This is a genomic window from Halomonas profundus (genome assembly GCF_020865425.1).
In the GTDB taxonomy this organism is placed as follows: Bacteria; Pseudomonadota; Gammaproteobacteria; order Pseudomonadales; family Halomonadaceae; genus Vreelandella; species Vreelandella titanicae.
Genome location: NZ_CP086344.1, coordinates 3784484 through 3840854, shown reverse-complemented (window position 1 = coordinate 3840854; position 56371 = coordinate 3784484). Strand labels below are relative to the sequence as shown.

The window sequence follows — 56371 nt, the reverse complement described above, 5'->3', positions numbered from 1 at the left end:
CGATGCGCTTTTGCTGGGTAATATCCTGGTAGGTATACACAAAACCGCCGCCAGGCATTGGGTTGCCCTGCACTTCCAGCACGCTGCCGTCCTGGCGGTAGCGCACATAGCGGTGGGGTTGGCCTTCGCGAATATTGTCAAGCAGTAGCTGCACGTGCTCTTCCGGGTCACCCGGACCATACTCGCCGTTGTGGGCGTTATAGCGAAAGATACGGTCTATGGGGGCGCCAACGCGAATCAGGTGGTCAGGGAAGCGGAAAAGCTCAAGGTAGCGCTGGTTCCACACCACCAGGCGAAGGTTCTGATCGACCACGCTGATGCCCTGGTTAATGTTTTCAATGGTGGCCTGGAGCAGCGCCCGGTTGAACTCCAGCACTTGGGAGGCTTCATCGACAATCGAAATCACATCCGAGATGCCGATACCGCGCCCCTGAAGTGCCGAGTTGACCACGATGCGTGCCGATGAAGCGCCAAGCACTGAAGCCAGAAAGCGTTCAGTGAACTGAATAATATCGATTGAGGCGCGAGTGCCGTCGTCCAGCGGTTTACCCACCCGGCGGGCGTAGTCTTCAAAGGCGCGATCGACCTGGCCCGCGCCTAGAAAACGTTCACAAAGGACTTTTAAATCGCCCACGGTGGTCGCCCCGGTCCAGGGGCGGTTGACCGAGGTCTGGCGTGTTTCCACGCTATCCACGAACAGTGAGGCCTGAATACGCTCGACCACTCGCTGTGAGGTAACTTGGGAAACGAAAATGTAGCAGAACAGGTTTACCCCGAGTGACAGCATCACTCCGTGGGTAAAGCTGTCACCTAAGTTGAGGCCGAATAGCGTCGTGGGCGATAGCCAATTGAGCCCCAACGGGCCGCCGTCAAGCCAGCCAGTCGGCAGCACACCAGCATTGATCATCGCGGGCATAAGCAGGCTATAGGCCCAGATGGCGAAGCCCGCATTCATACCGACAATCACCCCAAGCCGGTTGCCGCGCTTCCAGTAGAGGCCGCCAATCAGCGCTGGGGCAAATTGCGAGGCAGCGGCAAACGAGAGCATGCCAATCGAGGCCAGCGAGGTAAATTCGGCAATCAGCTGGTAGAAGCCGTAGGCCATGGCCAGTACGGCAACAATGGTTAAACGCCGCGCACGTAGCACCAAGCGCCCATAATCCCGTGCCTTGGTATCAAACCAGCGCAGCCGGAACAGCGCCGGGATAACGATTTCGTTGGAGATCATGATCGACACGGCCACGGCGGCGACAATTACCATGCCCGTGGCCGCCGAGAAACCGCCGATAAAGGTGAGTAGCGTTAACCATTGGTGGCCCGAGGCCATGGATAGAGCCAGTACGTAGGTATCGGGCTCTACGCCGCTTTCGGAAAACAGCAGCAGACCAGCGGCGGCTAAGGGCACCACAAAAAAGGCAATGGCCAACAGGTAAAGTGGAAACAGCCAGCGCGCTTTCGTGGCGTCGTCAGGGTGAATGTTTTCCACCACTGCCACATGGAACTGGCGGGGAAGACACAGAATCGCCAGCATCGCGAGCAGCGTTTGGGCCCAGAAACTTTGGCCAAAATCCTGGTTGGCCAGCTGGCGCTGGAGTTCGAGCTGGCTTTCGGCATGCCCCATCAGCTCACCCAGGCCATCAAACATACCCCAGGTAACAAAGGCGCCAAGCACCACGAAGGCGAGCAGCTTGACCAGCGATTCGAATGCCACGGCGTGGATTAAGCCTTCGTGGTGTTCGGTGGCATCGGTGTGGCGGGTGCCGAATAGAATCGCGAAAATTGCCATCACAATGGCCACATAGAAGGCCGTGTCGCCAAACAACGGCGTATGGGTCACATCGGTGGCATCGGTAAGAACGCTAAAAGTAGTGGAAACTGCTTTTAGCTGCAGGGCAATGTAGGGCAGGGTACCGACCAGGGCAACCAGACTGGCAAAGGCGGCCAGCGACTGGGTTTTGCCGTAACGGGAGGCAATAAAATCGGCAATCGAGGTGACGTTTTGATGTTTGGCAACGCGGATCATTTTGGCCAGCACCGGCCAGAAGAGTAAAAACGTTAAAATCGGTCCGACGAAGATGCTCGCAAACGACCATCCCGCGGTGGCTGCCTGGCCAACCGCGCCGTAAAACGTCCACGAGGTGCAGTAAATGGCCAGTGCCAAGCTATAGATGATCGGACGCCGACGGGTGGCGCCGTGGGTACGCGCGCGGCGATCACCGTACCAAGCGATGCCAAATAGAACGGCAATGTAGAGTAACGAAACCGCTACCAGTAGCCCGCCGTGAAACATGCCTTTCTCCCCGCCAGAGTGTTTAACGTGCGCCAGTCAAAAGGCTTCATTCTAGGCGAAACAACGGGTCGTGTACGACCGTTTGTACCACTGGCTGTTTATTTGTCTAGGCGCATACGTTGTTGAGTAGCGGTGATGTTTCGCGCAGCGTGCGTATCTCTTCGAGGATAGGGTCGCGGGAGTCTTTATCCAGGGGCACTAGCTCACGACTCTCGCAGTTGAGTAGATAGGGCTGGGTGATCAAAATATCGGTGTGATGGCGCTCAAACTGATAAAGGATAAATTCCGCTAAACGGGTGTCATCCTGCTCGGTAATACGGATGTTCTCGCTATCCACCATGCTGAATTTGGTGATCATCGGAATGGCAAAAGTCCATGGGCGCCATACCGCCGTGCTGCTTTCGGTTGAAATGACCGTGGCGGTCTCGGGCAGTTGTGCCTGCTTGTGGTCAAACCAGCTGTACTCCACCTGAACTTGATAACCCAGCATACCCAGTCCGCCACACACCGGGACTATCCATTTGGGTAAACGTTTGCCGCTCAAATTGCGCAGTATCAGGCCAATCCCGGCTGCCGCAAGGCCTGCAAAAACGGCGGCGATCAAGTGCCAAATCATAATTTATCCTTTCAAAAAGCCGTCTATAAAAGCCATCGGGCCTCCCTAAGGAAGCCCGATGATGAGGTCGATTCCAAAGCGTTATCGCCGTATGGCGATAACGCATCAGGAAGGAGTATGACTTAGTGGTCTATCGCCATGCCAGCACCTTTCGGATAGCGAACGCTTTCCACCAGATCCTGAATTTCCTGCGGCGGTGCAGCTGTCACTTTGGAAACCGCAAAGGCAACGGCGAAGTTGATCATCGCGCCTACGGCACCGAAGGAGAGCGGCGAGATGCCAAAGATCCAGTTATCCGGCGTGTTTGCCAGCATATTGGTATCCGGCACGAAGAACCAGCCCAGGTAGGTAAAGATGTAAAGCAGGGTGCAAATCAAGCCCGCCAGCATACCGGCGACCGCGCCTGAGCTGTTCATCCGCGTGGAGAAGATACCCATCATCAGCGCGGGGAACAGTGATGCACCGGCGATACCAAAGGCTAATGCCACCGTTTGTGCTGCAAACCCCGGCGGATTAAGCCCCAGGTAAGTGGCCAACAGGATGGCACCACCCATGGAGATTCGCGCTGCCAACATCTCGCCTTTCTCGGTGATCTTGGGATTGATCATGGTCTTGATCAAGTCGTGGCTGATCGCCGACGAGATCGCCAGCAGCAAGCCTGCAGCTGTCGAGAGTGCTGCGGCGATACCACCCGCTGCAATCAAACCAATAACCCAGCCGGGAAGATTGGCAATTTCCGGGTTGGCGAGTACCAGTATGTCATTATTGACGGTTAGCTCGTTGCCTTCCCAGCCACGATCAGAGTAGTCGGCAGCATCATTATACATTTGGATACGGCCGTCATTGTTGAGATCGTTGAAGGTGATAAGGCCTGTTTCTTCCCATGTACGAACCCAATCAGGGCGTTCTTCGTACAGAATCGGGTTTTGCGCAGCCTCTTCGTAGTTTTCAACCTGCCCCGCCATCTCTGGGTACACGGTGGTCGCCAGATTCAGACGTGCCATTGAACCGACCGCAGGAGCCGTGAGGTAAAGCAGGGCAATGAACACCAGCGCCCAGCCAGCAGACCAGCGAGCATCGGCTACTTTCGGGACGGTGAAGAAGCGAATGATAACGTGGGGTAGACCGGCAGTACCGACCATCAGCGACAGGGTAAACAGCACCATGTTGAGTTTGTTGTCCACATCGGCGGTGTAGTCGCGGAAGCCAAGTGCGCTAACCACGTCATCCAATTTAGCCAGCAGCGGAATGCCGGATTCAGTATGCGTGCTGAACATACCGAACATCGGAATCGGGTTGCCGGTTAGTTGGAAGGCAATAAACACCGCAGGAATGGTGTAAGCGATGATTAGCACGATGTACTGGGCTACCTGGGTATAGGTAATGCCTTTCATACCACCAAATACGGCGTAGAGGAAAACGATCAGCGCGGCTAACCAAATACCCCAGGTGTTGCTGACTTCAAGGAAGCGAGAGAACGCTACGCCCGCACCGGTCATTTGACCGATAACGTAGGTAACCGACGCCACAATCAAGCAGACGATAGCCACTAAGCGAGCGGTGTTGCTGTAGAAGCGGTCGCCGATAAAGTCAGGCACGGTGAACTTACCAAACTTACGCAGGTAAGGTGCTAGCAGCATCGCGAGGATAACGTAGCCGCCAGTCCAGCCCATCAGGAAAGTAGAGTTGGCGTAGCCGCCTGAGGCTAGCAGGCCCGCCATGGAAATGAACGATGCAGCTGACATCCAGTCCGCTGCGGTGGCCATGCCATTGGTGATCGGGTGAACCCCGCCCCCAGCGACATAGAAGTCTTTCGTTGAGCCGGCGCGCGCCCAAATCGCAATGCCTATATACAAGGCAAAAGAGGCGCCGACGAACAGTAAGTTAATTGCAAACTGGCTCATACCGGCTTACTCCCCAAGGCCAAATTTTTGATCGAGCTTGTTCATCTTCCAGGCATAGAAGAAGATCAGCACGATAAACGTTAGGATTGAGCCCTGTTGTGCAAACCAGAAGCCAAGATCGGTACCGCCAACCGGAATACCGGCGAGCAGCGGGCGAAAAAGGATAGCGCATCCGTAAGAAACAAATGCCCAAACAGCCAGGCATCCGAAAATTAAGCGGACGTTTGCTTTCCAGTATTCAGCAGCGTTGGTTTTGTCATCTGCCATTGTGTTGCTCTCCACTTGTGATTTTTAAGGTTGGGAAAGTTCACGAGGAATAGCGTGTGACCCATCAGGGCAATCGCACGTCTAAAGCCACCCTATCGATAGGAGTGGTGAGTCAGCTTCTGTTAGCACATCACCTTATTATTCGATATGAAATGTCGAGTTAGTTAGTGACGTGCGATTACCCTGCATGACTCATTGTTAATACTGGGCAATAAACGTCAAAAAATAAATCCCAGACTTTGGTATCAATAAACGACGAATTGGCTTTTGGTAAGATGCATGTTATTGAAAATACGAGTTTTTAGAGGCTGTTTAAGCGAATTTTGTAGGCGTTTGAAGAGCTATAGGACGATAGTCTAGTGAGCAAATAAAAGCAGTTATTGGCTACTTTAAATACATGTCCTGGGTTTTGCCGGAAGCACGGTTAGTAAGTGTCGATACTTTGGTCGTGTATCAAAAGTCGCTTCGACTTTAGCGTGATAGCTAAAGGTATAACAAGGTTATACTTGCTACTTGGGAAGTGAATCCTTTATACCCGTACAGCCACCTTCATATAATAATCGATAACATTTTTTTTGAAGCGCTGGTGTGGGCCAATTTATGTGGGCCAGTATCGAGTCACGACGTTTATTTATTTTTGCTTATGTCTGCTAGCGCGCCTTAAGACACAACCCGGTTAGTCGCAGCCCGTTTAATGAGGTTATACCCCATGGTCGATGTGGATCTATCCCAACTGCCGTTTACGCTCCTTGACGATGAGGGGCGTGACCACATTCGTCGTGGCATTGACCTGGCCTATTTTGATCGTGACGAAATCATTTTAGAGACTGGCCAAGCGGGTGAGTTCGTTTATCTGATCCATAAAGGCGAAGTGGCGGAAATCGATCCTACATTGCCCTCATCTACCGCGCGTATTGGTCACTACACGGCAGGGGACCTGTTTGGCGCGATCAGTATTCTCAACGGTAAAAGCCGCTACCGCTTTAAGGCTGAACAGGAGTGCCTGTGTTACCTAATGCCTAAAGCACTGTTTCAGCAGCTGTGTCGCCACTATCCTGATTTCAGCAGTTTTTTTCGCCAATCGCTGACCCATAAGGCGCGCCTGATGACCGAAAAGCGCGCCGAAGGTGGCGTCACCATGGCAGGCTTTATGCTGGCCAAGGTAAGCGAGTGCATGCGTGCGCCACTGCTGATGGCAGCGACGACCGATATCGCTAGCGCTGTAAAACAGCTCAACGAAAGTCACGCCGACAGCCTGCTGGTGTCGACCCAGGACGACACCCTCGGCATGGTGACCAAAACCGATCTGCTCAACGCCTTAGTGCTAAAGGGCAGCGCGGTAACATCATCGGTGGATAAGATCGCCCATTTTAACTTGGTGACCGTCGCACCGGATCAGTACTTATTTGAAGTATTGGTGCTGATGACCCGCCATAAAGTGGCGCGGGTGGTAGTGATGGAGCAAAACGTCTTGAAAGGCGTTGTAGAGCTCACCGACGTGCTTAGCTACTTCTCAAGCCGCAGCTATGTGGTGAGCCTGCAGGTCGAGCAGGCGACCAACTTAGAGGCGCTTTCGGCTGCCAGTCAGCGCACCCCGGAGCTGGTCAAAGCGCTGATGGCCCAGGGCGTTAAGCTGCGCTTTGCGATGGATCTGCTTGCGGCACTAAACGGCCGTATTATTAGCAAGGCCTGGGAGTTCACTGTCGATAAGCGCTATCACGAGCAGAGCTGCATGATGGTGATGGGCAGCGAAGGGCGCGGTGAGCAGATTCTAAAAACGGATCAGGATAACGGCTTGATTCTTGCCGATGAAACCCAGTGGCCTGATCTTGCCAGCCATATGCAAACGCTCACCGATACCCTGATTCAGCTTGGTTACCCGCCGTGCCCCGGCAACATTATGGTGTCTAACCCCGAGTGGGTGGCCACGGTATCCCAATGGAAAGGTAATATTGCCAAGTGGGCCAGGGAGCGTGATGGCGATAGCCTGATGAAGCTGGCCATTATGCTCGATGCTCATGGCGTGGCGGGCAACCCGAGCTTGCTTGAGAGCGTGCGCGATGAGCTGTTTGAACGCTGCTCGGGCGATGAGCTGCTGCTTTCCTATTTTGCCCGCACGGCGCTGCGCTTTTCGACGCCGCTGACGCTGTTTGGTTCGCTGAAAAAGCCTCAGCACGGTATCGATATCAAGAAAGGCGGTATTTTCCCTATCGTGCACGGTGTCCGCACCATGGCGCTTGAGCGGCGCATCAAAGCCACCTCGACGTTTGATCGCTTGGATGCCCTGGTTACTGACGGCCGGTTGGATCGCCGTTTTGCCGATGACCTGGGCGAAGCGTTGGCGCTCTTTTCTGAGCTGCGCCTCAAGCAGCAGCTAAGTACGCTGAAAACTTCTGCCGATGCGAAAGAAACTAACGCCCAAAGCAGCAGACGCGCTAACCGTGTCGTGGTGCAGAACCTCTCTTCCCTGGAGCGCGACCTACTGCGCGAAGCGATGCATATTGTCAAAGACTTTAAGCAGCGGCTTTCCCACCGTTACCATTTGGAGTATTCGTGAGCGGAATGCGGCTGTTAGATCGACATGTGACGCTATTTAGCGGCTCGCTGCGCACCTTGTTAAGGCGTGAAAGTGACCGGCGTCGTTGTGCAGACTCCCCCTATGCCTGGCTGTTTCAGCCCTATATGGGCGAAGAGCTGGTGGCGCTCGCCTGCACCGCAACGCCCACGCAATCATCACCTGTGATCAGCGTGGCGGCAGTGGTGCTGAGCCATCAGCAGGTGCATACCAGCCGCGCTTTTGTGATCACCCTTGGCAGCGCGAAGCAGCCCGCGAGCGCAACGCTGCGCCGTCATCACTTGCTGTGCGAGGCGGGGGAGATACTGCCACCAAACAGTGATAACTTGAGCGCGCTAGTAGAATTTATCGGCAATCGGCCCATCGTTGGCTGGCAGTTAGAGAAGCGCATTGGAGCATTGAATGCACTGCTCAGTAAGCGGCTGAATTTTGCCCTGCCCAACGCCCAGGTCGATGTGGCAAAACTGCATCAGCGCCAACTGCGCCGTTTGCACCCGGAGGTCGAAGCGCCCAGCAGCTTCGCCCAGGCGTTGGCATGCTGGCAAGTACCCGTCATGGGCATGCAGAGTGTGCTTGGAGAGGCCACCGCCAGCGCACTGCTGTATATGCGCCTGCAGCGTATTATGGCGCAGGCTGCTTAGGGAGGAGCGACGAGTAGTTGGGTCAAGGCGAAGAGTGTTGTTAGAATAGCGCCCAATTATTTATTTGTAGCGCCTCTACTCTTCACCATACCCTCGGCAGTGCTTATACCATGCAATCTCTTGATCACTTTGATCCTGCTCACCATGATACGGTTGGAGCCACCCCAGCTGACGCTGAGCACGACCAGCCTGAGCTGGCTGATGCGAAGCAGAAGCGTGAATTTAACAAGCTGCAAAAGCGTCTGCGCCGAGAAGTGGGCAATGCGATTATTGATTACCAAATGATCAATGAAGGTGATCGCGTAATGGTCTGCCTCTCCGGCGGAAAAGACAGCTACACGATGCTGGAGATTTTGCGCAATTTGCAGCGCAATGCGCCGGTCAATTTTTCTCTGGTAGCGGTCAATCTGGATCAAAAACAGCCGGGTTTTCCCGAGCACGTATTGCCTGCGTATCTGGATAAGCAGGGCGTGGAGTACCACATTGTCGAGCGCGATACTTACTCGGTGGTAAAAGAGAAAACCCCGGAAGGTAAAACCACCTGCGCGCTTTGTTCACGGCTGCGGCGCGGCTCGTTGTATGGCTTTGCCGAAGAGATTGGCGCCAATAAGATAGCCCTGGGCCATCACCGGGAAGATATTCTCGAAACGCTGTTTCTCAATATGTTCTTTGGCGGCAACCTGAAAGCGATGCCGCCAAAGCTGCTATCCGATGATGGGAAGAATATCGTTATTCGGCCGTTGGCCTACTGCAAAGAAGCGGATATTGCTGAGTTTTCGCGGCTGATGGAGTTCCCAATCATTCCCTGCAACCTGTGCGGCTCCCAGCCTAATATGCAGCGTCAGGTGGTCAAAGAGATGCTCGCCGAGTGGGACAAAAAGTTTCCCGGCCGCCTGGAGAGCATGTTCAAGGCTGTCACCAACATTTCCCCTTCCCAGTTGGCTGACCGCAGCCTGTTCGATTTTGAAGGCCTTGAGGCCAAGCAAGCAGAGCTACTGGCGGGGCGTATCCAAGCCTTTAACGTCAGCTAGCTGTTTGTTCTTCCTCTTCGGCGAGGGTAATCAAGCGCGGCATATCGAGAATGTTGACCTCTCGCCCGGAAACCGCCACCACGCTTTGTTGCTGAAAGCGGCTTAAAATGCGGCTGACGGTTTCCACCGCTAAGCCCAGGTAGTTGCCAATATCGGCCCTCGGCATTGAGAGGCGAAAGCTGTAGGGCGAGTAGCCCCGGCGACGAAAACGGTCCGAAAGGGTAATCAAAAAGGTGGCCAGCCGTTGATCGGCGGTTTTGCGCGAGAGTAGGCGCATCATGCGTCGGTCATCGCGTAACTCTTTGCTCATGCTCCGATACAGCTGGCCACGTAGCTCAGGGATCTCTTCTGAGAGCAAATCCAGGCGGTCAAAAGGAATCTCGCAGACCGTGGTCGTTTCCAGGGCGATAACGCTACCGGGGTAATGCTCTTCGTCAATGCCATCCAACCCCACCAATTCACTAGGCAGGTAGAAATTGGTTAGCTGCTCGCTGCCGTTACCTTCGGCGGTGACCTGTTTCAAACTGCCCGAACGGACTGCGTAAACGCTGGTAAAGGTGTCGCCCTGACGAAACAGCGGCTCGCCTTTTTTGAGTGGTGCACGGCGACGAATAATAGCGTCGAACTGCCCCATATCGTCCAGCTCAAGGGCAAGCGGCAAGCACAGAGAACTCAAGCTGCAGGTTTGGCAGCGAGTTTCGTGGAGTAGTGAGCGACGACGGCTCATGGGTTCCAACATGCGTTGCTCCTTGAGTGGGTCACACTTATCAATTAGAAAATCCTTACTTATTATAGTCGCTTTAGCATGCCTGCAATAAGGTGATTAAACAATCTTAGAATACCGTTGTCCCGTTTGCCCGGAAAGGTGGGTATCAAACGCCATCGCTATATGGCGAATCAGCAGCCGCCCCATCGGCGTGGCGTTAAGCTGATCACCGCTGCGGGTCAGCAGGCCATCCTGTTCGGCGCTCTGCAGGCGCTCGAGCGCTGGCGCAAAGTAGCGGGGGGCATCGATGTTCCAGCGTTGACTAACGGCGGCCAGGTCAATGCCCATATCGCACATCAGCCGCTCAATCACATCCCGGCGGATCAGGTCGTCATCACTTAAGCGTATGCCACGCACGGTGGCAAGCTGCCCCTGATCCAGCGCCGCTTCGTAGCGGGCCAGATCGCTAGGATTCTGCGCATAGACGTCATCAATACGGGAAATCGCCGATACGCCAAGCCCGATTAAGTCGCACTGAGCATGGCTGGAGTAGCCCTGGAAGTTGCGCTGCAGCGAGCCTTCGCGCTGGGCAATAGCCAGGCTATCGTCAGGGCGGGCAAAGTGATCCATACCGATATGCACATAGCCAGCTGCGGTGAGCATTTCGATGGTGGTGCGCAGAATCGCTAGCTTCTCTTCTCCGCCTGGCAAGTCATCGACATTAATGCGCCGCTGCGGGGCAAAACGCTCGGGCATATGCGCGTAATTAAACACAGAAAGGCGCGCCGGGTTGAGCTCGATCACCTGGCGTAGGGTGTTGGCAAAGCTCTTTTCAGTCTGAAATGGCAAGCCATAAATTAGGTCGAGATTGAGCGAGCGAAAGCCCAGGCGATGCGCCTCCTCCATCAGCGTTTCGGTAAGTACCCGAGGCTGGATACGATTAATCGCTTTTTGCACCAGTGGACTTAAATCCTGAACGCCCAAGCTGATGCGATTAAAGCCGAGGGATTCGAGATGGCGCAGCGTAAACACATCCGCTTCGCGAGGATCTATTTCAATCGCGTAATCGCGATCAGCAGACGACGAAAGACCAAAACGGGCGTCCAGGCGATCAATCAGGTCACCCATCTGATTCAAGCTGAGAAAGGTTGGCGTGCCGCCGCCCCAATGCAACTGCTCCACCGGTCGTGATGTATCCAAATGGCGTGCGGTCAGCACCATCTCGCGGTCAAGCCGGGCTATATAGGGCTCGGCAAGGGCAGTGTTTTTGGTAGCGATTTTATTACACGCGCAGTAGAAGCAGATCTTGCGGCAGAAGGGCACATGAACGTACAGCGAGAGCGGACGCTTACTGGCATTGCTACGCTCCAGCGCTTGGGTCAGGTCGCCAGGGGTAAATTGGTCGTGAAACGATAGCGCTGTTGGGTAGGAGGTGTAGCGTGGGCCGTTGGTGTCGTAGCGACGCAGTAACGCTTCGTCCCACACCGGCTGCATAGGGGCTGCGGCAGCAGCGGGTGCAAGAGGCAAGGCAGCAGGGGTATGAACGGGCATGAAGGGGCGCTCCGACGTTAGGATATGCCGCTAGCCTAACCCGTGGTGAGGAGGTAAATGTTGAGCCACGTCATGCTATTAGAGGTTGTGTACCGAAAGTGTCCACAGTTGCCACAGCGCAAAAGCGATAATTGTCAGCGCTGCCACGCTGCGGGTCGCGGGGTGACGTATCAAATGGCTGAGCTGGCGGGCAGCCAGGCCAGTGGCAAGCAGCGCAGGTAGGGTGCCAAGCCCAAAGGCGCCCATGAGTAGAGCGCCCTGAAGCGGGTCGGCAATCGCTAAGCTCCAGGCCAACATGGAGTAGACCAACCCGCAGGGGAGCCAGCCCCAGAGCGCTCCCAGGGCGAAGGCTTGGGGAATATGCACTACGGGCATCAAGCGACGCCCCACGGGTTCGATAAAGCGCCATAGTCGCCGGCCAACGGCCTCCACTTTGAGCAGCCCTTTCCACCAGTTGGCGATATACAGTGCCATTAAGATCAGCATCAGCGCGGCAAATATCTGCAGCAGCAGGCGTGCCGTAGCAGAAAGGGAAAACAGCGTGCCTAGCAGTGCCACCAGCGTGCCTGCGCTCATATAGCTAACAATGCGGCCTGTGTTGTAGCTGAGCAGCAGGCCTCCCATGCGCGCCGGATTACGCATGCTGGGGGGAACTGCAAAGGTGAGCGCGCTCATAATGCCGCCACACATACCAATGCAGTGGGCGCCGCCCATCAAGCCAAACACAAACGCCGCCATTAGCGGCGGCAGATCAAGCCCCGTTGGATTCATGGCCGAGGCTCTTGGTCGTCGGGTGTGTCTGCCGCTGATGGTTCGGAAGATTTTTGCTTTGCCTGCTGATGCTGGCGGCGCTGCTCAGGGCTAAGATCGTTTTCATCCTCATCAAATAGAATGCGGTGCGCTGGGCCTTCTAGGTCATCGAACTGATCATTTTTCACCGCCCAGAAAAACGCCCAGACGGCGAGGCCCAGCAAAATCAGGGAAAGCGGGATCAGCAGATAAAGAATCGTCATGCGGCCACCGGTGTTGAAGTGTCTAGCGTTGGCGCGGGCTGAGGTCGCCAGCGCGACAGTCGCAGGGCATTACCCACCACTACTAGCGAGCTAAGCGACATTCCAATTGCGGCTAGCCAGGGCGGCACCAGACCCATTGCCGCCAGCGGCAGCGCCGAAAAGTTGTAGCACACTGACCAAATCATGTTCTGGCGCATGATACGCCGGGTGGCGCGGGAAATCTCGATGGCCTCAAAAATCCGCATCAGACGTGGGCTGAGTAGCACTGCGTCGGCGCGGGTGCGGGCTAGATCCGTTGCGCCATTCATGGCAATCGCCACATCGGCACCGGCTAACACCGGCACGTCGTTAATGCCGTCACCAATCATCGCCACGGTTTCGCCTGCGGCTTGAAGCTCTTTCATCCGGGCCAGCTTGCCTTCTGGGCTGGTGCCCGCATGCCAGATGGCAATATTGAGCTGATCGGCCAGGCTTTCCACTGCATCCTCGGTGTCACCAGATAGCAGCTCCACGCTTAAGCCCAGAGCCTGGAGGGCTTTGATCGTGGCGGCAGCGTCGTCGCGAACGCCATCGTGCAGGCCAAACCAGGCGCGGGGTGCACCGTTTTCACTAAGCAGCAGCCATTGGCCTTTGGCAGGCGCCGCCATGACGTTATCCACGGCGCTATCTATTGAGCTAGCCATTGCGCCATTTATTGCGCTATCCATTGCAAATTCGGGCTTGCCCAACCGCCAACGAGCGCCGTTTAGGCTCCCTTCGAGCCCTTGCCCGGTGTGGCTGTGAATATCTTTGGCTTGCAGCGTCGCATCGCGGAATGGTCTAAAGGCGCGGGCGATAGGGTGTTCCGAGTGGGCTTCAAGGGCGGCGGCAATGGCCCGTGCACGCTCGGCGGTTAATTCACCAAAGGGCTGGGTTTGGGTAAGGTGCATTTCGCCACGGGTCAGGGTGCCGGTTTTATCAAAAATCACCCGGGTAACGTTAGAGAGCGTCTCCATGGCATCGGCGCGGGTGATCAAGACGCCGCGCTTTCGCAGTTGGCCATGACCAGCTGCCAGTGCCGCGGGAGTGGCCAGCGCCAGCGCGCAGGGGCAGGTCACCACCAGCACCGAAAGTAGCACCCAGAGCATCCTCGAGGGGTCGATAAACCACCAGGCGATAGTCACGCAGGCTGTGACTACTAGCAGGCGCAGCACGAATAGGTGCGCCATACGCGCAGCCATCTGGGCTAGCCGCGGGCGGCTGGCAAAGGCACGGTCGGTCAGATCGACGATACCCGCTACACGGGCATCGCGCCCTGCGTGGGTAACCCTTATCACCAGCGGGTTTTCCATGTTTTGGCTACCGCCGGTAATGCGGTCGCCCACTCGGCGGGTTACTGGTAGGTATTCGCCGGTCAGCATTGATTCGTCCAGGCTCGATTCACCCTCCTCGATGATGCCATCGGCAGGCACGCCATGGCCGGGCTTGATCAATACGCGATCGCCGGGAGTGAGTTCGCTGGCGGGCAGAATACGCTCGCTGCCGTCACTTTCCAGCCGTGTGGCCGAAATCGGCAGTACGCCGCTCAGCGCATTGCCGCTATGGCCGCTGCGACGTCTGGCACGGCCTTCCACGTAGCGGCCAAACAGCAAAAAGAAGGTGAACATGGCCACCGAGTCAAAATAGACCTCACCCACGTTAAACAGCACGGCATAGCTGCTGGCAAGATAAGCGCCACCAATGGCTAACGAGACCGGTACGTCCATGCCCAGTACGCCGGTGCGCAGGTCGCGCAGGGCGTTACGGAAAAACGGCTGCGCGGAGAAAAATACCACCGGCGTGGCCAGGGCAAAGGAGAGCCAGTGAAACAGCGCATAGAAGTCGTCGCTGATTTCACCGGGGCCGGAGACATAGATCGGGATAGAGAACATCATCACCTGCATCATGCCGACGGCCGCAATAATCAGCCGACGCACGTTCATGCGCTCTTCCTGCTGCAGGCGCACCTGGGCTTGATCGGGCTCGTAGGGCTGGGCCTCGTAGCCAATGGCGGCCAGTTCGGCCAGCAGTTGCGAAAGCTTCAGCTGCTGAGGATCCCAGCTCACCCGCAGGCGGTGGTGAGTTAAGTTCACTGCGCTGGTGGCAATTCCCGTTAAGGCATTCAGGCGGTGTTCGATCAGCCAGGCACAGGCGGCACAGGTAATGCCTTCGATGGTGAGGGTTGCTTTGACATTGCCTTCATCGCCGTCGGGGTGAACAAACTGCGCCTGCAGGCCGGGATCGTCAAACACCGACCAGGTATCGACCTTGGCCGCCTGGCGCTCATCCGGACGTTCGGGCAGTTCGGTGCGGTAGCGGTAGTAGCTTTCAAGGCCCCCATCCACGATGGCATGAGCCACTGCCTCGCAGCCAGGGCAGCAGAGCGGATGGGCATGATCATCAAGGGTAATCGACCAGGGAGCCCCAGGGGGCACCGGGTTACCACAGTGATAGCAGGGCGCGGCAGTCGTTACATCCGTTACATCGCTCATTCGCTTGCTTTGCGTCCTCCCGGCAGTAGTGTGACGCCGTTTTCATCGGGGAACGTAGCCTCACCGGTAAGGCGCCAATCGGCATTTTCCAGCGCGGGCTGAATCTGCAGATACCAGCGGTAACGCAGGTTGTCAGGGCCTTGGGTGATATAGCGTCCATCGCGGACATGCTCAAGCACAAATGACTGGTCGCGGTCATTCTCAGTGGGGAAAATAAGGTCAAGATAGAGCGTGTCGGGGTGCGCATCGCCACTTAAATCAACCACAATGTCGCTGGTGAGTGGATCGAGGCGTAGCTTTGCGCTTAGGTTCAGTTCCCGTGCCTGCTCCTGCTTGGCCAATACCATGTTAATGGCTTTGCCATGCTCATAATAATCTTCCTGGACAACCATGCCGTCGAAGCTTTTGATCGACATAACGGCAAAGCCAGTGCTGACGATAATCGATGAAAACAGTAAGCCGAGCAAAAACCACGGCCAAAACTGCTTATACCAAGGCGTCACCTTATCGCCAGAGGGTAGGGATGACATAGTTGCTTATCTCCTAATGTTGCCCAGGAAACTGGTTTCGCGCTCAAGGCGAATATCCGCATCCTGTTGAGCCTGCAGCGTAAATGCAATGGGATGGCTGGGTTGCTGTAAATCGTCGGGATCGGCGGTCACAGTGACGGCTTCGAAGCGCGACTCCCCTGCGGGTACACTTATCGTACTGCTGTCTAAAGTGAGGCTGGGCAATCCAGCAATGCTTAACTGGTAGGTGTGGTCTTGATCATCCAGATTGCGGATAGTCAAGCTAAACACATTGCTAATTTGCCCGTCGCGGGTCACTTGGTAAAGCTGGGTACGCTCGCGTTCAGCGTCAAAATTGAGCGGCATGCGGTCGTTAATGGCCCAGGCAAAGGTGCCCATCATCAGTACCAGCGCGGCGAAGTAGCCGAGCAGGCGCGGGCGCATGATATGGCTCTTTCTGCCCTCAAGGGCATTTTCGGTGGTGTAGCGCACCAACCCTCGTGGATAACCCATTTTATCCATCACACTGTCGCAGGCATCAATACAGGCGGCGCAGGTAATACACTCAACCTGCAGGCCATCGCGGATATCAATGCCGGTAGGGCAGACCTGTACGCACAGTTCGCAATCGATACAGTCGCCATAGCCTGCCTCGCGGGCTTCTAAATGGCTTAGGTTTTTTTTGCGATGGCCACGGGGTTCGCCACGTGATTCATCGTAAGAGACGATCAATGTGTCGCGGTCAAACATGACTGATTGGAAACGCGCATAGGGGCACATGTAGATGCACACCTGTTCGCGCAGCCAACCAGCGTTGAGGTAAGTAAATACCAGAAAAAAACCAACCCAGAAGTAGGACCAGCCGTGAGCTTCAAGGGTGGGGAGCTCTGTCACTAAATCACGAATCGGCGTGAAGTAACCCACAAAGGTAATGCCGGTGGCGAGGGCTATGAGCAGCCAGGCTGTGTGTTTAGCCCCCTTGCGCCAAGCTTTTTCGCCGGTCATCGGTTGGGTATCGAGTTTGATGCGCCGATTGCGCGAGCCCTCGATACGGTGTTCAAGCCAAATAAATAGAAACGTCCAAACGCTTTGCGGACAGGTGTAACCACACCAGACCCGGCCCGCAAAAACGGTAATAAAAAAAAGTCCAAAGGCGCAGATAATCAGCAGCCATGACAGCAGGATAAACTCTTGCGGATAAAACGTGGCACTAAAAATATGGAACTCACGGTTAGGCAGGTCGAATAGGATTAACGGCCGACCTCCGATGTTAATCCAGGGTAAGAGAAAAAATGCCAGCATTAATGCCCAGTTGGCGCTGCGCCGTAACTTTTGAAAAACACCTTTTATTTCGCGCACGTAAATGTGTCGCCGCTTGGCGTATATTTCCTGGGTAATCGTTTCAGAGGTGGCGTGACGCCCCACCGGATTCGGCGTGACGTCTTGGCTTGGTATCTTTTCCATGGCGATATTCCCGGCTCAGAAGGCAGGAGAGGTGGCACCTTTCTTCAACTAAACGAAATGCTCAATTAAACGAAGTGCTTTTTTAAATGTGATGCTTAGTCGCGGTCTAGGCGTTTCGCTAATATTGTATCGGGTTAGGTATAAAGCAAGGGTGCGGTTTGGGGCCGCACCCTTGCTTGGCTAGCGTTGCAGACAGTAATGGCTATCTGTCTGCAGTAAATCAGTCCGCTAAGCGCAGGCTATACACGTAGGCGGCGACCAGATGAACACGCTCTTCACCAATATAAGCCGCTTGTGCAGGCATATGACCATTACGGCCGTTACGCAGCGTTTGGCGAATAGAGTCACCGACATCCTGGCCGGGTGCCAAATAAAGCCAGGTGTTATCGGTCAGGTTGGGTGCGCCGAGAGCCGTGTTACCCGTGCCGCTGGAGCCGTGGCAGGCAGCACACACAGCCATAAAGGTGCTTTCGCCCTGTTCAGCCTGCGCCTCGTCATGCTCTTCACTAGACAGCGAAAGTACGTATTGTGTCAGGTTCTCAATATTCTCCTGCCCCAGTTGCTGCCAGGAGGGCATTAGGCCGTTACGGCCATTATTGAGAGTGGTCAAAATATTTTCTGGCTCACCGCCGTATAGCCAATCGTCGTCGGTCAGGTTGGGAAAGCCATAACCGCCCTGAGCGTTGGAGCCGTGACACACCGCACAGTTGTTCTGGTAAACACGCTCGGCAACCTGCATCGCCTCCGGGTCTTCGGCAAGCTCAGGAATGGGTACTTCCTGGTACTGGGCAAAAATAGGTGTGAAGCGCTCTTCGGCTTGAGCCACTTCCTCTTCCCACTGGCCCTCCTGCGACCAGCCCAATATCCCCGCGTAGTTGCCCAAACCGGGGTAAAGTACCAAATAGCCCAGTGCAAAGACCACCGTCAAGACGAATAGCTGGAACCACCACTTTGGCAATGGGTTGTCATACTCTTCGATGCCATCGGCGGCGTGGCCGGTGGTTTCAACGTTACCGTCCGCGTCAGGCGTTTTATCGGTACGGCGGTTGGCAAATAATATCCAAACGGTTAGCGCGATGGTGCCCAGCGTGATGACAATAATCCAGGCGCTCCAGAAGCTGGATAGGGAGTCACCCCATAAATTATTCATGTATTTTTATCTCCCCTGTCGTGGCGGGAATCCACTTCGTGCTCAGACGAAGCATGCTTGTCACGGGTTGGTTGCTTATCATCATCGGCGAAAGGCAGGTTAGCAGCTTCATCGAAGTCTGGTTTGCGTCGCTTGGAGTATGCCCACAGGCCAATGCCAATAAAAACGAAAATTAGTATCAGCGTGATAAGGCCGCTAAATGTTCCCATATCCATAGCTTAACGAGTGCCCTCAAGCACGGTGCCTAACTGCTGTAAGTAGGCCACCAGTGCGGTAATTTCCTGGGTGCCGCGAACGTCTTCTGTCGCAGTGGCGATATCTTCGTCGGTATACGGCACACCTAATTGACGCAACGTGCGCATCTTGTCAGGCGTGGAGTCACCATCGAGGGTGTTTTCAAATAGCCAGGGGTAGGCTGGCATAATCGACTCGGGCACTACATCGCGGGGGTTGTAGAGGTGGGCACGATGCCAGTCGTCGCTATAACGACCACCGACGCGGGCAAGGTCCGGCCCAGTGCGCTTGGACCCCCATAGGAAGTTGTGCTCATAGACCAGCTCCCCGGCCACGTTATAGTGACCGTAGCGTTCGGTTTCTGCCCTGAAGGGGCGAACCATCTGGGAGTGGCAGCCCACGCAGCCTTCACGGCGATAGATACCGCGACCTTCCAGCTCCAGTGCAGAGAGTGGCTCTAAGCCATCAACCGGCTCGGTGATCTTCTTTTGGAAGAAAAGTGGAACGATCTGAGCCAAGCCGGCGAAACTGATCACGACAAGGATCAATATGGCAAGTAGGCCAACGTTCTTTTCGATAATCTCGTGTTTCATTGGTCTCAACTTCCCCGTGTTAAGCGGCTTGCGGCGTTGGCTGGCTAAGGGTCTCACGACGCTTAACGGTCAAGTAAACGTTGAGCGCCATAATTAGCATACCCGTAACCCAGAAAAGGCCGCCGATCAAGCGTACAAAGTAGCCTGGTGCGCTAGCTTCAACGGCTTCAATAAAGGTGTACATCAAGGTGCCATCAGGGTTAATCGCCCGCCACATCAAGCCTTGCATAATACCGTTAACCCACATAGAGGCGATATACAGCACGGTGCCAATTGTCGCGAGCCAGAAGTGCACTGCAATCAGTTTGATAGAGTACATCTCGGTACGCCCAAAAACCCGCGGGATCATATGGTACAACGAGCCAATGGTAATCATCGCTACCCAGCCAAGTGCACCAGCGTGCACGTGACCAATGGTCCAGTCGGTGTAATGTGACAGCGCGTTGACGGTCTTAATTGCCATCATTGGCCCTTCAAACGTCGACATACCGTAGAACGACAGCGCCACCACCAAGAAGCGAAGTGTTGGATCGGTGCGCAGTTTATGCCAAGCGCCAGACAGGGTCATCATGCCGTTGATCATACCGCCCCAGGAAGGTGCAAGCAGAATGATAGACATAATCATACCCAGCGACTGTACCCAGTCGGGCAGCGCTGTGTAGTGCAGGTGGTGCGGGCCGACCCACATGTAGATCATGATCAATGCCCAGAAGTGGACGATGGAGAGACGGTAGGAGTAGATCGGGCGTTCAGCCTGTTTCGGCACAAAGTAGTACATCATGCCCAGGAAGCCAGCGGTCAAGAGGAAACCCACCGCGTTATGGCCGTACCACCACTGCACCATCGCATCCACTGCTCCGGCGTAAACCGAGATAGAGTACATCGGGGTAACGGGGATCGCCGCGTTATTAACGATGTGCAGCACCGCAATGGTCAAAATAAACGCGGCGTAGAACCAGTTCGCCACATAAATGTGCGACGTGGTGCGCTTTTTAATCGTCATTAGGAACACGATGGCATAGCTGATCCATACGACCGCGAGCAAAATATTAATCGGCCACTCCAGCTCAGCGTACTCTTTGGTCGTGGTGTGACCCATAGGTAGCGTCACGACTGCTGAGATAATGACTGCTTGCCAGCCCCAGAACGTAAAAGCCGCCAACTTGTCAGAGAAAAGCCGTGTCTGGCAGGTGCGCTGAACAACGTAGTACGACGTTGCAATGAGCGCCGAACCGCCAAAGGCGAAGATAACGGCATTGGTATGAAGAGGACGCAAGCGCCCAAAGCTAGTCCAAGGTAGTCCAAGGTTCAGTTGCGGCCAAACCAGTTGCGAGGCGAGAATGACGCCTAGTGTCATTCCTACGATGCCCCACACAACGGTCATAATCGCGAACTGCCGAACCACCTTGTAGTTGTAGGTCGGGTGTTCAAATGCTGTGCTCATATCATGTTCCCATCGAACGCGGTTAGGGGGTAACCCGTGGCATTTTGCACGGGTGCGACCACCCGCTTGATGATGCAGGTCAAGATCCGACCAAGATTCTAGCGCAGCCAGGGCTTAACCTGAACACACCAATTGGTTAAAGACTGAATTATCAGGAGCGATAGGTGTCACATTACGTTTTGTCTGGGTATATCGAGGTGCCTCCCAAGGGGTTAAAAGAGGCGCTTAAGCGCCAGCCAAATGGCGCCTTTCTGGTGCAGGGCATGGGGCCGTTAACTGTTCATGGTCACGCCAAGCTAGGTCGGTTGCTGTTTGCCCATGGCGCAGGGGCTGGTCAGCTGTCTCCCTTCATGCGTCAATTTGTCACCTCACTGGCGGCTCAGGGTATTCAGGTTTTATGTATTGATTTCCCCTATATGCAGCAGATGCAGGAAACCGGCAAACGTCGACCGCCGCCGCCTATCGCCCAGACCCTTGACCAGTTTACCCAATGGTATGCGCTACTTGCTGACCTATTTGACGAACCGCTATGGATTGGAGGCAAATCGATGGGTGGCCGTGTGGCGACCCTATTTGCCAGTGAACAGCTAGCCAATGAACAGCTAGCCAATGAACAGCCATACAAGGACGCTGTGCCGGGTGTAGTGGTAGCAGGTTACCCATTTCATCCTACTAAAGCGCCTGACAAGCTTCGTCTGGATCACTGGCCCAAGATTGCCTGCCCCATGCTGATTTTACAGGGTGAGCGTGATCCTTTCGGTACTCGAGACGAGGTAGCCGGCTATACACTGCCGCCAAACGCACAGCTTGCTTGGCTGACGGATGGCGACCATGACTTTAAGCCGCGGCGATTTTCTGGCCTGACCCAAACGGTTTTGATTGACGAGGCTACCCAAGTTGCGGCATCCTTCGTCCGCGCTCATGGCACAGGCCTTACGTAAGAGAGTAACGCGCTGGTTTAGAATACGATTTTTAAACGCGGCATGTTGACATTCGGTAAGCCTTCTGTAGAATGCAGCGCCACGTGACCAGCGGGTGGTTAGCTCAGTTGGGAGAGCACCAGCCTTACAAGCTGGGGGTCACTGGTTCGAACCCAGTACCACCCACCATCTTAAGTTTTTGAAAGATGGTCTGGAAGTGTGAGAGTAGTACCTAGTACGACCTGTAATTTGATGTGCATAACGGACCGGTAGTTCAGTCGGTTAGAATGCCGGCCTGTCACGCCGGAGGTCGCGAGTTCGAGTCTCGTCCGGTCCGCCATCATCAAATCAACGTCTGCTAATAGTTGTTATCGCAATTCGGACCGGTAGTTCAGTCGGTTAGAATGCCGGCCTGTCACGCCGGAGGTCGCGAGTTCGAGTCTCGTCCGGTCCGCCACGATAACTGCTAAGCTAAGCTGGTAAGAAAAAGTTGGTAAGCACAGCAATTACTTACCAATGGATTGGGTGGTTAGCTCAGTTGGGAGAGCACCAGCCTTACAAGCTGGGGGTCACTGGTTCGAACCCAGTACCACCCACCATCGCCTACCCTTTAGAAGCGCCTCTGAACCGCTTATAAATGTTAGCTTCGATGGTTGTTTTAAAAGTGCTTTAACGTGGACCGGTAGTTCAGTCGGTTAGAATGCCGGCCTGTCACGCCGGAGGTCGCGAGTTCGAGTCTCGTCCGGTCCGCCATTAAGCATTTGAGTTGTTAGCAATGTATCGGCATTGGCCGAACGAATTCAAAAAAAGCCCGGATCAATGATCCGGGCTTTTTCGTAGTGCGCCAGGCATGGCGCGCAGCGCCTTGACCGGCGCTGTTCCTGGGGGTGGTGCTTCAGGATGACTTGGGGGTGAAAGTCCCCTGCACGCCCGGCAAGGGGAAGTGCTAGCCGACGGCAAGGGTGTCCCTCGCGAGGGGGAATCTGAAGGCAGCCCGAGGCAAAACGCTGGCCTGACGAACAGGAAGCGGATACGAGGCGTCATGGCGGGGTAAGGTGGCTACACTCACCAAAGCCCGATACTTGCACGGAACGCCATGATGTAAATCCGACAGGCATAAGCGGGAAGGTCGCGCGTCTTACCCTGGGAGGTCTGGTGGTCTGCCACGGTGCTACCGTCGTCGAGAGGCGACGGGAGGGATCACCAGACGTCAGCCGAGGCCATAGTAAGTGCCGGTTCACCACGGCACCAAGGGCCGAACATGAAGAACCGCGAGTAGGCGATAACGTCTCGAGGATCGATCATGAAGACAGACCATGACGCTAATACCGTCACTCACCCAGAGGGGCAGGGGCAGTACCCCGAGTCCCAGCCGGTGAGCGTCGAGACCAGCCCGGCGTCGTTATCGTGGACGAAAGCGGAGCCAACCTCGCTCATGGAACGGGTCGTTGACCCGGAAAACATGGAGCGAGCTTACCGTCGGGTGGTGGCCAACAAAGGCGCACCGGGTGTCGATGGCATGACGGTGCATCAACTGGCTGACCACCTGAAGCAGTACTGGCCAACGCTGCGCGAGCGGCTGTTGGCCGATCAGTACCACCCCAGCCCGATCCGAGCAACCACGATCCCTAAGCCCAAGGGTGGGACGCGGCAGCTCGGTATTCCCACGGTTACCGACCGCCTAATCCAGCAAGCGCTGTCCCAGGTACTGATGCCGATCTTCGACCCGGGCTTCTCCGAGTCGAGTTACGGCTACCGCCCCAAGCGGAGCGCCAAGCAGGCCGTCTCGGCCATGAAGGCCCACGTCACCGCCGGTCACCGCTGGGTGGTCGATCTTGACCTGGAAGCCTTCTTCGACCGAGTGAATCACGACCTGCTGATGGCACGGGTCGCGCGGCGCGTTGACGACAAGCGTGTACTGCGTCTGATCCGTCGCTATCTGGAGGCGGGTATGTTCCAGCATGGCTTGCCCACGCCGAGGCGGCGGGGGACACCCCAAGGCGGGCCCCTCAGCCCGCTACTGGCGAACATCCTGCTGGACGACATGGACAAGGCGTTGGAACGCCGAGGCCACCGCTTCTGCCGCTACGCCGACGATGTACAAATCTATGTACGGAGCCGACGAGCAGGCGAGCGGGTCATGGGCAGCTTGAGTGAGTATCTCGAGAGCTCACTTCGGCTGACGGTCAATCGCCGTAAAAGTGCGGTGGATCGGCCATGGCTACGCGGATATCTGGGCTACAGCCTCACTCGGCACAAGCAGTCGAAACTGACGCTCGCCAAGACAAGCCTGACACGCATGATGCAGCGTGTCCGTGAGATCCTGAAACGTGGCAGGGGGCGTAACATCCAACGGGTAATCGAAGGGTTGAGGCCAGTCCTACGAGGATGGGCTAACTACTTCAATCTTGTTGATGTGAAACGCCCCTTGGAAGCACTGGATCAATGGATACGGCGGCGCTTACGCGGCCTGATCTGGCGACAATGGAAACGCCCATCGACTCGGCGTCGGAAGCTGCGAGGGCTAGGCCTAGACGGGCACCGCGCCTGGAAATCGGCGGGGAACGGTCGAGGCCCCTGGTGGAATGCCGGGGCTTCGCACATGAATCAGGCCCTGCCGAGGAAATGGTTTTATGACCAGGGACTGATCTCGGTACTGGATACGGTAAGATGGCTTAAACGTTCTGCATGAACCGCCGTGGTACGGAACCGTATGCCCGGTGGTGTGAGAGGACAGGGGAGGCGACTCCCCTTCCTACTCGATTGTCTGCATCTTAAGTTGCAGCTGTTAGCCCGTTATCGCGGCAACGCCTGCTTTGGCAACCTGCACATCCTGGTCGGGTTTTACGCCGGAAATGCCCACGGCACCTACCACATGACCGTCAACAGTAATCGGCACGCCACCTGAAAGCAGGCCTTGCAGCGGTGCGGTGACAAACGCAGTGCGGCCGCCATTAATCATCTCTTCAAACACCTGGGTCTCTTTACGACCTAGCGCCGCACTGCGCGCTTTTTGCGTAGCGACTTCGGCGCTGAAAGGGGCAGCGCCATCCAAACGCCGCAGCGCCAACAGGTGGCCGCCGTCGTCGGTTACTGCGATGGTCACCGGCCAGCTGTTGCTGTCAGCCTCTTTCTGAGCAGCGTCGAGTACGTTGATCACATCGCTCTGAGCGAGAATGGCTTTTGTTTGCATGTTTAAATCCTTATTAAGGGGGGGAGTGAAATAGCCGCGCTGTTAAAGGCCTGCGCGGCATGGGGTTTTTAAGGGTAAAGCGTTAGTGGTGAAGCGTTAAGTGAGCGCTGCATCGACGATCTCAACCCAGTGGCGTACCGGGGTACGATTGGCGCCCGCCAAGTGGGTTTGGCAACCGATATTAGCCGTCACGATCATCTCTGGGTCTCCGGCCTCCAGCGCATTGAGCTTATTGTCGCGCAGTTGGGTGGCCAGCTCTGGTTGAGTGATCGAATAAGTACCTGCCGAGCCGCAGCAAAGATGCGCATCCTGCACCGGGGTTAGCGCGAAGCCAAGCTTGCTCAGCACGCCTTCGACTGCACCGTTAAGCTTCTGGGCGTGCTGTAGCGTGCAGGGGCAGTGGAACGCCAGTCGTTGTGACGCGTTAACGTTCAAGGCGTCCAGCGGCTCATCGCGCAGGATTTCGACGATATCTTTGGCTAGAGTGCTCACCTTTTGCGCTTTAACGGCGTAGTCAGGGTCATCCTTGAGCATGTAACCATACTCTTTGACAAAGGCGCCGCAGCCACTGGCGGTTTGAACGATGGCTTCGGTGCCTTGCTCAATGTACGGCCACCAGGCATCAATATTGGCGCGCATGCGTGCACGGCCATCGTCCTGGGCATTAAGGTGGAAATCAACGGCGCCACAGCAGCCCGCTTCAGCCACCGGCGTTACGCTAATGCCCAGCCGATCAAGAATCCGCGTGGTGGCAGCATTGGTATTGGGTGATAGCCCCGGCTGAACGCAGCCTTCCAGTATCAATACCCGCCGGGTATGGCGGTTGGCATCCGGGCGTGCGCCTGCATCTATCGGCGCTGCGGGCATTTTATTACGCAGCTTGCTAGGCACCAGTGGTTTAAAGGTTTGCCCCAGCTTTAGCAGCGCTTGGAAACGTTTGGGCTCGACCATCATTTTTCGCAGCGCATAGCGCTGGGCCCGCTCACCTGCCGGGCGAGGAACGCGCCGCTCAATTTCGGCACGGCCAATGTTGAGCAGCTTGTGGTACTCCACGCCGGAAGGGCAGGTGGTTTCACAGTTAAGACAGGTAAGGCAGCGATCAAGATGAAGGCGCGTCTCATCGGTTACCTGATCGTCATCGTCGCGGCTCTCCAGCAGCTCTTTCATTAGATAGATACGCCCACGAGGGCCATCGCGCTCATCGCCTAACAACTGGTACGTCGGGCAGGTGGCGTTACAAAAACCGCAGTGCACGCAGGTGCGCAGTATGCGATCTGCTTCTTGAATATGCGGCTTCTGAAGGTCGGCATCGGTAAAGTGCGTCTGCATGTCAGCTCTCCTGATTAAAACGCCGCATAAAGACGACCGGGGTTAAAAATGCCATGGGCATCCAGCTCCGCCTTTAGATTGCGATGATATTTCTCCACCACTGCATTGAGCGGTGTGAATGGATCTGCGGCGCCGCCCTGGAGCTGAGGTGTGTAGCAAGTGGCGTGGCCACCTACTGCGCGACAGGCATCGCGCAGGGTGCTGGCATCCAGGGTGGTTTTCAGCCAGCGCTGGCTGCCCGCCCAGTCGTAAAAAATATCGGCCTCGGGAATATCCAGCGCCAGCGGTGGGGTGTTGGGCGGTAGTGACAACCGCCACAGCGATTGGTCGGCGTTACAGGTGAAAAATGCGTGAGTATGGTCGCGTAGCTCTTGCCAGAAGCTGGCATCAAGTGGCTCGCCACCTAGACTTGCCTGGGTTGCGGCCACAGAGCTTTTGCCGCCTTCCAAGCGCAAAAACAGCTCACCGTGGTGCCAAGCAGCGGCGGTGATCGGTAGCGGTTTTCGGCCCAGCTCGGCGAGTTTTTTAAGCGCCTCATCCAGCCCAATGGTTAAGCGCAGGCTGTGAGTCGCGGTGGGAATAGGCAGCACTTTAAAGGAGATGTCGGTCAATACGCCGAGCGTGCCCTGGGCGCCTGCCATCAGGCGCGACAGGTCGTAACCGGCGACATTTTTCATCACTTCGCCGCCAAAGCGGAGGAGTTTGCCCTCTTGGGTGATTATTCGCGTGCCCAGCACAAAGTCACGGGCTGCGCCTGCCCAGGGACGGCGTGGGCCAGAGAGGCCGGTGGCCACGGCACCACCAATGGTAGACGCTTCACCAAACATGGGCGGCTCAAAGCCCAGCATTTGGTGTTTCTCTGCCAGTACTTCCTGCAGGTCGCTAAGCCGAGTGCCAGCGCGCACGGTCACTACCAGTTCCACTGGGTCATAGCTCACAATGCCACTATGTTCGGTCATCTGCAGTGCTTGGCCTTCCACCGGTCGGCCATAAAAGGCGCGGGTATCTCCGCCTACAATGCGAAGCGGTGTGCGTGCGTCATAGGCGCTGCGTACCTGTTCACACAGGGCATCAGCGATATCGCGGTCAGCAATCGCTCGTTCGGTCATGGTCTTTCCCACTATTGGTCTTTTCCATTATTCGTTTTGGCTAATTATTGTCTTAGCTTCGGCTTGTCTCGCTGCTAGAAGCGCGGTAGCTCCGGATGCGGTAGTTCGTTGTTATGCACATGCATAGCACCAAACTCGGCGCAGCGGGCCAGCGTCGGAATATTCTTTCCGGGGTTAAGCAGTCGCTGTGGATCAAAGGCAGCCTTCAAGGCATGAAAAACACTGGTTTCATCCGCCTGGAATTGGCTGCACATTTGATTGATCTTTTCGCGCCCAACGCCATGTTCGCCGGTGATCGAACCGCCCGCGGCCACGCATAGCTCAAGAATCTTGCCGCCCACCTCTTCGGCAAGCGCCAACTGGCCTTCTTTATTGGCATCAAACAGGATCAGCGGGTGCATATTGCCATCGCCGGCGTGGAACACGTTGGCCACCGCCAGGCCACTCTCTTCTGAAAGTGCGGCAATGCCTTTCAGCACGCGGGGGAGCTCTCGGCGGGGGATGGTGCCATCCATGCAGTAGTAATCCGGTGACATACGGCCCACTGCAGGGAAGGCATTCTTACGCCCAGCCCAGAACTTGGCGCGCTCGGCTTCATCTCGGGCCTGTTGGATATTGGTGGCCCCGGCGGCTTCCAGTACGCGGCGAACGGTGTCGCAGTCGTCGTCCACGTCGGCTTCAACGCCATCCAGTTCGCAGAGTAGAATCGCCTCGGCATCGAGGGGGTAGCCAGCTTTGACAAAATCCTCGGCGGCTTTGATGGCGAGTTTGTCCATCATCTCCAGGCCACCAGGAATAATGCCTGCGGCAATGATATCGCCGACGGCGCGACCGGCTTTCTCGACATCGTCGAAGCTGGCCATCAGTACTTTGGCGGTTTCCGGCTTGGGCAGTAGCTTGACGGTAATTTCGGTGACCACGCCGAGCATGCCCTCAGAGCCGTTCATCAATGCCAGCAGATCAAAGCCTGGCGCATCAAAAGATTCAGCGCCCAGCGTCATGTGCTCGCCCTCGATTGTGAGCACATCCACGCGCATCACGTTATGCACCGTTAGGCCATATTTTAAGCAGTGTACGCCGCCAGCGTTTTCGGCCACGTTACCACCGATAGAGCAGGCAATTTGAGAGGAGGGATCCGGCGCGTAGTAAAGGCCATAAGGCGCAGCGGCTTCGGAAATCGCCAGATTGCGCACGCCGGGTTGAACCCGCGCCAAGCGGGCTTCAGGGTCGACTTTGAGAATTTGGTTAAAACGCGACATTACTAAAAGTACGCCCTGTTCCAGCGGCAGTGCACCGCCGGAAAGTCCAGTACCCGCGCCGCGAGTGACCACAGGCACGCCAAGCGCATGGCAGCGCTTGAGCAGCTCTTTCACCTGATCAAAGGTTTCAGGCAGCGCCACCAGCATCGGCAGCACGCGATAGGCCGCCAGCCCATCGCACTCAAAGGGGCGCAGGTCTTCTTCGCGATGCAGCAGCGTCATATCAGGAACGGCTTGCTGCAGGTCGGTTAAGACTTCGCTTTTATCGCGCCGAACCAGTGCACCGTCCAGGCGCTCATCAAAGAGGATATTCATTAAGACATCCCATGCTTATTATCGTTAAAGGTAAATGCTAAAACGGTCTGTAGATAACATGGCCTCAATTTGGGCTTTTTTTACCCGCCTGTCTAGGCTGTGGTGCATTGGTCTGACCAGTAATTAGTCGACTGTGTTGTCTTCTTTGTTTAGTACTGGGTTAAGTACTGGCAAGCTGGACATAAAGCCCATCAGGAGAGCTAACATGCCAGAGGAGAATCAAGCCTTGTCACCCGGGCTGCGAATGCCGGATCAGGTGGCTACCCGGCTTGAGCGTTTAATTCTTGATGGCGTTTTTCGGCCCGGCCAACTGCTTCCTTCTGAGAGGCGGCTGTGTGATCGGCTGGGCGTCTCACGTGCTTCGCTGCGTGAGGGGTTGAGAATTCTGCGCAGTAAAGGAATTATCGATACCCGCCAGGGCCACGGCTCGACGGTCGCGACGCTGTTGCCGGTGGGTAACCAAAGCCCATTGATGCATCTGTTTAAAGATCACCCGCGCACGCTGTTTGATCTGTTAGAAGTGCGCGCCCTGCTGGAAGGGGAGTCGGCGCGGTTAGCCGCGAGCCGCGGCACATCCGCCGATCGGGTGCTGATCACTCGACGCTATCGCGAAATGGCCGACTACGCGGAAAGTGCAGAAAGCATTGATGTCGAGCGTCTAGCGCGACTTGATCACGCCTTTCACCTGGCGGTCTCCCAGGCGTCCCACAACCCGGTGTTGGTGCATACACTGCAGAGCCTGACCGATTTACTGCTCAGCTCGGTGTTTGCCTCGGTCAAGCACCTTTATCACTTGCCAGCCCCCAGGACGATGATCAATCAGCAGCATGCGCAGTTGCATGAGGCCGTAGTCAACGGCGAGGCGGAGCAGGCAGAACAGGTGGCACTAGAGCACCTCTCCAGCATTAGCCAACTGCTGCGTGATTTAGAAGAGGAGCACGAACGGCTAGAACGCTCCTCCATGCGACTTGAAGATTGGCAGTAGTTCAATCATTAATACATCAACAACAACCCAGGAGATCAATGTGGCCATTTATCAATACGGTGAGTATCGGCCTGATATTCAGGACGAGGTCTACATCGCGGAAACGGCGGATGTTATCGGCCAAGTGACCTTAAAAGCACATTCAAGCGTCTGGTATCAGGCCGTGTTGCGCGGCGATAGCGATCATCTTGAAATAGGCGAAGAGAGTAATATTCAGGATGGTGCGGTTCTCCATGCTGACCCAGGCTTTCCGCTTAAAGTAGGCAAAGGGGTGACGGTCGGGCATCAGGCTATGCTGCATGGCTGCACCGTAGGCGATGGCTGCTTAATCGGTATACAGGCGGTAGTACTCAATGGCGCGGTGATTGGTGAGAATAGCCTGGTGGGTGCCGGTGCCTTTATTAAGGAGGGCGCGGTGTTTCCCCCTAACTCGTTAATCGTTGGCTCGCCTGCCAGGGTGGTGCGGGAGCTTTCTGATGAGGCCGTTGCGGGTATGAAAAAGAATGCCCAGGGCTATGTCGAGCGCGGTAAACGCCACAGCCAGGAGCTAAAGCGAATAGACTGACGCTAGCTGGCTTGATTGATCTCACCAAAACGACAAAACCCCCAGGTTTAGGCCTGGGGGTTTGTGTTTCTAGCGTAGCGTATACGACCACTACATCACATCAATGGGTCCGTGACGCCAATAACGTAGAACGCAATCAGTGCGATGGTACCGGCAAAGATGAGGTAGTAGATGGTGGGCAGAATCGTCTTACGCAGCGTGGCGCCTTCACGGCCTAACAGCCCGACCGTTGCTGACGCCGCAACCACGTTATGGATGGCAATCATATTACCTGCCGCCGCACCCACGGCCTGCAGCGCTACCATCATGGCCGTAGAGAGGCCCAGGGTTTCAGCAACACTAAACTGGAACTCCGCCAGCATTAGATTGGATACCGTGTTGGAACCTGCAATAAAGGCGCCCAGCGCCCCTACCGCTGGGGCAAAGAAGGGGTAAATGCCGCCTACGCTACTGGCCACTGCCTGAGCCATCATTACCGGCATTGAAACAAGGTCTGCGCCGTTAACGCCGGAGTTGATCAAGATGCGCACCATCGGCACGGTAAAGATCAAAACGAAACCCGCCCCAAAAATCGTTTTGGTAGATTCAGACACCGCAGCGCTAATCTTTTGCGGATTCATGCGGTGCAGGAAATAGGTCACGATGACCACGGCAATTATAATACCGCCGGGCAAGTAGAGCGGCTGAACCCCACCGCTGATGCCCGCTTCACCAAGAATATTGTTCCAACTGAGGTTAATAGAGGTAAGTGCTGTTTTGAGGGGCTCAATAATGCGAGAGGCCACCAAAAACAGTGCGAGCAGCACATAGGGTACCCAGCCTTTAAAGGTGGACATCGGCGCTCTGCCGACAACGTCGTCAAGCTTGATCTGCAGGTTGCCGATCCACTCGTCTGGCCAAGATGAAGACTCGGGGAAGTCCCAGGTGTCTTTAGGCAACAGGAAACCACGTTTGGCGGCAGGTACCACAATCGCCAAGCCGACCATGGCGCCGATCATTGACGGGAACTCTGGGCCCAGTAGTACGCCTACCAGCATGTAAGGTACCACGAAGCAAACGCCGGTAAAGATGGCGAAAGGAGTAATCGATAGCCCCTCTTTCCAGGAGCGGTTGGCACCGAAGAAGCGCACCATCACCGTGACGAGAATTAGCGGCATCAAAATGCCCACGATACCGTGAGTAATCGCCACTTCGCTGGTGACTAGCTGGAAGAACACATCCCAGCTGGAGCCTACCGAGTCGAGTTCGGCGCTAATACCTGCACGATCCAGGCCGCTGCCCACGCCGACCACAATAGGCGTGCCCACCGCGCCAAACGAGACCGGCGTTGATTGAATCATCATACCCACGACCACAGCAGCAAGCGCCGGGAAGCCAAGAGCGACCATTAGCGGTGCAGCTACCGCGGCGGGCGTACCGAAGCCCGAAGCCCCTTCGATAAAGCAGCCGAACAGCCAGGCAACAATCAACGCCTGTACGCGGCGGTCAGGGCTAATGCCTGAAAAACCATTACGGATAGCCGTAATACCGCCGGAGTGCTTAAGCGTATTAAGCAGCAGTATGGCGCCAAAGATGATCCATAGGAGACCCGCAGTTTGAATCAGGCCTTGAATGGTCGACGCCGCCACGCGGCTAAAGGACATATCCCAAGCGGTTAAGCCAATGATGGCCGCGGTCAGGAAAACAATCGGCATCGCTATCTTGGCAGGTATTTTAAACCCTATGAGCAAAATACCGGCCAGCAACAGCGGCAGGAAGGCCAGAAGTGCAAGTATCGTTTCATTCATGGAAGGAACTGCCCCTTGTTATTGATTTGGTATGCTCCGCAATAACCGTCTGGCAGTCGTACCGCCAGTCGGGTGTAGGTGAAAGATACGATTAGGCTAATCATATGACTACATTGGAAAATTGGTCTTACCACTTAAGTGCTTGTTTGATAGCTGGTGTTGCACGGCTTTTATTTTCTTATATATATGTTTTTAAATGGTTTTTTGGTGGTCGGGGGTAAGTCTAAAGGCGCTGAGTCATTAGACTAATAGACAGTACAGTTGCCAGCGAAAGGATGAGTACAGAACTCGCTAGTTGCGTCGTAGCTGGCTTACGCTCATTGTTATTGGCTGAAATGCTGTGTACTCACTATGATCAACCACACGGAGGTTATGGCAGTGGCAATGACTCTTTATGATCTGTGCGGCCGGGACGAACGGCTCCGCTTCTCACCTTACTGCTGGCGCGTACGTATGGCACTCGCCCACAAAGGGCTGGAATTCACCTTCGTAGCGTGGAGATTCCTCGATAAGAAAGCGCTGGCGTTTGCCGACTACGACAAAGTGCCGGTGCTGTGCGACGGTGATCAGGTCGTTACCGACAGTTTCGAGATTATGCGCTACCTGGATAAGGCGTATCCCGAGGCACCCGTGTTGGGTGAGGGCGTCAGCTATCAGCGGGTATTACTGTTCAAATACTTTGTTGAGCGCAGCATAAACCCTGCGCTATTCCGCATTATCGCCATGGATTTATTTGCAGCCGTCCACCCAGACGACCGTAGCTATTTCCGCGAAACACGCGAAGCGCGGTTTGGCTGCACGCTGGAAGAGTTCCATCAGCCCGAGCAGGGTAAGCAGCAGCTCAGGCAGGCGCTGGCACCGGTACGTGACCTGCTGCGGGAGAGCGCATTTTTAGACGGCGACGCACCCAGCGGCTCAGATTACCTGCTGTTTGGCAGCATGATGTGGGCTCACGTTGTATCGACACAGGCGGTAGTAGAGCCTGGCGACCCGGTGGATGAGTGGTTCAAGCGTATGCTCAACGTGCACAATGGGGCTGCCAGTAATGCTCTGACCGTTCGCGATATATAACGCCAACGGCGCGATATGGCTAACAGGGCGGTACGCTAAGGTGCCGCCCGATAAATTTTGAAAGCTTGGTGGCTCATTGCGAGTGAATCAAGGTTTTCATCAAGGAGATGGCAATGATTGACCTGTATTATTGGACAACACCTAACGGCCATAAAATCTCCATTATGCTCGAAGAAGCCAATCTGGCGTACCGAGTGAAGCCGATTAACATTGGCCGCGGCGAGCAGTTTGATCCTGAGTTTCTCACTATTGCCCCCAATAACCGAATTCCTGCCATTGTCGATCATTCCCCGCAGGATGGCGGCCAGCCGCTGTCGATGTTTGAGTCGGGTGCGATACTCGAGTATCTGGCCGATAAGAGTGGCCTCTTCTTACCCTCTGCAGGCCGCGAGCGCTATATCGTATTGCAGTGGTTGCACTGGCAAATGGGTGGGCTAGGGCCCATGGCAGGCCAAAACCATCACTTTTGCCACTATGCGCCGCAAAAGATCGATTACGCCATTGAGCGCTACGTGCGCGAAACCAATCGGCTTTATAGCGTGCTAGACCAACGCCTGGCGCATCACACTTATGTCGGTGGCGATGACTACTCGATTGCTGACATGGCGATCTATCCCTGGATTGTTCCCTGGGAAAAACAGCGTCAAACCCTGGACGAGTTTCCCGACTTGGAGCGCTGGTTTGACATGATCAAAGCACGCCCGGCCGTACGTCGAGCTTATGCATTGGTCGAAGACGTCAATCCCCAAGCCGGCGTGGAAATGGATGAGCAGGCGCGTAAGCACTTGTTCGGTAACCGCTAGTAGCAGGCTGCTGTCAGCCGTTCTAACTATTTGTGAGTGAGCAGGCGCAGCATGAGGAAAAATCATGTTGCGCTGCACAAAAAGCACTGCTAGCTTTAAGGACAGCAGAGGCAAAAGCCTGGCTAAGAACCGCCTAATCAAGGCGTGTTTATGTGCTAGCTCACTCTTGGAGGTACTATTATGAACAAAGCGACTGAGAAAACCACGCAGCAGTTTGAGTCCGTTTTTGTTTCACCGATGCGTTCTTACACACTGACAGCGCTCGATTACTATGATCAGCTGGTGAGTGCACAGTTAGATGCAGCCCGTGCCTACTCGGACATGGCGATTGCGCAAGCGCGCACTTGGCTTGATGTCAAAGACCCCGACAGCTTCAAAAAAGCCATGGAAACCCAGCAAAAAACGGCTGGCGAATTTATGGAACGAGTGAAGGGCGACACGGAAAAAGTAACTTCCATCGGCCAAAGCTTCGCTCAAGACAGCCAAAAAATGGCAGAAGAGACCACTAAGAAAGCGGTAGAGACCGCCAAGCAGTAATTTAACTGTACCACCGCTTTAAAACGCCGCGCCCCGAGGGTGCGGCGTTTTTATTTGCACCCGCTCATCAGCGCATGATTAACGGTTTTGATACTCCGCTTCGGCCTTGGCCAGTTTGGCACGCCTGTCAGGTTTGCCTGGTAAAATGGCGTCTAGTAATAAAGCGGCGAGGGCGGCAGGCACTAAGCCCGACTTAAGCAGCAGCCCTAGCTGCCCCGGCATGGTTTCTGAAATCGCCTCGACGGCTGGTAGACCGATACCCAGGCTTAGCGAGACGGCAATTATCAGCATGTTGCGCTGATCCAGCTCGCACTCTTTGATAATTTTAAGACCCGCCGATGCGATCATGCCGAACATGACGACGCCCGCACCGCCAAGAACCGCAGGCGGCATGGCGGCCACCAGCCCTCCCAACTTGGGAAATAGCCCCATGGCAATTAATAGCAACCCACCGATGGTAACCACATGGCGACTCACCACGCCGGTGAGGGTAATCAAACCAACATTTTGAGCGTAAGCGGTGTTGGGTAGAGTATTGAAAACCGCTGCCAATGAAGTGGCCACACCATCGGCCATCACGCCGCCGGAAAGCTCGCGACCCTGCGCCGGGCGGCCAGCCCCTGTGGTCGTAATTGCAGAGATATTGCCAATCGTTTCTAACCCAACCACGAACATTATCAGCGTCATGCCAATGATTGCGGTGCCCGAAAACGTCATGCCGTATTCCAGCGGCTTGGGGAGTGCAAACCAGGCAGCGTTACTCAGTGACGTAAAATCAACTATTCCAAGGGCAATGGCCACTATGTAGCCAGCCAATAAGCCAAATAGAATAGAGGATGCTTTGATAAAGCCCCGCCCATATTGATGAACGGCAATCGTCACGCTGAGTACAAAGAGCGCCAGCAACAAGTTGCTGGGTGATGCAAAGTCATCCGCCCCCACACCGCCCGCGGCGTAATTGAGGCCGACCGGCATCAATGTAATCCCGATCAATAGCACCACAATGCCGGTGACTACAGGAGAGAACCAGTGGCGAATCCTCTTTAAAAACGCGCCGAGCACAATTTGCAGCAGCCCTGCTACAAAGGAAGCGCCCAGAACGGCGGGCAGGCCAAACGCTTTCGCCAGTGGCAGCGCCACCGGCAAGAAGCCAAAGCTAGTGCCCTGCACAATCGGTAGGCGTGCGCCTATCGGGCCGATGCCGATGGTTTGTACCAGCGTGGATACCCCCGCAACAAACAATGCCACCTGAATTAAAAAGATCTGTTCCGCCGGGGTAGCGCCGATCACACCAGCAATAATAATCGGCGGTGTCACGTTGCCAGCGAACATGGCCATGATGTGCTGGAGGCCTAGCGGGATCGCTTTTGATAACGGCGGCATCGCATCGGGGTTTTGATTAATGGTACGCGAAGGCCGCGTTTTGGCATCGGGCGGTGTGGACATAGAGAGCCTTTATTCGCTGTGGGTGACATTGTTTTCTTCTTGCATCCATTAACCAATAAAAGTGTATACAAGAAATAAATGCAATAGTCCGATCAACGAATAGTCTTCAACGCTTCGTTTTATTGCTTGGCCCGCGCCCTTAACCGAAAGCGCGCAATGCGAATAATTTGCTCAATCGCCGTTTGGCGCTCGGTAGCCGCATCGTTGTTCAGGCGCTCCTCGAAGGCTGCTAATATGGCATGTCGATCCAGTCCTTTAACGGCAATCACAAACGGAAAGCCAAACTTCTCCTTGTACGCCGCATTAAGGTATTCAAAGCGCGCAAACTCCTCAGGGCTGCACTGGTCAAGCCCCGCACCTGCTTGTTCGCTGGTTGAGTCTTGGGTTAATTCACCTGCCATAGCGGCTTTGCCTGCCAGGTCAGGGTGCGCCTGAATTACCTTAATTTGCTGTTCGTTGCTCGCCTGCTGCAACATAAGCCCCATCAGCTCGGCCAGTGCGTCGGGTGTATCATGGGCTTCAGTCAGGCCGTGCTGCCAGGCAGCTTCAGCCACCCAGGGGGAGTGCTCGTAAACATCCCCATAGTGATGAGTCAGCATTTCAAGGCTGCACTTGCTAGGCGCGGGTGAAAGCAGTAACGGTTGCGGTGTGGGCACTGGAACTCTCCTAAACGGTGTAATTTTTTACAACATACGTGATTCAAAGCAAACGTGGATCTAAACGTGCAGGGTTGGAATTACTGTATACAATAAATATCAGTAACGGTACTCTTTGACCAATAGGTCAAGCAACGTCATCAATAATCAACAAGGAGCGGCTATGGGACGTTTAACCACCCACGTACTGGATACCGCCAAAGGTCAGCCCGGTCATGGCATTACCATTGAAGTGTTTCGCCTTGCCGGCAGTGAGCGCCAGCATCTGAGTACCGTGATCACCAACAGTGACGGGCGTTGCGATGCGCCCATTTTAGAAGGTGATGCGCTCACGCCAGGCGAGTACGAACTGGTGTTCCATGCCGGTGACTACCTGCGTGCTCAAGGCGTTGAAGCTGCCGAACCGCGCTTTCTAGATGTTATCCCACTGCGCTTTGGCGTTGCGGATGCCAGCCAGCACTACCATGTGCCGCTACTCCTCTCGCCCTATGGCTACTCAACTTACCGCGGTAGCTGATAAGGGACTTCCGTTATGCAAGCGTATCTAATCGATTTTGTTAATTTGCTACTGCGCTGGCTGCATGTGATTGCGGCCATCGCCTGGATCGGCGAGTCGATCTATTTTGTAATGCTGGATAATAGCCTGCGCACACCGAAGGCTGAGGAAGACCGCCAGAAGGGCGTGTTTGGCGAAATGTGGTCGGTGCATGGCGGTGGTTTTTACCACAACCAAAAGTACGCCACGGCGCCTGCCAAGTTACCCAATGATCTGCACTGGTCATTCTGGAAAGCTTACACCACCTGGCTTTCCGGCTTTGCGCTGTTTGTGATTCTCTACATGGTCAATCCAGGCTTCTATCTGGTAAACCCCAATAGCCCCTGGGAGTGGGCAGCCAACATGACGGGCTGGCAGGCCAACGTGCTGGCGCTGGCATTTTTGCTGGGCGGCTGGGTGGTTTATAATGAGTTATGTAAACGCATCAGCCCCAATATGGATCGCGACGGCCTGCTCAGTGTCGCTGTTGCCGTAATGATGGTGGTCGTTGCCTACCTCAGCACGCAGATGTTCACCGGTCGCGCCGCCTTCCTGCTCACCGGTGCGGTGATGGCGACGGCAATGTCAGCCAATGTCTTCTTCTGGATCATTCCCGGCCAGCGCCGCATGGTAAAAGCCATGAAGGCGGGCGATGCCCCCAATCCTTTGGATGGCAAACGCGGCAAGCAGCGCTCGGTGCATAATACCTACTTCACGCTACCGGTCGTGTTGTTGATGGTGAGTAATCACTACTCCTTTATCTACTCCCACGAGCTTGCCTGGGTGGTGATGGTGCTGTTGATCTTTGCCGGTGCTTTAATCCGTCAATTCTTTGTGTTGATGCATGCAGGCAAAACCCAGCCAGCGTATCCCGCCGTTGGGGTAGGGCTTATTCTGTTAGCGTTTTGGGTGGCCGCACCAAGTTCATCGTCGCCTAGTGGTAATGACGGCGCGCAAGGGCCGGATCAGGCGCAAATCACCGGTTTGATTGAGCAGCACTGTGTTCAGTGTCATGCTCGCAACCCTGAGCATGCTGGTTTTTCAGCACCGCCCGCGGGGATTGCTTTCGATAGCTGGGATGAAATCCTCGGGCAAAAGGCACAAATTCAGCAGGTAGTGACCAGCCGCTATATGCCGTTAGGCAATATGACCAACATGAGCGATGAAGAGCGCGATATGATTGCCGCTTGGGAGGAATGATCAGGCTTTGTACGAAAACTGCCTGCGCTCGACAATACTGCGATAAAAATCGCCTCGAAATGCTCATTTACACCCCGTAAACTCCGCTTTCTCGTCGATTTTTGCCTTGTCTAGTCTTCGCTCGCCGACTTTTCGTACAAACCCTAAGGCCTTGAGAGGATAGCTATGAGTGATGCGCAGGCGCCGGAAAAACGGCGCGCTCCTGCTAAAGAAACGAAAAATAGCAAAGAGGGCGATGAACGCCACGACGCCATCTATCGCTCCGTGAGCGATGCCATTGTCGAGCAGCGTTTAAAGCCCGGCGCACGGCTACGCGAAGATGCGCTGGCGGAAGTCTTTGGCATTAGCCGCACTGGTATTCGTAAAATTCTGCAGCGCCTGGCGCTGGAGCAGTTAGTCACGCTAACACCGCGCCGTGGCGCCAGCGTTACCCGGCCCACCGCCGATGAAGCCAAAGACGTATTCGATGCCCGCCAGTTAATCGAGTGCGGATTAATGCCCGACGTAGCTCGGCGCATGGGCGAAAAAGAAGCAGCGGAGCTGCGCGACATGGCCCGTCAAGAGCGCCAAGCGCTGCGCAGCGGGCAACAAAGCGTGGCTATTCGCCTATCGGCAGACTTCCATGTGCGTTTAGCGCAGCTCTCAGGCAACGCCACCCTGGCAGAGTTTGTTGAACGCCTCTGTTCGCGTTCTTCACTGATACTCGCCGTCTACGGCCATCGCGGCCATTTAGGCTGTGAATCCCACGATCACGATGATCTGATCGGCTACCTGGAAACAGGTAACGGCGAGCGGGCAAAAGCCTTTATGAGCCGCCACCTAAAAGCCATCGAAGCCTCGCTCTCCATGGTTGAAGAGGAAGAGAACGTGCCGGATTTGCAGCAGATATTTGGGGGTTGAGTGTGGCGGCTTTAAGCTGCAGCTTGTTGGGCGGCAACGGAACGGGGCTTGATGGAGACCTTGAAGCTGCGCCGAAAATATAGCTCCCCCTACTCCAGAAGCCTTTCCGGTGCATCCATGTCCTGGTGAAGTACACGAACAACGAGCACTTTCGATTCATGCAGTTGATAAAAAACAGCGTGGTGCTCGACCTGTAATCTGCGATACCCAGAAAAAACATGGTCGTAGTTCGCGCCAAGTGATGGATGATCAATCAGCCGTTTCATGCCGGTCTCAAGCCGATTCAGGTAATTATCCGCCTGATCAACGCCCCATTCCTCACAGGTATACACCCAAATTCCGATGAGATCTGATTCCGCCTTTGGCGTGACATTCAATTCAAGCACTAATCAACCGCCTTGATCCGCTTACGGCCAGCCGCCTTAATAGCCGATATATCCAGGGGTTTCGGGTTCCCGCTTGACTCACCCTCAACGAGGGCTTGCCTCAGCATGGCAATACGTTGTTTGGCCTGCTGATCCCTTCGAATAAGATCGCGGATGTATTCACTATCGTTGCCAAAGTGGCCGCTTTCAATCTGGGCTTTCACCCAGCCGTTTTGCTGTTCAGTCAGCGTGATGGTTTTCCGGTGCATGCTCATGGCTGATACTCCTAACATGGGAGAGGTGTGATATTATCATACTCACCCACCTCCTGAATCAATGCTCCTCTTATTGCGGCCAGCACGCGCTACTTTGTAGTGAAGGCGAAGCCGCAACGAACAAGACGTCGCCGTGGCTGGACTTGTAAAATTTTTTATAGCGCCATATGCAACAGTGGATAGGCTTTACCCTGCCCATCGACCGGTGAGCGACCTGTCACTTTAAAGCCAATATACTGGTAAAAACCAAGCGCCTGAACATTCTGTTCATTGACGTCGACCTTTGACGCTCCCTGCTCATCGATAGCATTGGCAGCTAACATGGCACCAACGCCTTTTCCGCGCGCATCTGGTGCAATGAACAACATCTCAATATTACCGTCATGAACGCCGCAGAACCCTTGGATTTCACCATGACCATTTTTAGCGCACCTTAAATCAATGGCGTCAAAATACTGCTCCAAGATTAACGGCTTTAACTCTTGTAAATCTTCTTCAGCTAGAAAATCATGGGTTGCTCTGACCGAGGCTTCCCAGATTTCTAGCAGCTTAAGGTGATCTGCTTTTTCTACGGTCTCAATTTTCATCACTAAAGCTCGATCGAAAATTTAACACTGCGCACAACGGTGCCCTTGCAATGGAGGCGCAGCCGCCGTTGCGCGCAGCGTTGAGCCTGTAGAAAAAACCCGCTGACGGCTAAGTTTTGGTAGGATCGAGAAAACAGACGAGGAGTGGTCAGCATGCCGCGCTTCAAGCCTTATAACCACGATCAAAATGCCATGGTGGTGATCAACTACCAAGATCAACTCCAACCCGGTACCTTTGAGCACGCAGTGCATTACCTGATCGAGCATAAACTCGACTTGTCCGTTTTCCACCCCAAGTACCGCAACGATGCGACCGGCCGGCTGGCCTATGATCCGGCCATCCTGCTTAAGATTATCCTGTTTGCTTACTCCAAAGGCATCACCTCCAGCCGTGAGATGCAGTGGTGCTGCGAGACCAATATTATTTTCAAAGCCCTTTCTTGCGATACCGTTCCCCACTTCACCACACTGGCCAGCTTCGTCAGTCGCCATGCTGATGAGATTGAAGCGCTATTCGAACAAGTGCTGCTGGTGTGCCATGAACAAGGCTTGCTGGGTAACGAACTCTTTGCCATTGACGGCTGCAAGATGTCCTCCGATGCCTCTAAGGAGTGGTCGGGTACGTTCAAAGAATTGGGCGAGAAGCGGGAGAAACTAAGAGGACTGATTCGGCATCATTTATTGGAGCACTACGCGCGTGATGAAGCCGAAACGGAAGCCGACCTGGATCGGGACATTCGCCGAGCCAAGACGATTCTCTCGCTAGATGCCGCCATGAATAAAGTGGATCGTTTCCTAAAGATGCACAGCCCAAGGATGGGCCAGGGGAAGCGAATCAAGGAAGTGAAGAGCAATCTGACCGATAACGAAAGTGCCAAAATGACCACCAGCAAGGGCACGATCCAGGGCTATAACGGCGTAGCCACGGTGGATAAAAAGCACCAGATCGTCATTGATGCTCAGGCCTTCGGCGAAGGCCAGGAGCATCATACCCTGAAGCCAGTTCTGGAGCAGGTAGAAGCGCGTTTTAAGAAGCTGGGCATCGCCGAGAACATCTACCAGAAAGGCACCGTCGTGACCGCTGACACTGGCTTTGCCAATGAAGCTAACATGAAGTATCTGTACGAACAGCAGATCAACGGCTACATCCCCGATAACCAGTTCCGCAGCCGAGATCCGAAGTTCGCCGACCAGAAAGACAAATATGGCAAGCGCCATCAGAACCTGCTGGACAAAGGCTGGCGAGAGACGATGCCCGCCAGCGCGTTCCAGTTTGATCCTGTAAACCTAACGTGTATCTGCCCCACCGGTGAAAAGCTGTCCTATCGCGGGCAACGAGAAACAGACAATGGCAAGATCCGGGTACACTTTGAAGGGCGTTTGCTGCAATGTCGGCATTGCCCAAAGAAATACCGATGCATGCAGAACCCGAGTTCGGCCGACCATCGCAACGGCGCAGGGCGACAAGTGTCTTTTATTATCGAGAACAAACGCTTACCCAATTATACGGACTGGATGAAGCATCGGGTTGATAGCCCGAAGGGCAAAGAGATTTACAGCCATCGCATGTCAGTCGTAGAGCCTGTATTCGGTAACATTGGCACGACGAAAAGGTTGAACCGCTTCAGCCTTCGGGGTAAGAAAAAGGTGCAAAGTCAGTGGCAGCTCTACTGCTTAGTGCACAATATTGAAAAGTTGGCGAATTACGGCCACATGGCCGCGTCATGAAGGGCTTAGAGCGGAGTAAGTTGCTTTTTAAGAGCAAAAGGCCGTCTTCAACAAGCTTTAGTTGGGCGCTAAAGTGGCTAAATGCCGATATTAAGATTACTCAGCCAGATGACCGGCTGGGTAAATAAATAAGGACAACAGGCGGTGGAAACGGCTCGAAATCGGGTTTTTCTACAGCCTCGTTAGCATTTTTATCTCACGCGCTAAGAGCCTTCAATACGGCTTGAGGCTCTTTAGATACGACGTTCAATAGCACTAGAGCGGGGCCGTGAGGCGCTCGGTCACCACGCTCCCAATGGCGCAGTGTACTAACGCTGATTCCAAAGGCTGAGGCAAACTCATTCTGGGACATCCCCAACTTGGAACGTATCTTCTTGACCTCTACTGGCCCGAATTCATGCACGATCGCTTTTTCAACCCGACCGTTGGAGTATTCAATTGCCTCATCCAGGCCCTGCTTGATACTTGTAAATGCGCTACTCATATTAATCACCATATCTTTCAAGCAACAGGTTGGTAAGCTTGCTCAGTTCATTACGTTCAGACTTTGAGATATTCGCTTTCTCGCCCTTGCCGAAAACGGTCAAAAGGAACAGCGGTACGCTTCCATTGTGATAGTAGTAGATAACCCTTACCCCACCACTTTTGCCCTTACCTTGCGCCGACCAGCGAAGCTTCCTAATACCTCCTGTGCCTTGCACGATGTCCCCGGCCTGAGGATGAAAAGCTAAGTAGTTAACAATACTCATCTTCTCCTCATCCTTGAGGAGGCTTGACGCTCGCTTGATAAATTCAGGGAGTTCGACAATGGTCTGCATAGACTTAAGAGTAATCCATTGGATTATAGTGGTCAAGAGGTGAAGAGAGGACGGAAATGTAAACGCCACAAGGCAAGTGTGGTTGGGGAATGGTATAGAAGCGGCAATGGAGAGAGTGGCTGGCGGCCATCAGCCGTGAATTGCCGCGAGTTCATATGTTCGCTGTTTCAAAATACAGAGTACACATTAAAAACTAGAGTCTCGATGTGGCCGGATACGCGATTTTCTCCGATTCTCAGGCTGTTTGGGTGCCCGCAGCCATTCCTGAAGGTTAAGCAACCCTCTAACTCTTGCTTTACGCTTTTGCCAATAATTGAAGCGGATTCACATATCACCAAGAAATTAGCTTCCTTCATTCTTGCCAGGTCATCTTTAGTTTTAGCAGGCTTCCACTTCGGATCCTGTTTCAACGCGGCAGCATTGAATTCAGACAAATAATTGCTAACTACATGGTCATATAGCACCGATACCGCTCCGACCCATGAAAGCACGACCGCTGCTCTATAGTTATGTGCCTCAAAGCACTCGATAGCTTCTTCGACGAACGCTTGAGTATTTTTTGAGCTAATTTTGGAAGCCAGAGTTCTTAAACTGCTGGATAATTGCACGGTAGGGCCGCCACCTAATTGCTTTACGTACGCACGGCCATCGGATGTTAGTTCCCAACCCTCAGGGCTACGGATAGTTTTTCCAGTATGGCGGGCTAATATTGATGAAAAATTTATTTTTTTTGCCCCCTTTAGTCCAACCGAGGCGGCAATTTCCTTAACAGCTTTCACTTGTTTGGGAGCATGTGCATCGTAGGCAAGGCATGCTAGCGCTTTGTCTTTCTTATCTATTTCAGGGTTAGCCACGATTTCTTTCAATGCGATCTTATTGAGCAACGTTTTTCCCCTGCAAACTAAATAAGACATGATGTTGTTAGGTGCATGTTGACATACATGAGCTCATGTTTAAACTGCATAATAAATGTCAAAATATTGGAGTCTCAACGTCATGAATGACAACACGACCGACCCACTTCTCGAAATTGAAGCTATGAGAAGCCTCGCCGAGGCCTTGACTCCTTTGGACGAGGCATCATGTGGCCGGGTCTTGCGTTGGGCTGCCGACAGGTTCGGAGTAGAGGTGAAGGCAACCAGCCTTGGTGACTCCAACTACGAAAAAACGGGCGAGTCGGGCATTGTTGAGGACGAAACTGACGAGAAAGACGAGCCATTGGAGTTCAACGAAATATCGGACCTGTACGCTGCGGCTAGACCGACTAATGACCCGGAAAAAGCACTCGTTGTCGGCTACTGGTTTCAATCGGTGCAAGGTCAGAACGATTTTGACGCAGGCCGTGTGAACAAAGAGCTTAAGCACCTTGGGCACGGAGTAGGTAATATAACAACTGCCATGACAAGTTTGATTGGAAGAAAACCGGCTTGTGCAATGCAAACTAGGAAGTCTGGCAGCTCTCAGCAAGCCAGAAAGAAGTACAAGTTAACCCACGAGGGCCTGCGCAAAGTCAGAGACATGGTTAGCGGTTAATTCCGACTTGGGTAGGTTGTGATGCTATGCCCACATAACGTGTTTCATGAAATATCAAAAAGCGCCATCGGCAAAACCGATGGCGCTTGTATGAGTTTCTAATCAGCTAGTTACGACCCGTTTGTCTACTGTTGAGCCAATACAGGCTCAGCCTTAAACTGCCTCATCAACCCATAGTAGAACAGCCCACCCAAGCCTGCACCAATCAGCCAGCCGTAACCACCTAGGCTCGATAGCGCGGGTACCAACACGGTAGAAAGCGAGAACAGCGCCGCCCCGCCAAAGGCGATAAGCGCACGAGTGTTCCAGCCGTTCACATAGTAGTAAGCGCTACCCGGCGCTGATGAGAAGAGCTCCTGCATGTTCAGGTGCTGACGCTTAATCAGGTAGTAATCGACTACGATAATGCCGTAGAAGGGCGCGACGATGGCCCCTAGCGCATTTACAAAGCCGGGAACGCCAATCTGGCTGATGACCGAAAGCCATAGCGCGCCGACAAAGAACGCAATCACTGCGGTAATCAGGCCGCCCATCTTGAAGCTGATTTTGCTGGGAAACAGGTTGGCAAGGTCGTAGGCGGGGGGAATGAAGTTGGCGACCAGGTTGATACCTACCGTGGCGGCAAAGAAGGTTAGTGCGGCGATAATCGTCAGCGGCAGCGAATCTACACGCTCGACGATATCGGCGGGGTTGGTCAGCGCCTCGCCAAACAGCACTAGAGTGCCAGCGGTAATAATCAGTGCGATAAACGAGAAAAACGCCACGTTGAGCGGCAAGCCCAACAGGTTGCCGAGCTTCATCTGGCGTTCGGTTTTCACAAAGCGGGTGAAGTCGCCGAAGTTGATCACCACCGCTGCGAAATACGCCACCATGGTGCCGACAATCGCCATAAAGGCGGCGATTGAGCTGCCGCTGGTTTCACTGCCACCGCTGAAAATGGTGCCAATGGCAGGAATCAGCTCACTTCCCGCTTGATACCAAACAATGATCATCAGCACCAACATCACCACGTAGACCAACGGGCCCGCCCAGTTGAGGAAGTGCTTAATGCGCTCAATGCCTTGCCAGAAAATCGCGATTTGAAACAGCCACACAATGACGAACGACACCCAGGCCACGCCGGAAAGCCCCAGGAAGGTGCTGCCGCTGCCTGCGCCAAAAAAGGCCGTAATCAGCAGGGTGACGGCGGTGGAGGCGAAGTAGGTCTGCACGCCATACCAGAAAATTCCCACGATGGCGCGCAGCATCGCGGGTAGGTTTGCGCCGCGTACCCCCATGCTGGCGCGTACCATCACTGGGAAAGGGATGCCGTATTTAACGCTGGGCTTACCGGTGAGGTTGACCAGAAACATCACGATAACGCCCGCCAGAATAATCGCCGCCATCACCGCCCAGCCGTTCAGGCCGTAGGTTAAAAACAGCGAGGCGGCGAGGGTGTAACCAAACAGGCTCTGGATATCGTTAGACCAAACGTTAAATATCTCAAAGGCGCCCCAGTTACGATCCTGGGGCTTAAGCGGGGCGAGATCCTCGTTATAGAGCGTGGGATCTATATGCTTAATATCCAGGTCACTAACGTCGTTACTCTCTTTCATCTTATTCGCTCTTCGGTTGGCAAAGGGAGTTACTGGCTAAAGCGCTGGCAGGGAGCCCAGTACTTCATAAGCAGGTAGTAGGTAACACCTGCGGGTATCAGGCTGGCGTACCACGAGATCGCCGAGAAAGAGAGCGCCGCCACAATGCCCACTGCCGTGGCGATGAAAGCGGCTAAGTTAATACCCTGGTAAGGCCCGTTAACGTCATACAGCTTGTTGATATCCAGCGTGCGGCGGCGAATCACATAATAATCGACCACCAGAATGGCGAAGATCGGGCCTAGGAAGGCAGAGTAGGTTTGCACAAATAGCTGCAGGCCCGCAGCGGAGCCCGGCTGAACCAGTTTCCAGGGGAAGGTGGCGAAAGCCAGCAAGCCAACGATCACCGTAGCGACCGAGAACTTGATCTTGAATACGTCCATCAGCACGTAGGTGGGCGGTACCACGTTGTTGAGTACGTTGGTGGTGACCTGGGCGAAGGCGATGAATAGAAGGGTAGTCATCAGCAGCGGGGTGTTGTCGACGGCGTTGGCAAACACCTGAATAGGGTCGGCGGTGCCGGTGGCCTGGGAGACCATATAGCCGATCAAGCCCATAAACAGCGTGCAGGGTAGAATCGACATGGCGTAGATAGTGGTCAGCAGGCTTTGAGCCGTGCCCTTTTTGTGCTCGCGGGAGTAGTCGCTGACGTTGAGCATCATGGTGCTGTAGATGCCCAGGAAGAGCATGGTCGCGCCCCAGAACGGCATGCCCCAGGAGCCTTCCATGGTCAGCAGGCTGGCGGAAAGCTCATCGCCATAGCGCTGCACCGTGGCGTAGAACATATACACCAGCGAGGCGAGGATAAAGGCGCTGCCGATATTCTCTAACCACTTGATGCCCTGGAAACCCATTACCGAAAGACCAATTTGCAGAAACTGGAAGGTAATGAAGTAGAAGATAAGGTTGTCGAAGCCGAACAGGGTAGCCGACACCATATTGAGTGCCCCGGCGCCAATCCAGCTTTGAAAGCCGTACCACACTACCGCTGGCACTGCGCGTACCAAGCCCGGTAAGCGCGTGCCCGTAAAGCCGAACGCGCTGCGCGCCTGCACCATAAACGGAATGCCATACTTGTAGCCCGCGGCCCCGTTAATGGCCAGGGCAATACCGATCACAAAGCAGCCGATGGCAATCGCCAGGGTGGCTTGTAACAGGTTCAGGGTGCCGACTACGCTTGAGCCCATGGCAAAGGTGCCAATGGAAACGCAGCCACCGAACCAAGCCAGGAAGTAGGAGCTGCGCCCCATGATTCGGGTGTGTTGAGGGGCCAGGCTTTCTGCCCCCAGTGCTTTTGATCCAGCAGCGGATCGTTCTTCTGACGCAAGAGCCGAGGTTGAAGCGCTCATGTTGTCGTCCTCGCAAGATTGTCGGTTTTTATTAATCCCCGATTAGGTATCGGGAAACGCTTGCGGCGTGGCGTGCTAATGGACGTACTTTTTAAAACTCTATTTAAGCTATTGTTATTAGATGTTGTTGAGTCACTATTATTTTTTGGAACTGTTATGACTTAAGCGGTAGCGCAAGATCAGAAAGCTCAGAAAACTTACCGGTAAAGATCTTTGGCCGTGGGTAGGCAAGATCGCCGTGTTTGCTGGTATGCAGCCCTAAACTGACCAGCGATTCCGCCAGTTTCAGCGCGGCGGTAACACCTTCTACTACCGGCAGGCCCACTTCGCGGCTGATCTCCTGGGTCAAATTCGCCATGCCGCCACAGCCTAAAACGATGGCGCCGATACCGTCCTCATCCCTGGCGCGGCAGCACTCTTCGACGATGCGGGTAAACGCCACTTCAGGATGGTGCTCAAGATCCAACACCGGAATTTCAGCGGCACGTATACGACGGCAGTGGTGGCTAAAGCCGTACTGCTGAAGCAGGTGCTCGGCGATAATGCCGGTGCGGCCCAGGGTGGTGACAATTGAAAAGCGTGTACTCACCAGTGTGGCGAGATGAAACGCTGCTTCGGCGATGCCGATTACCGGCGCACGGGTTAGCTCCCGCGCTGCGAGCAGGCCTGGGTCACCAAAACAGGCCACCACATAGGCATCGATGCCGCCTTCGCATTCGCCTTTTAGAACTTCTTCGGCCACTCCTACCGCACTGATCACTTCGTCGAAATGGCTCTCGATAGAAACCGGGCCAGCGTCCGGCTGTGAAGCGCTCACCGTGGTGCCAGTGCCCGCCTGCTGCTGCGCTGCCTGATGAATAGCAGCGGTCATGGAGGACGTTGTGTTGGGGTTAATAATGCGTATATGCACGATAGCTATTCCGTGTGTAAACAATATGGCATTTCTTGTATACAAAAATAGGGCGGTTTTCTACGTGGCGCAAGGGACTAATGAGCAATCGGCAATAAAAAAGCAGCTGATAAAACTTGACCATTTGTTCAGGATTCAATGGCTTAACGCCTTTTAAACTAAGAAACGCTATTAGCGTCAGGGGATTAGCGGTTGACCGCGTTGCGGTTGGTTATGAATGTCGCTATTTTGTATACAAATATTTTTCTGTATTGCTGGGCGGCTATTTGCCAGTGATCTGCCAGGGCTTGTATGAATGGTTTGTATGAATCAAGGAGCTAGCTATGTCGTCGTCACCTAAGGGCCACTATCCCCGCGATTTGATCGGTTATGGACGCAACCCGCCCCACGCCAACTGGCCAAACAAGGCCAAAATTGCCGTTCAGTTTGTGCTCAACTACGAGGAGGGCGGCGAAAACTGCGTGTTGCACGGCGACTCAGGCTCCGAGCAGTTCCTATCGGAAATTATCGGCGCACCGGCTTATCCGGATCGCCACTTGAGCATGGAGTCGATCTACGAGTACGGCTCCCGCGCCGGGGTATGGCGCATTCTGCGCGAGTTTGGAAAACGCGATTTGCCGCTCACGGTGTTTGGCGTTGCCATGGCGCTGGAGCGCAACCCGGATGTCGCCCTGGCATTTAAAGAGCTGGGCCACGAGATTGCTTGCCATGGCTATCGCTGGATTCACTATCAGGAAGTGCCCGAGCACGTTGAGCGCGAGCATCTACAGCAGGCCATGGAGATTTTTCAACGCCTCTATGGCGAAAAACCCCAAGGCTGGTACACCGGTCGCGATAGTCCCAATACCCGGCGCTTAGTGCTAGACGAAGGCGGTTTCCTTTACGATAGCGACTACTACGGCGACGACTTGCCTTTCTGGACGCAGGTGACCGATAGTCAGGGCGGTGACCACAACCATCTGATTGTGCCCTACACGCTGGACAGCAACGATATGCGTTTTGCCGCGCCGCAAGGTTTCAATACGGCGGATCACTTCTTTACCTACCTGCGCGATGCCTTTGATGTACTTTACGCAGAAGGGGAGGAGGCGCCCAAAATGCTCTCGGTGGGCATGCATTGCCGTTTATTGGGTCGCCCTGGGCGCTTTCGCGCCCTGCAGCGCTTTTTGGATTACATCGAAACTCACGACCGTGTGTGGGTGGCCCGGCGGGTTGATATTGCCCGTCACTGGGCAGAGCACCACCCTGCAACTCGTTAATTAAGCAGTTTAATAGGATGCTATGACGCCGCATATCGGACAGCGAATTACCGCCCAGTTTGACACTCTAACTGCCCAGGAGCAGCGGGTGGCGAGCTTTATCCTCGATCACTTTGATGATCTTGCGGTGTATAGCGCCGCTGATTTGGCGCGTTTGACCGGGGTATCCAAATCGACGGTTAGCCGCCTATTCAAGCGGCTGGGGTTTGAAAGCTACCGCACCGTTAAAGACCACGCCCGCCAGCTACGGAACCTGGGCGTGCCTTTGGTGATCGACCCCAACGCCATGCAGGAAGAGGCCGGGGCGCCGTTCCAGCGCCATCTGCAGCGGGAGCAGGATAATCTGCAGCGCTGCTTAAACGGCATTGCGGCGGATCAATTTGCTGCACTGGTAGAGCGGCTGGATAGCGCGCGTCATGTGGTCGTGATCGGTTTTCGTAACAGCTACCCGCTAGCGCTGCATTTTCGTCAGCAGCTGATTCAGGCGCGCACCCAGGTGCGAGTGGTTCCTCACCCAAACCAGTCGTTAGCGGAAGAGATCGTCGATCTCACCGACCAGGACATGGTGGTGCTGTTTGGTTTTCGCCGCCGCCCAGCGGCATTTGCTTCGCTAATTGACGCACTTGAGAGCTCACCTGCCAAGGTAGCCTTACTGGCTGACCCCACCGCGGTCAATTTCGCCTCACAAGTAACGTGGTTTTTTGAAACGCCGCTGGAAAGCCTCTCCGCCTTCGATAGCTACGCTGCCGCCAATAGCCTGATCTGCCTGATTGCCAACGGCGTGCTGCACCGTCGCCTTGCAGAAGGTCGAGAGCGAATCAGCGCGATCAGCGATGTTTACGCTGATCTTAGTGAGCTGGAAGCGCCTACCATGAGCGTGGATTGGAGCTCCCAGTAGGCTGGGCTTCCTTTCATGGTGCATCTCGTCCTATTGATGGATGAAAACTGCACCAATACATTGCACTTCCCTCCTTTTAAATCCTCTTCTTAATGCGGCAGTCGCTGCGTTGTGGCTTCGCGTGCCCGCTAAGTTGCTGTTCTAAAAAACGTTAGCCACTTCTGGTATCTCTGTTGCTATTAGGTGGTCAAGTGAAACGAAAGTTTCTTTGTAAGATTTTATGCAACAAAGCTTTCACTCGCTCTGCATCCCTTGCTAATTCCATTACGGCTATTCACTGACCAACATGCCCTTGCCAGGCTGCCCTTGTTAGGAGAACACCATGAAATCGCTATCGCACCGCTTCAATCACTCTTTCTCTAACCAATTCAAACGCCTACAGTCCGGTGTTTTAGCCACAGGGCTGAGTGCCGTCGTTGCCCTTGGTGCTATTACCACTAGCCCAAACGTTCAGGCGGATGCGCTAGAAGATATCGAATCACGCGGCACTATCCGGGTCGCTGTCCCGCAAGATTTCCCACCGTTTGGTTCAGTAGGTACCGACCTACAGCCGCGCGGCTACGATATTGATATGGCCCAATACCTCGCTGACGAAATGGGCGTTCAGCTAGAACTGATTACCGTGACTAGCGCTAACCGTATCCCTTACTTACAGACCGGCCAGGCGGACCTGGTGATCTCTAGCCTGGGTAAGAACCCGGAGCGAGAAGCGGCAATTGATTTCTCTGACGCCTACGCGCCGTTCTTTCTAGGCGTGTTCAGCGCTGATGAAGATGAAAGCGTGGAAGGCCCAGAAGGCCTGGCCGATAAAACCATCGGGGTAACCCGTGGCGCCGTGGAAGATATGGAGCTTTCCAATATTGCCCCGGACTCCACGACGGTGCAGCGCTTTGAAGATAACGCCACCACCATTTCTGCGTTTCTTTCCGGTCAGGTCGATTACGTAGCCACCGGTAACGTAGTCGCCGCCGAAATCGCCGAACGAAACAGCGACCGTGCGCCCTCGCTGATTTATCAGCTCAAAGATTCACCCTGCTACGTGGGCATGAATAAAAACGAGCCAGCGTTAATGGAAGAAGTGAATCGCCTGATCGCACAAGGCCTGGAAGATGGCACCCTGAATGAGCTATCTCAGCGCTGGTTCAGTGCCGACCTGCCTGAAAACTTCGGTAGCTGAGGTTTAGCATGGGGCCAACACTCGATTTTCTTACCCTGTTGCCCTACGCCAGTGAGCTCCTCAAAGGTCTTACCACCACGGTCGTTTTGACCGTGGTGACCACCTTGACGGGGCTAGCGCTGGCGGTGGCAGTGGCGTATTTACGTGTCAACGCGCAGCCATGGGTGCGCTGGGGGCTAGGCGGCTACGTCGAAGTAACCCGCAATACGCCCTTCATTGTGCAACTGTTCTTTATCTTCTTTGGACTGCCGGGGCTCGGCATTAAAATTGATGCCATTACCGCGGCGTTTATTGCCATGACGCTCAACCTGGCCGCTTACAGCGCCGAGATTCTACGCGCCGGTATTAGCGCCACGGCGAAAGGGCAGTTAGAAGCTGGGCGTGCACTGGGCATGACCACACTGCAAAGCTATCGCCATATCGTGCTGGTGCCCGCGTTTGCCAGGGTATACCCCGCGCTGATCAGTCAGTCGATCATTGTGATGCTGGGTTCGGCGGTGGTGTCGCAAATATCGGTATTTGACCTGACCTATGCCGCTAACTTTATCCAATCGCGCAACTTTCGCAGCTTTGAAGTCTACCTGCTGATCACGCTGGTCTATTTGCTCCTCGCCTTCGGCATGCGGCGCAGCTTTATGCTGGTTGGCAAGCGGGTATTCGCCTATCAGCAAGGAGAACAACGATGATTGAGTTCACCTTCTGGGACATTCTGCGCAACCTGCTGCTGGCAACCCGCTGGACCATTGTGCTGTCGTTGATTGCCTTTGTGGGCGGTGCGACGGTGGGACTGCTACTGACCTTTATGCGCCTCTCCAGCAACCGCTGGCTGCAGCGCTTAACGTCTCTTTATGTTGACCTGTTCCAAGGTACGCCGCTGTTGATGCAACTGTTTTTGATCTTCTTTGGCGCTGCTGCCATGGGGCATCCGATCTCTGCCTGGTTGGCGGCTTCCATCGCACTGACACTATTCACCAGTGCTTTTCTATGTGACATCTGGCGCGGCTGTTTAGAGGCGGTTGCCAAAGGGCAGTGGCACGCGGCGCGGGTGCTGGGCATGAACTACTTCCAGACCATGCGCCATGTGATTCTACCCCAGGCGCTGCGGCTTTCGATTCCGCCCACGGTGGGTTTCTCGGTACAGGTCATCAAAGGCACGGCGCTGGCCTCCATCATCGGCTTTGTCGAGCTGACCAAGGCGGGCACCATGCTCAATAACGCCACCTTCGAACCCTTCACCATTTTTGCCCTTGTGGCTCTGCTTTACTTCGCGCTGTGCTACCCACTTTCCTGCTACGCGCGCTATCTGGAGAAAAAGCTCTATGACGCTGGTTTACGTTGATAACGTTCATAAAGCCTTTGGCGACCTGGAAGTGCTTAAAGGTATCAACCTTTCAGTTGCGCAAGGCGAAGTGGTGGCGATTATTGGCCGCAGTGGCTCGGGTAAAAGTACCCTGCTGCGCTGCCTGAATCAGCTGGAAAAACATGACAGCGGCGAGATCACCATTGCCGATAAGCAGCTCGATGCGGCGTCAATGTCGCCCAAAGAGCTGAGTGAAAACGTCGGCATGGTATTTCAAAGCTTCAACCTGTTTCCTCATAAAACCGTGGGTGAGAACGTCTGTTTGGCGCCGCTGGTGGTGCGTGGCGAGGAGAAAGCCGAGGTCGAGAAAGTCGCCCGCGAAGTGCTTGAGAAAGTGGGGCTCTCCGACAAATACGATGCCTACCCGGCGCAGCTTTCCGGTGGGCAGCAGCAGCGGGTCGCCATCGCTCGGGCGCTGGCCATGCGCCCCAAAGTGATGCTCTGCGATGAGGTGACTTCAGCACTTGACCCTGAGCTGGTCGGGGAAGTGCTGCGCGTATTGGAAGCGTTGGCGGCCGAGGGCATGACGCTGATTCTGGTCACCCATGAAATGAGCTTTGCACGTGATGTGGCCGACCGCGTGGTGTTTATGCACCAGGGGCGCATCCATGAAGAGGGCGCCCCCAGCGAGCTATTCAGCAACCCACAAACGCCGGAGCTAAAGCAGTTTATCTCTGCCGTGCTCTAGTCGATCCACTTCTAGCCGGTCCACTGGGTTGCCTGGGCGAAAATAAGAAAGCCCAGAGCAATCACTATCCAGACGCAAAAAAGTGGGAAGAAGAATTTGACCCACTTTTGCCACGGCACACCCGCCAGCGCCAGGGTCGCCATAAAGTAGCCTGAGGTCGGGTATAAAATATTGCCGATACCGTCACCCAGTTGGAAGGCCAGCACTGCCGTTTGGCGGGTGACGCCAATGATGTCGGAGAGCGGTGCCATCAGCGGCATGGTGACCAGGGCCTGGCCGCTACCGGAGGGGACGATGAAATTGAAGCCTAGCTGGGCGAAGAACATGCCAATCGCCGAAAGCAGGGTGGGCAGGCCACCGACGAGGTTGCCAAGCCCAAACACCAGCGTGTCCATGATTTGACCATCTTCCAGCATCACGGCAACACCGCGTGCGACGCCGGCGATCATGGCGCCGACCAGCACGTCTCGGAAGCCCTGGTTGAAGCCTGCGCATATTTCATCGGTATCGAGACCCGCAATAAGGCCCACTACGATGCCCATAATGATAAACAGGCCTGCCATTTCCATCATGAACCAGCCTTGCTGCAGTACGCCATAGACGAGTACCGCGAAGAAGGCGAAGGTGGCGATGGCCGCGAGCTTCTGGCGAGCGGTGGCGATTAAGGCAGGGCTATTGTCAGCATGTTGATAAAGCGAGCGTTTTTCGGATTCGCTAGTGTCACTGCTCAGCAGGCTAAGCGAAGGTGTTTGGTGCACCATACGGGCGTAACGCATAACGAAGAAAATGGCCGCGGCTAACATCACCACAAACGACACAACGCGCAAGCCATAGCCGGAGTAGAGAGGAAGGTCTGAGAGTTGCTGCCCAAGGCCGGTATTGATGGGGTTGAGCACACCCGTCGTGAAACCGACCGTGGTAGCGCAAAGTGCCACCGCCGCGGCTGTGACTGAATCAAAGCGCAAGGCAATCATCAGCGGCAAGATGACCGGCACATAGACCAGCGCCAACTCTTGGGTACCGATAACCGTCGCTATGAGGGCAAAAACCGTCATCAACACGGGGATAGTGAGCAGGTTCTGTCGCGCAAAGCGGCGCGTTAGCTTGTCCACACCTATTTCAATAATGCCGGTGCGCCTTAGCACCATGAACATACCGCCGATCATGAAGGTGAAAAAGACAACTTCACCGGCACTCATTAAGCCATTCGGGATCGCCAGCATAAAGTCGACGATGCCAACTGGTGACGAAGCGATCTGCTCATAAGAGTTCGGGTCGATAGTGATGCGCCCATTCGGGCCAGGAACACGCTCGAACTGCCCGGCCGGCACAAAGTGCGTTGCTATCGCGGCCAGGGCGATAAATATGAACAGAACCGCGTAAATGTCAGGGATCCGGCACCAGCTTTTCTTGGGCGTGGGGCGATCTGAGGAAGACGAAGAGGGGGTGTGTTGGGACATGCTATGCCTCGCGTTTGTTATAAGTAGCTGACCTGAGCAGCGGTTAGCGGGCGTCACGCCGCGCCGAGGTTGCTGTTTTTGGACATGCTCGTATGATCTTAGAATTATGAAACAAAAGTTTCTAAAGAAGTTACTATTGGGAGGAGTGTTTCACAAGAGCTTTGTTAAAGATTGCTTTATTGTGGTTAGCTAATCTTGTATACAAGATGAATAACTTGTGTTTTTACTAAGTCAAATAGGTTTAAAAATGCCAGCTACTTACTACGCTCCCACCGGCGGGCACCCGCCGCAAACGCAAATCACCGCTGATCGCGCCGTGTTCACTGAAGCGTATGCGCTGATCCCCAAAGGCGTGATGCGCGATATCGTCACCAGCAATCTCCCCTTTTGGGAAGGCACTCGTCTGTGGGTGCTGGCGCGGCCGCTGTCGGGGTTCGCCGAGACGTTCTCCCAGTACATTATGGAAGTCCAGCCCCAGGGCGGCAGCGATAAGCCCGAGCCTGATCCTCAGGCGGAAGGCGTGTTGTTTATTGTGGAAGGTGAGTTAACGCTTACTTTGTCAGGCGAGCGCCACACCCTGCAGCCCGGCGGTTATGCGTTTATTCCCCCGGGCAGTTCGTGGCAAGTGCGCAACGAATCTAACGCGCCGGTACGTTTCCACTGGGTACGCAAGGCCTATGAGTTTGTGGAAGGGCTCGAGGTGCCAACGGCGTTTGTCACCAACGAGCAGGACATTGCGCCTATCGAAATGCCGGGCACCGAAGGACGCTGGGCCACCACACGCTTTGTCGACCCTGCGGACGTTCGCCACGATATGCATGTCAATATCGTTACCTTTCAGCCCGGCGGCGTAATTCCTTTCGATGAAACCCATGTCATGGAACACGGCCTTTACGTGCTCGAAGGCAAAGCGGTTTATCACCTGAATCAAAACTGGGTAGAAGTAGAAGCCGGGGACTTCATGTGGCTACGCGCTTTCTGCCCCCAGGCCTGCTACGCCGCTGGCCCCGGGCCATTCCGGTATCTGTTGTATAAAGATGTTAATCGTCATCCTGCTCTTCGTCTGGGGGCTCGTTAAAACTGGTTGCGCTAGCTTTTCAAGCAGGCAGCTTTAAAGGGTCGCGCGAGCTAAAGCTGCCTCCCACTAGTGCATTTATCAGGCTGGCAGTGGCCATGCCACGCTGAGTAACAAAGAACTTTAGAAGGACACAACAATGCTAGA

At 54.8% G+C, this 56371-nt stretch carries 55 protein-coding genes and 5 tRNA genes (2 of these 60 cut by a window edge); 28 read left to right on the top strand and 32 right to left on the bottom strand.

Annotated elements, in window-relative coordinates:
• From LMS44_RS17595 to LMS44_RS17580, 4 genes are all read right to left on the bottom strand, one after another.
• Positions 1-2290 carry the 5' portion of a hybrid sensor histidine kinase/response regulator gene (locus LMS44_RS17595; protein ID WP_027958145.1) on the bottom strand. It extends 1652 nt beyond the left edge of the window, so only the first 2290 of its 3942 coding nucleotides appear in the window; it begins with the start codon at positions 2288-2290; its stop codon lies beyond the left edge, outside the window.
• A 106-nt stretch (positions 2291-2396) separates the two neighbouring features.
• Positions 2397-2906 carry a hypothetical protein gene (locus LMS44_RS17590; protein ID WP_022522135.1) on the bottom strand — a complete coding sequence of 170 codons (510 nt, stop codon included), beginning with the start codon at positions 2904-2906 and terminating at the stop codon, positions 2397-2399.
• Positions 2907-3028: 122 nt separating this feature from the next.
• Positions 3029-4810, bottom strand: coding sequence for a sodium:solute symporter family protein (locus LMS44_RS17585; protein ID WP_278370700.1), 1782 nt, complete (start codon positions 4808-4810; stop codon positions 3029-3031).
• Between the two features lie 6 nt (positions 4811-4816).
• The gene (locus tag LMS44_RS17580; RefSeq protein ID WP_007113808.1) at positions 4817-5077 is read right to left on the bottom strand and encodes a DUF4212 domain-containing protein; all 261 of its coding nucleotides are present in this window, start codon (positions 5075-5077) and stop codon (positions 4817-4819) included.
• Between the two features lie 709 nt (positions 5078-5786).
• Between LMS44_RS17580 and LMS44_RS17575 the strand changes: the two genes are divergently transcribed.
• From LMS44_RS17575 to ttcA, 3 genes are all read left to right on the top strand, one after another.
• Complete coding sequence (locus tag LMS44_RS17575; protein ID WP_498945876.1) at positions 5787-7634, top strand: DUF294 nucleotidyltransferase-like/CBS domain-containing protein; 1848 nt, start codon at positions 5787-5789, stop codon at positions 7632-7634.
• Positions 7635-7639: 5 nt separating this feature from the next.
• Positions 7640-8293, top strand: coding sequence for a 3'-5' exonuclease family protein (locus LMS44_RS17570; RefSeq protein WP_278370708.1), 654 nt, complete (start codon positions 7640-7642; stop codon positions 8291-8293).
• 110 nt (positions 8294-8403) lie between these two features.
• Positions 8404-9324: a tRNA 2-thiocytidine(32) synthetase TtcA gene (gene ttcA / locus LMS44_RS17565; RefSeq protein WP_476488460.1), complete on the top strand. Its 921-nt coding sequence runs from the start codon at positions 8404-8406 to the stop codon at positions 9322-9324.
• Here ttcA and fnr read toward each other — a convergent pair.
• The 11 genes from fnr to ccoN all read right to left on the bottom strand — a co-directional run bounded on the left by fnr (position 9317) and on the right by ccoN (position 20498).
• Positions 9317-10063, bottom strand: a complete 747-nt coding sequence (gene fnr / locus LMS44_RS17560; RefSeq protein ID WP_159177287.1) for a fumarate/nitrate reduction transcriptional regulator Fnr — start codon at positions 10061-10063, stop codon at positions 9317-9319. The genes ttcA and fnr overlap by 8 nt on opposite strands.
• An 84-nt stretch (positions 10064-10147) precedes the next feature.
• Complete coding sequence (hemN, locus tag LMS44_RS17555; RefSeq protein ID WP_159177286.1) at positions 10148-11581, bottom strand: oxygen-independent coproporphyrinogen III oxidase; 1434 nt, start codon at positions 11579-11581, stop codon at positions 10148-10150.
• A 78-nt stretch (positions 11582-11659) separates the two neighbouring features.
• On the bottom strand, positions 11660-12352 hold the full coding sequence (locus LMS44_RS17550) for a sulfite exporter TauE/SafE family protein (protein ID WP_476488459.1): 693 nt from the start codon (positions 12350-12352) through the stop codon (positions 11660-11662).
• Complete coding sequence (gene ccoS / locus LMS44_RS17545; protein WP_022522224.1) at positions 12349-12594, bottom strand: cbb3-type cytochrome oxidase assembly protein CcoS; 246 nt, start codon at positions 12592-12594, stop codon at positions 12349-12351. Before ccoS ends, LMS44_RS17550 begins: the two co-directional genes overlap by 4 nt.
• Complete coding sequence (locus tag LMS44_RS17540; protein ID WP_498945873.1) at positions 12591-15104, bottom strand: heavy metal translocating P-type ATPase; 2514 nt, start codon at positions 15102-15104, stop codon at positions 12591-12593. The genes ccoS and LMS44_RS17540 overlap by 4 nt, the downstream gene beginning before the upstream one ends.
• Positions 15101-15634 (bottom strand): FixH family protein, encoded by a 534-nt coding sequence (locus LMS44_RS17535; RefSeq protein WP_498945871.1) that lies wholly within the window; start codon positions 15632-15634, stop codon positions 15101-15103. Before LMS44_RS17535 ends, LMS44_RS17540 begins: the two co-directional genes overlap by 4 nt.
• 6 nt (positions 15635-15640) lie before the next feature.
• A complete protein-coding gene (gene ccoG, locus LMS44_RS17530; RefSeq protein WP_498945869.1) occupies positions 15641-17077 on the bottom strand; it encodes an RdxA/RdxB/FixG family protein in 1437 nt (478 codons plus the stop codon).
• Between the two features lie 220 nt (positions 17078-17297).
• On the bottom strand, positions 17298-18227 hold the full coding sequence (gene ccoP / locus LMS44_RS17525) for a cytochrome c family protein (protein WP_498945867.1): 930 nt from the start codon (positions 18225-18227) through the stop codon (positions 17298-17300).
• Positions 18224-18442 carry a cbb3-type cytochrome oxidase subunit 3 gene (locus LMS44_RS17520; protein ID WP_498945865.1) on the bottom strand — a complete coding sequence of 73 codons (219 nt, stop codon included), beginning with the start codon at positions 18440-18442 and terminating at the stop codon, positions 18224-18226. Before LMS44_RS17520 ends, ccoP begins: the two co-directional genes overlap by 4 nt.
• A 3-nt stretch (positions 18443-18445) precedes the next feature.
• Positions 18446-19054 carry a cbb3-type cytochrome c oxidase subunit II gene (gene ccoO / locus LMS44_RS17515; RefSeq protein ID WP_498945863.1) on the bottom strand — a complete coding sequence of 203 codons (609 nt, stop codon included), beginning with the start codon at positions 19052-19054 and terminating at the stop codon, positions 18446-18448.
• 19 nt (positions 19055-19073) lie between these two features.
• Positions 19074-20498 (bottom strand): cbb3-type cytochrome c oxidase subunit I, encoded by a 1425-nt coding sequence (gene ccoN / locus LMS44_RS17510; protein ID WP_498945861.1) that lies wholly within the window; start codon positions 20496-20498, stop codon positions 19074-19076.
• A 164-nt stretch (positions 20499-20662) separates the two neighbouring features.
• Here ccoN and LMS44_RS17505 point away from each other — a divergent pair, with 164 nt between their 5' ends.
• The 7 genes from LMS44_RS17505 (at position 20663) to ltrA (ending at position 24110) form a co-directional block, all read left to right on the top strand.
• Positions 20663-21439 carry an alpha/beta fold hydrolase gene (locus LMS44_RS17505; protein ID WP_498945859.1) on the top strand — a complete coding sequence of 259 codons (777 nt, stop codon included), beginning with the start codon at positions 20663-20665 and terminating at the stop codon, positions 21437-21439.
• 92 nt (positions 21440-21531) lie between these two features.
• Positions 21532-21607: transfer RNA gene (locus LMS44_RS17500), tRNA-Val, on the top strand.
• Between the two features lie 74 nt (positions 21608-21681).
• Positions 21682-21758: transfer RNA gene (locus LMS44_RS17495), tRNA-Asp, on the top strand.
• 40 nt (positions 21759-21798) lie between these two features.
• Positions 21799-21875, top strand: a tRNA-Asp gene (locus LMS44_RS17490).
• Between the two features lie 66 nt (positions 21876-21941).
• A tRNA-Val gene (locus LMS44_RS17485) sits at positions 21942-22017 on the top strand.
• Between the two features lie 77 nt (positions 22018-22094).
• Positions 22095-22171: transfer RNA gene (locus LMS44_RS17480), tRNA-Asp, on the top strand.
• A 550-nt stretch (positions 22172-22721) separates the two neighbouring features.
• Positions 22722-24110: a group II intron reverse transcriptase/maturase gene (gene ltrA, locus LMS44_RS17475; protein ID WP_022521957.1), complete on the top strand. Its 1389-nt coding sequence runs from the start codon at positions 22722-22724 to the stop codon at positions 24108-24110.
• A gap of 96 nt (positions 24111-24206) precedes the next feature.
• On the opposite strand, the gene LMS44_RS17470 is transcribed toward ltrA, so the two are convergent.
• From LMS44_RS17470 to glcD, 4 genes are all read right to left on the bottom strand, one after another.
• Positions 24207-24611 (bottom strand): heme-binding protein, encoded by a 405-nt coding sequence (locus LMS44_RS17470; RefSeq protein WP_022522231.1) that lies wholly within the window; start codon positions 24609-24611, stop codon positions 24207-24209.
• Between the two features lie 96 nt (positions 24612-24707).
• Positions 24708-25940 carry a glycolate oxidase iron-sulfur subunit gene (glcF, locus tag LMS44_RS17465; RefSeq protein WP_498945857.1) on the bottom strand — a complete coding sequence of 411 codons (1233 nt, stop codon included), beginning with the start codon at positions 25938-25940 and terminating at the stop codon, positions 24708-24710.
• A 14-nt stretch (positions 25941-25954) separates the two neighbouring features.
• Positions 25955-27049 carry a glycolate oxidase subunit GlcE gene (gene glcE / locus LMS44_RS17460; RefSeq protein ID WP_498945855.1) on the bottom strand — a complete coding sequence of 365 codons (1095 nt, stop codon included), beginning with the start codon at positions 27047-27049 and terminating at the stop codon, positions 25955-25957.
• Positions 27050-27123: 74 nt separating this feature from the next.
• On the bottom strand, positions 27124-28623 hold the full coding sequence (glcD, locus tag LMS44_RS17455; protein ID WP_498945853.1) for an FAD-binding oxidoreductase: 1500 nt from the start codon (positions 28621-28623) through the stop codon (positions 27124-27126).
• A gap of 205 nt (positions 28624-28828) precedes the next feature.
• Here glcD and glcC point away from each other — a divergent pair, with 205 nt between their 5' ends.
• Both glcC and LMS44_RS17445 read left to right on the top strand, forming a co-directional pair.
• Positions 28829-29608, top strand: a complete 780-nt coding sequence (gene glcC / locus LMS44_RS17450; protein WP_159177278.1) for a transcriptional regulator GlcC — start codon at positions 28829-28831, stop codon at positions 29606-29608.
• A gap of 40 nt (positions 29609-29648) precedes the next feature.
• A complete protein-coding gene (locus LMS44_RS17445; RefSeq protein WP_022522236.1) occupies positions 29649-30173 on the top strand; it encodes a gamma carbonic anhydrase family protein in 525 nt (174 codons plus the stop codon).
• Between the two features lie 95 nt (positions 30174-30268).
• On the opposite strand, the gene LMS44_RS17440 is transcribed toward LMS44_RS17445, so the two are convergent.
• On the bottom strand, positions 30269-31960 hold the full coding sequence (locus LMS44_RS17440; protein WP_190374702.1) for an L-lactate permease: 1692 nt from the start codon (positions 31958-31960) through the stop codon (positions 30269-30271).
• A gap of 378 nt (positions 31961-32338) precedes the next feature.
• On the opposite strand from LMS44_RS17440, the gene LMS44_RS17435 reads away from it, so the two are divergent.
• From LMS44_RS17435 to LMS44_RS17425, 3 genes are all read left to right on the top strand, one after another.
• Positions 32339-33031 (top strand): glutathione S-transferase family protein, encoded by a 693-nt coding sequence (locus LMS44_RS17435; RefSeq protein ID WP_498945850.1) that lies wholly within the window; start codon positions 32339-32341, stop codon positions 33029-33031.
• 113 nt (positions 33032-33144) lie between these two features.
• Positions 33145-33834 carry a glutathione binding-like protein gene (locus tag LMS44_RS17430; RefSeq protein ID WP_027958120.1) on the top strand — a complete coding sequence of 230 codons (690 nt, stop codon included), beginning with the start codon at positions 33145-33147 and terminating at the stop codon, positions 33832-33834.
• A gap of 180 nt (positions 33835-34014) precedes the next feature.
• On the top strand, positions 34015-34371 hold the full coding sequence (locus LMS44_RS17425) for a phasin family protein (protein ID WP_027958119.1): 357 nt from the start codon (positions 34015-34017) through the stop codon (positions 34369-34371).
• Between the two features lie 78 nt (positions 34372-34449).
• Here LMS44_RS17425 and LMS44_RS17420 read toward each other — a convergent pair whose 3' ends face one another.
• Both LMS44_RS17420 and uraD read right to left on the bottom strand, forming a co-directional pair.
• Complete coding sequence (locus LMS44_RS17420; RefSeq protein WP_498945848.1) at positions 34450-35817, bottom strand: uracil-xanthine permease family protein; 1368 nt, start codon at positions 35815-35817, stop codon at positions 34450-34452.
• A 119-nt stretch (positions 35818-35936) separates the two neighbouring features.
• Complete coding sequence (gene uraD / locus LMS44_RS17415; protein ID WP_498945847.1) at positions 35937-36473, bottom strand: 2-oxo-4-hydroxy-4-carboxy-5-ureidoimidazoline decarboxylase; 537 nt, start codon at positions 36471-36473, stop codon at positions 35937-35939.
• Positions 36474-36636: 163 nt separating this feature from the next.
• Between uraD and uraH the strand changes: the two genes are divergently transcribed.
• The 3 genes from uraH to LMS44_RS17400 all read left to right on the top strand — a co-directional run bounded on the left by uraH (position 36637) and on the right by LMS44_RS17400 (position 39108).
• Positions 36637-36990: a hydroxyisourate hydrolase gene (uraH, locus tag LMS44_RS17410; protein WP_161463185.1), complete on the top strand. Its 354-nt coding sequence runs from the start codon at positions 36637-36639 to the stop codon at positions 36988-36990.
• Between the two features lie 15 nt (positions 36991-37005).
• Positions 37006-38208: a urate hydroxylase PuuD gene (locus tag LMS44_RS17405; RefSeq protein ID WP_498945845.1), complete on the top strand. Its 1203-nt coding sequence runs from the start codon at positions 37006-37008 to the stop codon at positions 38206-38208.
• A 165-nt stretch (positions 38209-38373) separates the two neighbouring features.
• Positions 38374-39108, top strand: a complete 735-nt coding sequence (locus LMS44_RS17400; protein ID WP_022522245.1) for a GntR family transcriptional regulator — start codon at positions 38374-38376, stop codon at positions 39106-39108.
• A gap of 89 nt (positions 39109-39197) precedes the next feature.
• On the opposite strand, the gene LMS44_RS17395 is transcribed toward LMS44_RS17400, so the two are convergent.
• The 3 genes from LMS44_RS17395 to LMS44_RS17385 all read right to left on the bottom strand — a co-directional run bounded on the left by LMS44_RS17395 (position 39198) and on the right by LMS44_RS17385 (position 40335).
• Positions 39198-39494 carry a type II toxin-antitoxin system RelE/ParE family toxin gene (locus LMS44_RS17395; RefSeq protein ID WP_226247849.1) on the bottom strand — a complete coding sequence of 99 codons (297 nt, stop codon included), beginning with the start codon at positions 39492-39494 and terminating at the stop codon, positions 39198-39200.
• Positions 39494-39748: a ribbon-helix-helix domain-containing protein gene (locus LMS44_RS17390; protein ID WP_498945842.1), complete on the bottom strand. Its 255-nt coding sequence runs from the start codon at positions 39746-39748 to the stop codon at positions 39494-39496. The genes LMS44_RS17395 and LMS44_RS17390 overlap by 1 nt, the downstream gene beginning before the upstream one ends.
• Before the next feature lie 155 nt (positions 39749-39903).
• Positions 39904-40335 carry a GNAT family protein gene (locus LMS44_RS17385; RefSeq protein ID WP_498945840.1) on the bottom strand — a complete coding sequence of 144 codons (432 nt, stop codon included), beginning with the start codon at positions 40333-40335 and terminating at the stop codon, positions 39904-39906.
• 153 nt (positions 40336-40488) lie between these two features.
• On the opposite strand from LMS44_RS17385, the gene LMS44_RS17380 reads away from it, so the two are divergent.
• Positions 40489-42063, top strand: coding sequence for a transposase (locus LMS44_RS17380; RefSeq protein WP_476488454.1), 1575 nt, complete (start codon positions 40489-40491; stop codon positions 42061-42063).
• 196 nt (positions 42064-42259) lie between these two features.
• Here LMS44_RS17380 and nadS read toward each other — a convergent pair whose 3' ends face one another.
• The 3 genes from nadS to LMS44_RS17365 form a co-directional block, all read right to left on the bottom strand.
• Positions 42260-42547 carry a NadS family protein gene (gene nadS / locus LMS44_RS17375; RefSeq protein ID WP_159177269.1) on the bottom strand — a complete coding sequence of 96 codons (288 nt, stop codon included), beginning with the start codon at positions 42545-42547 and terminating at the stop codon, positions 42260-42262.
• 1 nt (position 42548) lies between these two features.
• Complete coding sequence (locus tag LMS44_RS17370; RefSeq protein ID WP_022522251.1) at positions 42549-42881, bottom strand: type II toxin-antitoxin system RelE/ParE family toxin; 333 nt, start codon at positions 42879-42881, stop codon at positions 42549-42551.
• A gap of 167 nt (positions 42882-43048) precedes the next feature.
• Positions 43049-43765, bottom strand: coding sequence for a hypothetical protein (locus LMS44_RS17365; protein ID WP_159177268.1), 717 nt, complete (start codon positions 43763-43765; stop codon positions 43049-43051).
• Positions 43766-43877: 112 nt separating this feature from the next.
• Between LMS44_RS17365 and LMS44_RS17360 the strand changes: the two genes are divergently transcribed.
• On the top strand, positions 43878-44414 hold the full coding sequence (locus tag LMS44_RS17360) for a hypothetical protein (protein WP_159177267.1): 537 nt from the start codon (positions 43878-43880) through the stop codon (positions 44412-44414).
• 125 nt (positions 44415-44539) lie between these two features.
• Here LMS44_RS17360 and LMS44_RS17355 read toward each other — a convergent pair whose 3' ends face one another.
• The 3 genes from LMS44_RS17355 to LMS44_RS17345 all read right to left on the bottom strand — a co-directional run bounded on the left by LMS44_RS17355 (position 44540) and on the right by LMS44_RS17345 (position 48307).
• On the bottom strand, positions 44540-46009 hold the full coding sequence (locus tag LMS44_RS17355; RefSeq protein WP_159177266.1) for an NCS1 family nucleobase:cation symporter-1: 1470 nt from the start codon (positions 46007-46009) through the stop codon (positions 44540-44542).
• A gap of 29 nt (positions 46010-46038) precedes the next feature.
• Complete coding sequence (locus LMS44_RS17350; RefSeq protein WP_414122322.1) at positions 46039-47397, bottom strand: NCS1 family transporter; 1359 nt, start codon at positions 47395-47397, stop codon at positions 46039-46041.
• A gap of 154 nt (positions 47398-47551) precedes the next feature.
• A complete protein-coding gene (locus LMS44_RS17345; protein WP_039859410.1) occupies positions 47552-48307 on the bottom strand; it encodes an aspartate/glutamate racemase family protein in 756 nt (251 codons plus the stop codon).
• Between the two features lie 323 nt (positions 48308-48630).
• On the opposite strand from LMS44_RS17345, the gene puuE reads away from it, so the two are divergent.
• From puuE to LMS44_RS17315, 6 genes are all read left to right on the top strand, one after another.
• Positions 48631-49566, top strand: coding sequence for a polysaccharide deacetylase family protein (puuE, locus tag LMS44_RS17340; RefSeq protein WP_498945836.1), 936 nt, complete (start codon positions 48631-48633; stop codon positions 49564-49566).
• 22 nt (positions 49567-49588) lie between these two features.
• Positions 49589-50464 carry a MurR/RpiR family transcriptional regulator gene (locus LMS44_RS17335; RefSeq protein ID WP_159177264.1) on the top strand — a complete coding sequence of 292 codons (876 nt, stop codon included), beginning with the start codon at positions 49589-49591 and terminating at the stop codon, positions 50462-50464.
• A 322-nt stretch (positions 50465-50786) separates the two neighbouring features.
• Entirely contained in the window at positions 50787-51641 is an 855-nt protein-coding gene (locus LMS44_RS17330) for a transporter substrate-binding domain-containing protein (protein ID WP_159177263.1), read from the top strand.
• 8 nt (positions 51642-51649) lie between these two features.
• Positions 51650-52327: an amino acid ABC transporter permease gene (locus LMS44_RS17325; RefSeq protein ID WP_022522259.1), complete on the top strand. Its 678-nt coding sequence runs from the start codon at positions 51650-51652 to the stop codon at positions 52325-52327.
• On the top strand, positions 52324-52980 hold the full coding sequence (locus LMS44_RS17320) for an amino acid ABC transporter permease (protein ID WP_022522260.1): 657 nt from the start codon (positions 52324-52326) through the stop codon (positions 52978-52980). The genes LMS44_RS17325 and LMS44_RS17320 overlap by 4 nt, the downstream gene beginning before the upstream one ends.
• Positions 52961-53689 (top strand): amino acid ABC transporter ATP-binding protein, encoded by a 729-nt coding sequence (locus LMS44_RS17315; RefSeq protein WP_022522261.1) that lies wholly within the window; start codon positions 52961-52963, stop codon positions 53687-53689. Before LMS44_RS17320 ends, LMS44_RS17315 begins: the two co-directional genes overlap by 20 nt.
• Positions 53690-53700: 11 nt before the next feature.
• Here LMS44_RS17315 and LMS44_RS17310 read toward each other — a convergent pair whose 3' ends face one another.
• Positions 53701-55149, bottom strand: a complete 1449-nt coding sequence (locus LMS44_RS17310) for a YfcC family protein (RefSeq protein ID WP_159177262.1) — start codon at positions 55147-55149, stop codon at positions 53701-53703.
• Between the two features lie 247 nt (positions 55150-55396).
• On the opposite strand from LMS44_RS17310, the gene LMS44_RS17305 reads away from it, so the two are divergent.
• Both LMS44_RS17305 and LMS44_RS17300 read left to right on the top strand, forming a co-directional pair.
• Entirely contained in the window at positions 55397-56227 is an 831-nt protein-coding gene (locus LMS44_RS17305) for a bifunctional allantoicase/(S)-ureidoglycine aminohydrolase (RefSeq protein WP_027958098.1), read from the top strand.
• 136 nt (positions 56228-56363) lie between these two features.
• On the top strand, positions 56364-56371 hold the start of the coding sequence (locus LMS44_RS17300) for an ureidoglycolate lyase (RefSeq protein WP_022522264.1). 481 nt of this gene lie beyond the right edge of the window; only the first 8 of its 489 coding nucleotides appear in the window; it begins with the start codon at positions 56364-56366; its stop codon lies beyond the right edge, outside the window.

Bases quoted from the DNA above. Each gene is read 5' to 3' on its own strand.
- LMS44_RS17590 (WP_022522135.1), bottom strand. From the start codon at position 2,906: ATGATTTGGCACTTGATCGCCGCCGTTTTTGCAGGCCTTGCGGCAGCC.
- LMS44_RS17585 (WP_278370700.1), bottom strand. From the start codon at position 4,810: ATGAGCCAGTTTGCAATTAACTTACTGTTCGTCGGCGCCTCTTTTGCC.
- LMS44_RS17580 (WP_007113808.1), bottom strand. From the start codon at position 5,077: ATGGCAGATGACAAAACCAACGCTGCTGAATACTGGAAAGCAAACGTC.
- LMS44_RS17575 (WP_498945876.1), top strand. From the start codon at position 5,787: ATGGTCGATGTGGATCTATCCCAACTGCCGTTTACGCTCCTTGACGAT.
- LMS44_RS17570 (WP_278370708.1), top strand. From the start codon at position 7,640: ATGCGGCTGTTAGATCGACATGTGACGCTATTTAGCGGCTCGCTGCGC.
- ttcA (WP_476488460.1), top strand. From the start codon at position 8,404: ATGCAATCTCTTGATCACTTTGATCCTGCTCACCATGATACGGTTGGA.
- fnr (WP_159177287.1), bottom strand. From the start codon at position 10,063: ATGTTGGAACCCATGAGCCGTCGTCGCTCACTACTCCACGAAACTCGC.
- hemN (WP_159177286.1), bottom strand. From the start codon at position 11,581: ATGCCCGTTCATACCCCTGCTGCCTTGCCTCTTGCACCCGCTGCTGCC.
- LMS44_RS17550 (WP_476488459.1), bottom strand. From the start codon at position 12,352: ATGAATCCAACGGGGCTTGATCTGCCGCCGCTAATGGCGGCGTTTGTG.
- ccoS (WP_022522224.1), bottom strand. From the start codon at position 12,594: ATGACGATTCTTTATCTGCTGATCCCGCTTTCCCTGATTTTGCTGGGC.
- LMS44_RS17540 (WP_498945873.1), bottom strand. From the start codon at position 15,104: ATGAGCGATGTAACGGATGTAACGACTGCCGCGCCCTGCTATCACTGT.
- LMS44_RS17535 (WP_498945871.1), bottom strand. From the start codon at position 15,634: ATGTCATCCCTACCCTCTGGCGATAAGGTGACGCCTTGGTATAAGCAG.
- ccoG (WP_498945869.1), bottom strand. From the start codon at position 17,077: ATGGAAAAGATACCAAGCCAAGACGTCACGCCGAATCCGGTGGGGCGT.
- ccoP (WP_498945867.1), bottom strand. From the start codon at position 18,227: ATGAATAATTTATGGGGTGACTCCCTATCCAGCTTCTGGAGCGCCTGG.
- LMS44_RS17520 (WP_498945865.1), bottom strand. From the start codon at position 18,442: ATGGATATGGGAACATTTAGCGGCCTTATCACGCTGATACTAATTTTC.
- ccoO (WP_498945863.1), bottom strand. From the start codon at position 19,054: ATGAAACACGAGATTATCGAAAAGAACGTTGGCCTACTTGCCATATTG.
- ccoN (WP_498945861.1), bottom strand. From the start codon at position 20,498: ATGAGCACAGCATTTGAACACCCGACCTACAACTACAAGGTGGTTCGG.
- ltrA (WP_022521957.1), top strand. From the start codon at position 22,722: ATGAAGACAGACCATGACGCTAATACCGTCACTCACCCAGAGGGGCAG.
- LMS44_RS17470 (WP_022522231.1), bottom strand. From the start codon at position 24,611: ATGCAAACAAAAGCCATTCTCGCTCAGAGCGATGTGATCAACGTACTC.
- glcF (WP_498945857.1), bottom strand. From the start codon at position 25,940: ATGCAGACGCACTTTACCGATGCCGACCTTCAGAAGCCGCATATTCAA.
- glcE (WP_498945855.1), bottom strand. From the start codon at position 27,049: ATGACCGAACGAGCGATTGCTGACCGCGATATCGCTGATGCCCTGTGT.
- glcD (WP_498945853.1), bottom strand. From the start codon at position 28,623: ATGAATATCCTCTTTGATGAGCGCCTGGACGGTGCACTGGTTCGGCGC.
- glcC (WP_159177278.1), top strand. From the start codon at position 28,829: ATGCCAGAGGAGAATCAAGCCTTGTCACCCGGGCTGCGAATGCCGGAT.
- LMS44_RS17440 (WP_190374702.1), bottom strand. From the start codon at position 31,960: ATGAATGAAACGATACTTGCACTTCTGGCCTTCCTGCCGCTGTTGCTG.
- LMS44_RS17430 (WP_027958120.1), top strand. From the start codon at position 33,145: ATGATTGACCTGTATTATTGGACAACACCTAACGGCCATAAAATCTCC.
- LMS44_RS17425 (WP_027958119.1), top strand. From the start codon at position 34,015: ATGAACAAAGCGACTGAGAAAACCACGCAGCAGTTTGAGTCCGTTTTT.
- LMS44_RS17420 (WP_498945848.1), bottom strand. From the start codon at position 35,817: ATGTCCACACCGCCCGATGCCAAAACGCGGCCTTCGCGTACCATTAAT.
- uraH (WP_161463185.1), top strand. From the start codon at position 36,637: ATGGGACGTTTAACCACCCACGTACTGGATACCGCCAAAGGTCAGCCC.
- LMS44_RS17405 (WP_498945845.1), top strand. From the start codon at position 37,006: ATGCAAGCGTATCTAATCGATTTTGTTAATTTGCTACTGCGCTGGCTG.
- LMS44_RS17400 (WP_022522245.1), top strand. From the start codon at position 38,374: ATGAGTGATGCGCAGGCGCCGGAAAAACGGCGCGCTCCTGCTAAAGAA.
- LMS44_RS17390 (WP_498945842.1), bottom strand. From the start codon at position 39,748: ATGAGCATGCACCGGAAAACCATCACGCTGACTGAACAGCAAAACGGC.
- LMS44_RS17385 (WP_498945840.1), bottom strand. From the start codon at position 40,335: ATGAAAATTGAGACCGTAGAAAAAGCAGATCACCTTAAGCTGCTAGAA.
- LMS44_RS17380 (WP_476488454.1), top strand. From the start codon at position 40,489: ATGCCGCGCTTCAAGCCTTATAACCACGATCAAAATGCCATGGTGGTG.
- nadS (WP_159177269.1), bottom strand. From the start codon at position 42,547: ATGAGTAGCGCATTTACAAGTATCAAGCAGGGCCTGGATGAGGCAATT.
- LMS44_RS17370 (WP_022522251.1), bottom strand. From the start codon at position 42,881: ATGCAGACCATTGTCGAACTCCCTGAATTTATCAAGCGAGCGTCAAGC.
- LMS44_RS17360 (WP_159177267.1), top strand. From the start codon at position 43,878: ATGAATGACAACACGACCGACCCACTTCTCGAAATTGAAGCTATGAGA.
- LMS44_RS17355 (WP_159177266.1), bottom strand. From the start codon at position 46,009: ATGAAAGAGAGTAACGACGTTAGTGACCTGGATATTAAGCATATAGAT.
- LMS44_RS17350 (WP_414122322.1), bottom strand. From the start codon at position 47,397: ATGAGCGCTTCAACCTCGGCTCTTGCGTCAGAAGAACGATCCGCTGCT.
- puuE (WP_498945836.1), top strand. From the start codon at position 48,631: ATGTCGTCGTCACCTAAGGGCCACTATCCCCGCGATTTGATCGGTTAT.
- LMS44_RS17335 (WP_159177264.1), top strand. From the start codon at position 49,589: ATGACGCCGCATATCGGACAGCGAATTACCGCCCAGTTTGACACTCTA.
- LMS44_RS17330 (WP_159177263.1), top strand. From the start codon at position 50,787: ATGAAATCGCTATCGCACCGCTTCAATCACTCTTTCTCTAACCAATTC.
- LMS44_RS17325 (WP_022522259.1), top strand. From the start codon at position 51,650: ATGGGGCCAACACTCGATTTTCTTACCCTGTTGCCCTACGCCAGTGAG.
- LMS44_RS17320 (WP_022522260.1), top strand. From the start codon at position 52,324: ATGATTGAGTTCACCTTCTGGGACATTCTGCGCAACCTGCTGCTGGCA.
- LMS44_RS17315 (WP_022522261.1), top strand. From the start codon at position 52,961: ATGACGCTGGTTTACGTTGATAACGTTCATAAAGCCTTTGGCGACCTG.
- LMS44_RS17310 (WP_159177262.1), bottom strand. From the start codon at position 55,149: ATGTCCCAACACACCCCCTCTTCGTCTTCCTCAGATCGCCCCACGCCC.
- LMS44_RS17305 (WP_027958098.1), top strand. From the start codon at position 55,397: ATGCCAGCTACTTACTACGCTCCCACCGGCGGGCACCCGCCGCAAACG.